This is a genomic window from Acinetobacter brisouioides (assembly GCF_004331075.1).
GTDB lineage: Bacteria > Pseudomonadota > Gammaproteobacteria > Pseudomonadales > Moraxellaceae > Acinetobacter.
On the sequence record NZ_SJNX01000001.1, the window covers coordinates 519,044 to 576,714 of the forward strand.

Annotated in this window: 54 protein-coding genes and 8 tRNA genes (1 of these 62 cut by a window edge); 21 read left to right on the forward strand and 41 right to left on the reverse strand. The window is 41.6% G+C overall.

What is annotated here, in order from left to right; translation table 11 throughout:
• On the forward strand, nt 1-1,396 hold the 3' portion of the coding sequence (gene yccS / locus E0H77_RS02445) for a YccS family putative transporter (RefSeq protein ID WP_131374720.1). It extends 785 nt beyond the left edge of the window; the window shows 1,396 of its 2,181 coding nt (coding positions 786-2,181); its start codon lies off the left edge, out of view; the stop codon is at nt 1,394-1,396.
• An 84-nt stretch (nt 1,397-1,480) separates the two neighbouring features.
• Nucleotides 1,481-2,041 carry a hypothetical protein gene (locus tag E0H77_RS02450; protein WP_004750745.1) on the forward strand — a complete coding sequence of 187 codons (561 nt, stop codon included), beginning with the start codon at nt 1,481-1,483 and terminating at the stop codon, nt 2,039-2,041.
• A 273-nt stretch (nt 2,042-2,314) separates the two neighbouring features.
• On the opposite strand, the gene E0H77_RS02455 is transcribed toward E0H77_RS02450, so the two are convergent.
• The 10 genes from E0H77_RS02455 to E0H77_RS02500 all read right to left on the reverse strand — a co-directional run bounded on the left by E0H77_RS02455 (nt 2,315) and on the right by E0H77_RS02500 (nt 4,222).
• Nucleotides 2,315-2,390, reverse strand: a tRNA-Val gene (locus E0H77_RS02455).
• A gap of 24 nt (nt 2,391-2,414) precedes the next feature.
• Nucleotides 2,415-2,491 (reverse strand) — tRNA-Asp (locus tag E0H77_RS02460).
• 45 nt (nt 2,492-2,536) lie between these two features.
• A tRNA-Val gene (locus tag E0H77_RS02465) sits at nt 2,537-2,612 on the reverse strand.
• A gap of 22 nt (nt 2,613-2,634) precedes the next feature.
• Nucleotides 2,635-2,711: transfer RNA gene (locus E0H77_RS02470), tRNA-Asp, on the reverse strand.
• A 44-nt stretch (nt 2,712-2,755) separates the two neighbouring features.
• Nucleotides 2,756-2,831, reverse strand: a tRNA-Val gene (locus tag E0H77_RS02475).
• Nucleotides 2,832-2,849: 18 nt separating this feature from the next.
• Nucleotides 2,850-2,926: transfer RNA gene (locus tag E0H77_RS02480), tRNA-Asp, on the reverse strand.
• Between the two features lie 50 nt (nt 2,927-2,976).
• Nucleotides 2,977-3,053: transfer RNA gene (locus tag E0H77_RS02485), tRNA-Asp, on the reverse strand.
• Nucleotides 3,054-3,076: 23 nt separating this feature from the next.
• Nucleotides 3,077-3,152: transfer RNA gene (locus tag E0H77_RS02490), tRNA-Val, on the reverse strand.
• A 159-nt stretch (nt 3,153-3,311) separates the two neighbouring features.
• Complete coding sequence (elsL, locus tag E0H77_RS02495; RefSeq protein WP_131374722.1) at nt 3,312-3,842, reverse strand: cell wall-recycling L,D-carboxypeptidase ElsL; 531 nt, start codon at nt 3,840-3,842, stop codon at nt 3,312-3,314.
• 2 nt (nt 3,843-3,844) lie between these two features.
• Nucleotides 3,845-4,222 carry a YbaN family protein gene (locus E0H77_RS02500; RefSeq protein WP_131374724.1) on the reverse strand — a complete coding sequence of 126 codons (378 nt, stop codon included), beginning with the start codon at nt 4,220-4,222 and terminating at the stop codon, nt 3,845-3,847.
• A 63-nt stretch (nt 4,223-4,285) separates the two neighbouring features.
• Here E0H77_RS02500 and E0H77_RS02505 point away from each other — a divergent pair, with 63 nt between their 5' ends.
• From E0H77_RS02505 to dapE, 3 genes are all read left to right on the forward strand, one after another.
• Nucleotides 4,286-5,182: a DUF1853 family protein gene (locus tag E0H77_RS02505; protein ID WP_171478293.1), complete on the forward strand. Its 897-nt coding sequence runs from the start codon at nt 4,286-4,288 to the stop codon at nt 5,180-5,182.
• A gap of 84 nt (nt 5,183-5,266) precedes the next feature.
• Nucleotides 5,267-5,407 carry an entericidin A/B family lipoprotein gene (locus tag E0H77_RS02510; RefSeq protein ID WP_131374728.1) on the forward strand — a complete coding sequence of 47 codons (141 nt, stop codon included), beginning with the start codon at nt 5,267-5,269 and terminating at the stop codon, nt 5,405-5,407.
• 106 nt (nt 5,408-5,513) lie between these two features.
• A complete protein-coding gene (dapE, locus tag E0H77_RS02515) occupies nt 5,514-6,647 on the forward strand; it encodes a succinyl-diaminopimelate desuccinylase (protein ID WP_131374730.1) in 1,134 nt (377 codons plus the stop codon).
• 58 nt (nt 6,648-6,705) lie between these two features.
• On the opposite strand, the gene E0H77_RS02520 is transcribed toward dapE, so the two are convergent.
• The 6 genes from E0H77_RS02520 to pilG form a co-directional block, all read right to left on the reverse strand.
• Nucleotides 6,706-7,155, reverse strand: coding sequence for a hypothetical protein (locus E0H77_RS02520; protein ID WP_131374732.1), 450 nt, complete (start codon nt 7,153-7,155; stop codon nt 6,706-6,708).
• An 11-nt stretch (nt 7,156-7,166) separates the two neighbouring features.
• Nucleotides 7,167-12,014 (reverse strand): Hpt domain-containing protein, encoded by a 4,848-nt coding sequence (locus E0H77_RS02525; protein WP_131374734.1) that lies wholly within the window; start codon nt 12,012-12,014, stop codon nt 7,167-7,169.
• Nucleotides 12,015-12,137: 123 nt separating this feature from the next.
• Complete coding sequence (locus tag E0H77_RS02530; RefSeq protein WP_131374736.1) at nt 12,138-14,207, reverse strand: methyl-accepting chemotaxis protein; 2,070 nt, start codon at nt 14,205-14,207, stop codon at nt 12,138-12,140.
• A gap of 46 nt (nt 14,208-14,253) precedes the next feature.
• Complete coding sequence (locus tag E0H77_RS02535) at nt 14,254-14,781, reverse strand: chemotaxis protein CheW (protein ID WP_131312298.1); 528 nt, start codon at nt 14,779-14,781, stop codon at nt 14,254-14,256.
• Nucleotides 14,782-14,784: 3 nt separating this feature from the next.
• Nucleotides 14,785-15,153: a response regulator gene (locus E0H77_RS02540; RefSeq protein ID WP_004750724.1), complete on the reverse strand. Its 369-nt coding sequence runs from the start codon at nt 15,151-15,153 to the stop codon at nt 14,785-14,787.
• A gap of 25 nt (nt 15,154-15,178) precedes the next feature.
• The gene (gene pilG, locus E0H77_RS02545; protein ID WP_004901860.1) at nt 15,179-15,562 is read right to left on the reverse strand and encodes a twitching motility response regulator PilG; all 384 of its coding nucleotides are present in this window, start codon (nt 15,560-15,562) and stop codon (nt 15,179-15,181) included.
• A gap of 288 nt (nt 15,563-15,850) precedes the next feature.
• Here pilG and E0H77_RS02550 point away from each other — a divergent pair, with 288 nt between their 5' ends.
• Both E0H77_RS02550 and E0H77_RS02555 read left to right on the forward strand, forming a co-directional pair.
• The gene (locus E0H77_RS02550; protein WP_131374738.1) at nt 15,851-16,465 is read left to right on the forward strand and encodes a hypothetical protein; all 615 of its coding nucleotides are present in this window, start codon (nt 15,851-15,853) and stop codon (nt 16,463-16,465) included.
• A gap of 103 nt (nt 16,466-16,568) precedes the next feature.
• Nucleotides 16,569-18,284 (forward strand): proline--tRNA ligase, encoded by a 1,716-nt coding sequence (locus E0H77_RS02555; RefSeq protein ID WP_131374740.1) that lies wholly within the window; start codon nt 16,569-16,571, stop codon nt 18,282-18,284.
• Between the two features lie 66 nt (nt 18,285-18,350).
• Here the strand turns inward: E0H77_RS02555 and dcd are convergent, their stop codons facing one another.
• A complete protein-coding gene (gene dcd / locus E0H77_RS02560) occupies nt 18,351-18,920 on the reverse strand; it encodes a dCTP deaminase (RefSeq protein ID WP_004750715.1) in 570 nt (189 codons plus the stop codon).
• Nucleotides 18,921-19,004: 84 nt separating this feature from the next.
• The gene (locus E0H77_RS02565) at nt 19,005-19,601 is read right to left on the reverse strand and encodes a LysE family translocator (RefSeq protein ID WP_131312301.1); all 597 of its coding nucleotides are present in this window, start codon (nt 19,599-19,601) and stop codon (nt 19,005-19,007) included.
• Nucleotides 19,602-19,945: 344 nt separating this feature from the next.
• Here E0H77_RS02565 and E0H77_RS02570 point away from each other — a divergent pair, with 344 nt between their 5' ends.
• A complete protein-coding gene (locus E0H77_RS02570) occupies nt 19,946-20,494 on the forward strand; it encodes a DUF2062 domain-containing protein (protein ID WP_131374742.1) in 549 nt (182 codons plus the stop codon).
• A gap of 5 nt (nt 20,495-20,499) precedes the next feature.
• On the opposite strand, the gene E0H77_RS02575 is transcribed toward E0H77_RS02570, so the two are convergent.
• Nucleotides 20,500-21,252 carry a 5'-methylthioadenosine/S-adenosylhomocysteine nucleosidase gene (locus E0H77_RS02575; RefSeq protein ID WP_131374744.1) on the reverse strand — a complete coding sequence of 251 codons (753 nt, stop codon included), beginning with the start codon at nt 21,250-21,252 and terminating at the stop codon, nt 20,500-20,502.
• Between the two features lie 50 nt (nt 21,253-21,302).
• A complete protein-coding gene (gene apbC, locus E0H77_RS02580; RefSeq protein WP_131374746.1) occupies nt 21,303-22,568 on the reverse strand; it encodes an iron-sulfur cluster carrier protein ApbC in 1,266 nt (421 codons plus the stop codon).
• A 298-nt stretch (nt 22,569-22,866) separates the two neighbouring features.
• Between apbC and metG the strand changes: the two genes are divergently transcribed.
• The 3 genes from metG (at nt 22,867) to E0H77_RS02595 (ending at nt 27,126) form a co-directional block, all read left to right on the forward strand.
• Nucleotides 22,867-24,927: a methionine--tRNA ligase gene (metG, locus tag E0H77_RS02585; RefSeq protein WP_131374748.1), complete on the forward strand. Its 2,061-nt coding sequence runs from the start codon at nt 22,867-22,869 to the stop codon at nt 24,925-24,927.
• A gap of 196 nt (nt 24,928-25,123) precedes the next feature.
• A complete protein-coding gene (locus tag E0H77_RS02590; protein ID WP_131374750.1) occupies nt 25,124-25,864 on the forward strand; it encodes a DUF4145 domain-containing protein in 741 nt (246 codons plus the stop codon).
• 293 nt (nt 25,865-26,157) lie between these two features.
• On the forward strand, nt 26,158-27,126 hold the full coding sequence (locus tag E0H77_RS02595; RefSeq protein WP_131374752.1) for an MBL fold metallo-hydrolase: 969 nt from the start codon (nt 26,158-26,160) through the stop codon (nt 27,124-27,126).
• Between the two features lie 58 nt (nt 27,127-27,184).
• Here the strand turns inward: E0H77_RS02595 and E0H77_RS13725 are convergent, their stop codons facing one another.
• From E0H77_RS13725 to E0H77_RS02605, 3 genes are all read right to left on the reverse strand, one after another.
• Complete coding sequence (locus tag E0H77_RS13725) at nt 27,185-27,349, reverse strand: NF038215 family lipoprotein (RefSeq protein ID WP_165491476.1); 165 nt, start codon at nt 27,347-27,349, stop codon at nt 27,185-27,187.
• 322 nt (nt 27,350-27,671) lie between these two features.
• Complete coding sequence (locus E0H77_RS02600; protein WP_131374754.1) at nt 27,672-28,307, reverse strand: LysE family translocator; 636 nt, start codon at nt 28,305-28,307, stop codon at nt 27,672-27,674.
• A 35-nt stretch (nt 28,308-28,342) separates the two neighbouring features.
• Complete coding sequence (locus E0H77_RS02605; protein ID WP_131374756.1) at nt 28,343-29,107, reverse strand: class I SAM-dependent methyltransferase; 765 nt, start codon at nt 29,105-29,107, stop codon at nt 28,343-28,345.
• 193 nt (nt 29,108-29,300) lie between these two features.
• On the opposite strand from E0H77_RS02605, the gene E0H77_RS02610 reads away from it, so the two are divergent.
• From E0H77_RS02610 to E0H77_RS02630, 5 genes are read left to right on the forward strand one after another with little or no spacing between them, the layout of a single operon-like run.
• Entirely contained in the window at nt 29,301-29,870 is a 570-nt protein-coding gene (locus E0H77_RS02610) for a TetR/AcrR family transcriptional regulator (RefSeq protein WP_165491477.1), read from the forward strand.
• Nucleotides 29,863-31,506 carry an MFS transporter gene (locus tag E0H77_RS02615; RefSeq protein ID WP_131374760.1) on the forward strand — a complete coding sequence of 548 codons (1,644 nt, stop codon included), beginning with the start codon at nt 29,863-29,865 and terminating at the stop codon, nt 31,504-31,506. Before E0H77_RS02610 ends, E0H77_RS02615 begins: the two co-directional genes overlap by 8 nt.
• Before the next feature lie 15 nt (nt 31,507-31,521).
• The gene (locus E0H77_RS02620) at nt 31,522-32,676 is read left to right on the forward strand and encodes an HlyD family secretion protein (protein WP_131374762.1); all 1,155 of its coding nucleotides are present in this window, start codon (nt 31,522-31,524) and stop codon (nt 32,674-32,676) included.
• Complete coding sequence (locus tag E0H77_RS02625; protein WP_131374764.1) at nt 32,676-33,575, forward strand: 1-aminocyclopropane-1-carboxylate deaminase/D-cysteine desulfhydrase; 900 nt, start codon at nt 32,676-32,678, stop codon at nt 33,573-33,575. Before E0H77_RS02620 ends, E0H77_RS02625 begins: the two co-directional genes overlap by 1 nt.
• Nucleotides 33,576-33,605: 30 nt before the next feature.
• Complete coding sequence (locus E0H77_RS02630; protein WP_131374766.1) at nt 33,606-34,805, forward strand: BaiN/RdsA family NAD(P)/FAD-dependent oxidoreductase; 1,200 nt, start codon at nt 33,606-33,608, stop codon at nt 34,803-34,805.
• 38 nt (nt 34,806-34,843) lie between these two features.
• Here E0H77_RS02630 and E0H77_RS02635 read toward each other — a convergent pair whose 3' ends face one another.
• Complete coding sequence (locus tag E0H77_RS02635; protein WP_228258279.1) at nt 34,844-35,041, reverse strand: hypothetical protein; 198 nt, start codon at nt 35,039-35,041, stop codon at nt 34,844-34,846.
• A 157-nt stretch (nt 35,042-35,198) separates the two neighbouring features.
• Here E0H77_RS02635 and E0H77_RS02640 point away from each other — a divergent pair, with 157 nt between their 5' ends.
• Nucleotides 35,199-35,621 (forward strand): hypothetical protein, encoded by a 423-nt coding sequence (locus E0H77_RS02640; RefSeq protein WP_131313144.1) that lies wholly within the window; start codon nt 35,199-35,201, stop codon nt 35,619-35,621.
• 28 nt (nt 35,622-35,649) lie between these two features.
• On the opposite strand, the gene E0H77_RS02645 is transcribed toward E0H77_RS02640, so the two are convergent.
• The gene (locus E0H77_RS02645) at nt 35,650-36,411 is read right to left on the reverse strand and encodes a ferredoxin--NADP reductase (protein WP_131374768.1); all 762 of its coding nucleotides are present in this window, start codon (nt 36,409-36,411) and stop codon (nt 35,650-35,652) included.
• Between the two features lie 83 nt (nt 36,412-36,494).
• On the opposite strand from E0H77_RS02645, the gene gigC reads away from it, so the two are divergent.
• Nucleotides 36,495-37,382, forward strand: coding sequence for a LysR family transcriptional regulator GigC (gigC, locus tag E0H77_RS02650; RefSeq protein ID WP_131312316.1), 888 nt, complete (start codon nt 36,495-36,497; stop codon nt 37,380-37,382).
• A gap of 3 nt (nt 37,383-37,385) precedes the next feature.
• Here the strand turns inward: gigC and E0H77_RS02655 are convergent, their stop codons facing one another.
• From E0H77_RS02655 to ndhC, 15 genes are all read right to left on the reverse strand, one after another.
• The gene (locus tag E0H77_RS02655) at nt 37,386-37,820 is read right to left on the reverse strand and encodes an excalibur calcium-binding domain-containing protein (protein WP_131374825.1); all 435 of its coding nucleotides are present in this window, start codon (nt 37,818-37,820) and stop codon (nt 37,386-37,388) included.
• Nucleotides 37,821-37,885: 65 nt separating this feature from the next.
• Entirely contained in the window at nt 37,886-38,521 is a 636-nt protein-coding gene (upp, locus tag E0H77_RS02660; RefSeq protein WP_131312317.1) for a uracil phosphoribosyltransferase, read from the reverse strand.
• A gap of 100 nt (nt 38,522-38,621) precedes the next feature.
• A complete protein-coding gene (gene nuoN / locus E0H77_RS02665) occupies nt 38,622-40,118 on the reverse strand; it encodes an NADH-quinone oxidoreductase subunit NuoN (protein WP_131312318.1) in 1,497 nt (498 codons plus the stop codon).
• 3 nt (nt 40,119-40,121) lie between these two features.
• A complete protein-coding gene (gene nuoM, locus E0H77_RS02670) occupies nt 40,122-41,723 on the reverse strand; it encodes an NADH-quinone oxidoreductase subunit M (protein WP_131374770.1) in 1,602 nt (533 codons plus the stop codon).
• Between the two features lies 1 nt (nt 41,724).
• Nucleotides 41,725-43,620 (reverse strand): NADH-quinone oxidoreductase subunit L, encoded by a 1,896-nt coding sequence (gene nuoL / locus E0H77_RS02675; RefSeq protein WP_131374772.1) that lies wholly within the window; start codon nt 43,618-43,620, stop codon nt 41,725-41,727.
• Complete coding sequence (gene nuoK, locus E0H77_RS02680; protein ID WP_004750668.1) at nt 43,617-43,925, reverse strand: NADH-quinone oxidoreductase subunit NuoK; 309 nt, start codon at nt 43,923-43,925, stop codon at nt 43,617-43,619. The genes nuoL and nuoK overlap by 4 nt, the downstream gene beginning before the upstream one ends.
• Complete coding sequence (gene nuoJ / locus E0H77_RS02685) at nt 43,925-44,440, reverse strand: NADH-quinone oxidoreductase subunit J (protein ID WP_171478303.1); 516 nt, start codon at nt 44,438-44,440, stop codon at nt 43,925-43,927. The genes nuoK and nuoJ overlap by 1 nt, the downstream gene beginning before the upstream one ends.
• Nucleotides 44,440-44,982 carry an NADH-quinone oxidoreductase subunit NuoI gene (gene nuoI / locus E0H77_RS02690; RefSeq protein ID WP_004750662.1) on the reverse strand — a complete coding sequence of 181 codons (543 nt, stop codon included), beginning with the start codon at nt 44,980-44,982 and terminating at the stop codon, nt 44,440-44,442. Before nuoI ends, nuoJ begins: the two co-directional genes overlap by 1 nt.
• A gap of 18 nt (nt 44,983-45,000) precedes the next feature.
• On the reverse strand, nt 45,001-46,017 hold the full coding sequence (gene nuoH / locus E0H77_RS02695; RefSeq protein ID WP_004901923.1) for an NADH-quinone oxidoreductase subunit NuoH: 1,017 nt from the start codon (nt 46,015-46,017) through the stop codon (nt 45,001-45,003).
• 2 nt (nt 46,018-46,019) lie between these two features.
• Entirely contained in the window at nt 46,020-48,704 is a 2,685-nt protein-coding gene (nuoG, locus tag E0H77_RS02700; RefSeq protein WP_131374776.1) for an NADH-quinone oxidoreductase subunit NuoG, read from the reverse strand.
• Between the two features lie 11 nt (nt 48,705-48,715).
• Complete coding sequence (nuoF, locus tag E0H77_RS02705) at nt 48,716-50,047, reverse strand: NADH-quinone oxidoreductase subunit NuoF (RefSeq protein ID WP_131312323.1); 1,332 nt, start codon at nt 50,045-50,047, stop codon at nt 48,716-48,718.
• Nucleotides 50,044-50,553 carry an NADH-quinone oxidoreductase subunit NuoE gene (gene nuoE / locus E0H77_RS02710; protein ID WP_004750654.1) on the reverse strand — a complete coding sequence of 170 codons (510 nt, stop codon included), beginning with the start codon at nt 50,551-50,553 and terminating at the stop codon, nt 50,044-50,046. The genes nuoF and nuoE overlap by 4 nt, the downstream gene beginning before the upstream one ends.
• 13 nt (nt 50,554-50,566) lie before the next feature.
• Nucleotides 50,567-52,357, reverse strand: a complete 1,791-nt coding sequence (nuoC, locus tag E0H77_RS02715) for an NADH-quinone oxidoreductase subunit C/D (protein WP_131312324.1) — start codon at nt 52,355-52,357, stop codon at nt 50,567-50,569.
• 87 nt (nt 52,358-52,444) lie between these two features.
• Nucleotides 52,445-53,122: a NuoB/complex I 20 kDa subunit family protein gene (locus E0H77_RS02720; RefSeq protein WP_004750650.1), complete on the reverse strand. Its 678-nt coding sequence runs from the start codon at nt 53,120-53,122 to the stop codon at nt 52,445-52,447.
• 6 nt (nt 53,123-53,128) lie between these two features.
• Entirely contained in the window at nt 53,129-53,665 is a 537-nt protein-coding gene (gene ndhC / locus E0H77_RS02725) for an NADH-quinone oxidoreductase subunit A (protein WP_004901929.1), read from the reverse strand.
• Nucleotides 53,666-54,316: 651 nt separating this feature from the next.
• Between ndhC and E0H77_RS02730 the strand changes: the two genes are divergently transcribed.
• On the forward strand, nt 54,317-54,670 hold the full coding sequence (locus tag E0H77_RS02730; protein ID WP_131374778.1) for a hypothetical protein: 354 nt from the start codon (nt 54,317-54,319) through the stop codon (nt 54,668-54,670).
• A gap of 62 nt (nt 54,671-54,732) precedes the next feature.
• On the opposite strand, the gene E0H77_RS02735 is transcribed toward E0H77_RS02730, so the two are convergent.
• Nucleotides 54,733-55,410 carry a YiaD family glycine zipper/OmpA-like lipoprotein gene (locus E0H77_RS02735; RefSeq protein WP_131374780.1) on the reverse strand — a complete coding sequence of 226 codons (678 nt, stop codon included), beginning with the start codon at nt 55,408-55,410 and terminating at the stop codon, nt 54,733-54,735.
• Nucleotides 55,411-55,648: 238 nt separating this feature from the next.
• Between E0H77_RS02735 and yihG the strand changes: the two genes are divergently transcribed.
• The gene (gene yihG, locus E0H77_RS02740; RefSeq protein WP_131374782.1) at nt 55,649-56,566 is read left to right on the forward strand and encodes a 1-acylglycerol-3-phosphate O-acyltransferase, YihG family; all 918 of its coding nucleotides are present in this window, start codon (nt 55,649-55,651) and stop codon (nt 56,564-56,566) included.
• A 16-nt stretch (nt 56,567-56,582) separates the two neighbouring features.
• The gene (locus E0H77_RS02745) at nt 56,583-57,623 is read left to right on the forward strand and encodes a preprotein translocase subunit SecA (RefSeq protein WP_131374784.1); all 1,041 of its coding nucleotides are present in this window, start codon (nt 56,583-56,585) and stop codon (nt 57,621-57,623) included.
• Nucleotides 57,624-57,671 lie beyond the last annotated feature (48 nt).

Below are 57,671 nucleotides of genomic sequence, written 5' to 3' on the forward strand. Positions count from 1 at the left end.
ACAACTGGCAGACAACTTTAAACACAGCGATGTGTTATTTCGCTTTCAGCGTATTTTGTCTCTACAAGGCAAAGCCTGTAAGGACTTAAGTGATAACATTATTAAACAGACACCCTATCAGCACAGTAAACGCTTTAAATACAGTTTTGAAAACTTACGTTTATCACTGAAAAAATTACCTGAGCAATATCCAGATGATCCTATATGGGTCAACGCCCTGACCTCTCTGTATCAAAACCTAAAATCTATTGATGGGCAATTACGCAATTTGGAAGCCGAACGTGCGATTAGCCTAGATACCAGCAAGCAACAAGACCAACAACTCAAAGATGATGACTTAAAAGGCTGGGCAGATATCAAAATCCGTATCTGGCAAAACCTGACCCCAGAATCTGTTTTATTTCGTCACGCAATCCGTTTATCTATCGTGTTGTTCTTTGCCTATGTTTTTGTGCAGCTCACGCACAATCATATTCAATATGGCTACTGGATTTTACTAACCGCTTTATTTGTCAGCCAGCCCAACTTCAACGCCACCAAGCGACGTTTACGCTTAAGAATCTGGGGGACTTTACTGGGTATTCTGATCGGTCTTGTCATTTTAAAATTTATTCCATCGACTGAAGGGCAACTGATTGTACTGATTCTCAGCGGGATTTTGTTCTTTGAACTACGCAGTAAGCAATATGCTCAGGCAACTGCATTTATCACCATTTTGGCACTGATTAACTTCAACCTTGACGGTTTAGGCTCGACAGCCGCTCTACCGCGCATGATTGACACGATTATTGGCTGTGGCTTTGCATGGTTTGGTGTCACATTTATTTTCCCTGACTGGAAATTCCGCCGCCTGCCGCATAGTATTCGCCGTGCACTCAACGCTCAATGCGATTATTTAGCTGAAGTCGTACAACAGTACCGTCAAGGGCGCAACAACGGGCTAGATTATCGGGTTAAACGCCGTACCGCGCACAATCGCGATGCTGAACTCGCCTCTTTGATTTCTACACTCGCAACCGAACCCGATTTTGACCCAAGCCAAAAAACCGCAGCGTTTGATATACTTTGCCTGAGCCATACTTTTTTAAGTTATATTGCGGCTCTCGGCGCACATCGAGAACAATTACACGATCAGGAAATTTTGACCTTGCTTGATACAGCACTGGATGATATTCAAGGTGTATTATTGCGTGATGAACACCCAGATTTGAATTCCAAAAATATGCTACAAAGCATTCGTCAGCGCTTATCACAAAACAATGAAAATGATCAGAAAGCACTGATCATTTTACAACAGCTCTCACTGATGTTTGGTGTACTTGAACAATTGATGACGCTAAAACAAAACCTGAGTAATGAACATAATACTGATGCCAGTGAATTGGCATCACTTTAAATACTGCGATTTTGGTGTAATATGTTGACGTTTCGCCAATGTTTAATGCTAAACTTTTTGAGTATCTATTTGTAATTATTCGCTATGACCGCTAAAACCTTATATGCATATACTTTGCAACCCGTAAATTATGAAGTTTCTGAAGCCGAACAGCGTAATGCGCAGTTGATGATTTGGCGTAGTACCAACAAAATCAGCCTTAAAGCTTGGGCAATTATGGGCGCTGTGGTGGTACTGGCTCTTTTGGGGATTGCCCTGATCAAGAACTATTCCACGATTTTTTGTTGGGTTGCGATTGTCTGTGTCATCGTTTATCTACTCATTCGCAAATTTGGTTTAGAATGGTATGTGAAACGCAAAATGAACGAATTTCCAACTCAAGAAATTAAAGGAATTCGTTTAGGTGTACAACCTCATGGTCTAGTCATGCGCCAACAAATGGGTGCACAAGAAGGTGTGGGAACTGTAGGCTGGAAAGATATGTACGAATGGTACAACACGCCTGAATTCCTACTCATCAACTTTAAAGTCAAAGATCAGCAAGGTGCATATATCTTGCCAAAACGCATGGATTCGAGAAACTTCCCTTTTGAAACCATTCGCAAACACTTAAAAGAAAGTGTCGGCGAACCTAAACAAATCTAAAGCATAAAAATATAAAAAAACCTCCTATAGGAGGTTTTTTTATTGCTCAGCAATCAGCAATCAGCAATCAGCAATCAGCAATCAGCAATCAGCAATCAGCAATCAGCAATCAGCAATCAGCAATCAGCAATCAGCAATCAGCAATCAGCAATCAGCAATCAGCAATCAGCAATCAGCAATCAGCAATCAGCAATCAGCAATCAGCAATCAGAGCTTAAAGCAAAGTATGAGATATAAAAAATATAAGTAACAAAAAAGAAGATTTTAAAAATATGGTGGGCGCTGACGGGATCGAACCGCCGACATTCTGCTTGTAAGGCAGACGCTCTACCAACTGAGCTAAGCGCCCTATATAGGGAATGGACTTAAGAAATGGCGCAGCGGACGGGGCTCGAACCCGCGACCCCCGGCGTGACAGGCCGGTATTCTAACCAACTGAACTACCGCTGCATGGTAAACCTAAAAGTTAAGTCGCTAAAACTTTTAAGTTGAATATGGTGGGCGCTGACGGGATCGAACCGCCGACATTCTGCTTGTAAGGCAGACGCTCTACCAACTGAGCTAAGCGCCCTCATAAGGTTTGGACTTTAAAATGGCGCAGCGGACGGGGCTCGAACCCGCGACCCCCGGCGTGACAGGCCGGTATTCTAACCAACTGAACTACCGCTGCACGGTAAACCTAAAAGTTAAGTCGCTAAAACTTTTAGGCAAATATGGTGGGCGCKGACGGGATCGAACCGCCGACATTCTGCTTGTAAGGCAGACGCTCTACCAACTGAGCTAAGCGCCCCAAAAGCGTTTATGTAAATGGCGCAGCGGACGGGGCTCGAACCCGCGACCCCCGGCGTGACAGGCCGGTATTCTAACCAACTGAACTACCGCTGCACTTACACAATATCGCATTTGTGGTACAAACAATGATTAAACTCTACAAGTGGCGCAGCGGACGGGGCTCGAACCCGCGACCCCCGGCGTGACAGGCCGGTATTCTAACCAACTGAACTACCGCTGCACTGAGAGTTTAACGTAAAGGCTTGGTGGGCGCTGACGGGATCGAACCGCCGACATTCTGCTTGTAAGGCAGACGCTCTACCAACTGAGCTAAGCGCCCTTAACGTCTTTATCGTTTGTGAGGTGCATTATAGAGAATCTTGATCTACTGTCAAACGCTTTTCGAGGCATTTCGTTATTTTTGTATCTGAATGATTAAAAAATAAGTCATTTTTCATCAAATGCTGTAAATCTCAGTAAAATGAGGCGTTATTTTAGCTTAAACCTCAAGTGAATCATAAATTTGTTGATCAATTTTACATTCAGACAAATACACCAAAGCATCCGTAGCAATAGATTCAAATAGCTCGATAACATCCTGATTCCGCATGCGGATACAACCATGCGAAGCTGCTATGCCCATTGGTTGATTATCTGGCGTACCATGAATATAAATGTAACGGCGATAGGTGTCACAACCCTCACCAAGGTTAAAGCCCTGCTCTAAACCTTGTAACCATAAAATACGAGATAGTATCCAGTCACGTTCAGGAAACTGTGCAGCATAATCTGCCGAATAAATTTCACCTGTGGCTTGGCGGGCTATAAAAACACTATTGACGGGTAAATCTTCACCAAATTTTTCTGCAATTCGATGCCAGCCTCTTGGTGTTTTCCCACTATTTTCAGCTTCACCGATTCCATTTTTTCCAGAGGAAATCAGATATTTCTTCTTCAGTTTAGGCAATATCAGAGTTTGAGTCTCAAGATCTATTAAAATATCAGTATCTTGCAAGAAAGTCGGAAGCATTATTATTTTCTCAAATCGTGGGCAGTCGGTTCAGGTCGTTGCCACAGCCAAATAGCAACCATTAACATCGTGATATCGGTAAATAGCTTAACAAGGAGTGGCGCTCGGGTAAACAACATGATTATCGCGCTGACAAACATCATCCCCAATGCCCAATATTTGGCTTTACGTGGTACGGTGCCATGTTCACGCCAATTACGCAATGTTGCACCATATTTGGGATGATTGAGTAACCATGCATCCATCTGTGGCCAGCCTTTCGATGCAGCCCACGCAGCTAAAATCAAAAAAATGGTGGTTGGCATTCCAGGTAAAATGGCACCAATCATTGCCAATACGACAAAAATAATGACCAGAATGCGCCAAAACAATGTTTTCATTCAACAACCTGCTCAGATGAACAATGCTAGTATAAAGTCTTCATTGTGATTGGTGTAATTTTAATGACTCACCCCATACTGCCTTTACACCAGAACGATTATTTTGAGCCTTGGCTAAATTTCAAACAACCTTGTGTGCGACAACTGGCTTTTGCAATTGCCAGCCCAAATTTACTGTGTAATTTGCCTTTGGAACTGGAGATTCGACACCGTTTTCAGCTACATAGTGCTGCCACATGGCAACAATATTATCTTCAGTATCAGCCTCGTCTAAAGCAACTGGATCACGACCCTGCTCCATTACAGCAATTTCTCGCACAACTCAAAAGTACGCGCTTAGGACTACGCTTTGAAATGTTGTTGTGGTTCTGGTTACAAGACAATCCTGAACAGCGTTATCACCCCTATGAGCTATTAGGGCATAGCCTGCAACAGATTGATGGCGCAAGAACCTTGGGTGAACTTGATTTTGTGGTATTTAATCATCAAAGCCAACAAGTTGAACATTGGGAAGTAGCATTAAAGTATTACTTGGCAGAACGTGATTACAGCTTACCTTTTTGGTATGGCTTAAACCGTGATGATACATTCTTAAAAAAACTGCGCCATTTTACCGACCACCAATTTCAGTTCAATGAGATTTTTGAGCGCCATATTCAGCAAAAATTTGCAGTAGTCAAAGGGCAACTTTTTCTTCCTGAATGTCAATTATTTGCAACTCCATCATGGATCTCAACACAACGTCGCTTAGGGCTCTGGGGGACATCCATTCCCAAACAATCCATGCAGCATTTAACACGCCATGAATGGATTTGTCCTAATTTTCAATCAACCTCAACTCCTGCTCAATGGTGGTCTAACGGCTTATATTATGACGCGAACACGCGACTTACTTATATGTATCGCCAACCAGCCTTGATTGATTCTGTATACAAATGCTACAAAGCAATTACATTTTAAATGTCAAACATCAATACTTTTTTAAATACGGCTTGTTTATGCTTGATCCTACAGTAACAAAAAATGACATACTGGAGCGTCTTAATGAAAAAAATTTTATTTGTCTCAATCTCATTAGCAGTTGTTCTTACAGGTTGTAATACCATACGCGGCATGGGTCAAGATGTATCCAAAGCGGGGAGTGCTGTATCAGATACCGCAACAAAAACCCAAGATAAAATGTAATAATACAATGATGTCAAAAAACCTTATCTTTCTGATAAGGTTTTTTTATTGCTGACTTTCCCCTATCATAATCAACAAATTTTATCCTGCTAGATTTTTGCTGCTTATGTCTACCTCCGAAACTCTTGATCTTAGTCTAGAACTTTTACGTCAGCCCTCTGTGACACCTGTTGATCATAACTGCCAAACCATAATGGCAGAGCGCTTGGCAAAAGCTGGCTTTCATATTGAGCCAATGCGTTTTGGAGAAGTTGATAACCTTTGGGCGCGTCGTGGTACAGCCGAACCTGTTTTCTGCTTTGCAGGTCACACTGATGTAGTACCAACAGGTAATCTAGAGGACTGGAAAACCCAGCCATTCCAACCAGAAATTAAAGATGGAAAATTGTACGGTCGTGGCAGTGCTGACATGAAAACAGCCCTCGCTGCCATGGTGGTTGCAACCGAACGTTTTGTTGAAAAACATCCCCATCATAAAGGTTCTATTGCTTATTTGATTACTTCCGATGAGGAAGGCCCTGCAATTAATGGCACAGTAAAAGTGATTGAAACTTTAGAAGCACGTCAGGAAAAACTGACTTGGTGTCTTGTAGGCGAACCATCGAGCACTGATCGCCTTGGTGATATTGTTAAAAATGGACGCCGTGGATCTCTCAATGCCGTTTTAACTATTCAGGGCAAACAAGGTCATGTTGCCTACCCTCACCTTGCCAACAACCCGATTCACCAGGCTTCTGCTGCACTAAATGAACTTTGCAATACTGTCTGGGATCATGGCAATGAATATTTTCCAGCGACTTCATTCCAAATTTCTAACATTCATGCAGGTACGGGCGCAACCAATGTCATTCCTGGAACACTCAGCGTAACTTTCAATTTCCGTTACTGCACGGAAGTCACTGCTGAACAATTACAAGCACGTGTGATTAAAATTCTCAACAAGTACAAACTCAACTTTGAAATTCAATGGACACTCTCTGGTTTACCATTCCTTACTCCAGTAGGTGAACTCGTTAAAGCAACCCAGCATGCGATTCGTGAGGTTTGTGGAATTGAAACCGAATTGTCGACCAGTGGAGGTACTTCAGATGGTCGCTTCATCGCACCAACAGGCGCGCAAGTCCTTGAATTAGGTGTACTCAATGCAACGATTCATCAGGTCAATGAACATGTCAATGTTGATGAACTTGAGCCTTTAGCCCGTATTTATGAAGAAATTCTGGTACAACTTCTTGCCTAACTTACCCCAAATAAAAAAGCCTTCGTAACTGAAGGCTTTTTTATTTTTTCAATTCAACTTAAACAGAAATTCCCAGTTCACGTTGAATTTCTACCAAATTAGGAATCTGATACTGCTTGCCCTCAGACACAACATATTGGAAAACTTTAGGGTCATCAATCAGTCGATCATCATCAACAACCTCAGAGATACGTAAGCGAATACCTCGTGGCATTTCATTGCATAACAAAGCAAATCGCTGAGCAGCCTCGTCCCCTTCAATGACTAAGGCAATGCCCTCTTTCATATCAGGATGATGAATTGCATAAATTGGCAAATTAACATCATGCCAAGTGAGTACATTGGCTTGCGTCTCTGCATTTTGTGCTGACAATACAATATTTTGAGGGATCAGCATGGGCACTTGGTTATAACATTCAATGATATAAGCATCAATAAAGCCTGTAGATACTGAAATTAAATGTTGCAGCTCTTGCTGGTCAATATTATGTACACGTTCGGTATTCATCTGCTATTCCCTCAAGCCTCTGCCAAAATTTGCTCAATATGGTGCAGCAAATCTGCTTCTTGGAATGGTTTACCCATATAGTGAGTTACACCTAGGCTAAATGCACGCTCACGGTGTTTTTCACCTGTACGCGATGTAATCATGATAATTGGTAAATCACGATAAACTGCATGGTGACGCAATGTATTGGTGACTTCGAAACCATCCATACGAGGCATTTCGATATCGAGCAACATCACATCTGGCTTGATATGTTCAATTTGTTCAATTGCATCCACACCATCTTTTGCAGTCACTACATCATAACCATGACGTTCTAATAGACGCGACGTTACTTTACGTACTGTCACCGAGTCATCGACAATCATCACTAACTGACGAGCACGAGTCACTTTGGCAATATCACGACGCTGTTCAGTTAAAGCAGCTGTACGCTGAGAGCTTTGGATACGGCGCGCAATATTATGACCATCAAGAATCAGACAAACTTGACCATCACCCAAAATCGTTGCACCACCAATCACATCAATTTTTGCCAATTGCTGACCCAATGGTTTCACCACAATCTGTGCACGAGAACCGATCAATTGGTCAACCAACAAGGCAACCGTCTGGTTGTTATGACCTTTAATTAACAGTACAGGTAACGAATGTCCCACACCACTTAAACGAGGCAGTGGTTGATGCCCAACAAACTCAGAGACATAACGCAACTTATACTTTTGCCCATCAATGCCGAAGGCTTCTTCATTACCTTCAAAGTAATCTGCTAGAGCTTGTGGAGAAATTCGTACAATACGCTCAATCTGAGTCAATGGAATTGCAAACTGCTGATCAGCAACTTTCACCATTAAGGCATCACTTACTGCTACAGTTGTTGGAACACGGATAATAAATGTAGTTCCGCGACCTTGCTCAGATTGAATCGAAACGTGCCCACCGAGGGTTTTAATTTCACTTTGCACCACATCCAATCCAACACCACGACCAGAAATCTGTGTGACTTCTTTTGCCGTTGTAAAACCAGAATGGAAAATGTATTGCAAAATTTCCTGCTGACTTAGATTATGATCAGCACTAATCAAACCTAGCTGACGGGCTTTATGTTCGATCTTACTCGGATTAATTCCTCGTCCATCGTCGCGCACCTCAACCACAATATCAGAACCCTGACGGCTGATTTCGATCTCAATACGTCCTGCTTCAGACTTATGCTGTGCTAAACGTTCTTCCGCCGATTCAATACCATGGTCAATCGCGTTACGCATCATATGTTCTAACGGCGTAACCAATCGCTCCAAAATGCTTCGGTCAAGTTCAACATCTTGATTGACAATATTTAAGTTTACTGCACGATTCAAAGTTGATGACGTTTGACGGACAAGACGTTGTAAACGACTTAAAATACGCGAGAATGGTACGAGACGTACACGCATCAAGCCATCTTGCATTTCTGCCTGAATACGGGACTGTTGCAACAGTAACGCTTCTGCATCACGAACTTTATCAGCTAATGTCACTTTAAAGTCGATCAAATCCGATGCAGATTCCGCCAATGATTTAGACAATTGATTCAAAGATGAATATTGGTCCATCTCCAAGGGGTCGAAATCAGCATAACGGGAATTTTCCATCCCATGCTTGGCAATAATCTGGGTTTCAAGTTCACCTTCCATTCGGCGCAGCTGATCAGACAAACGCTGAATTGCCAGCTCCATTTCATTGAGCGTGATGGTGAACTGACTGATACCCATTTCAATACGTGAACGGTTAATCGCATTTTCACCTGTCAAGTTGATCATTGTCTCAACCAGACCTGCAGAAATACGAATCATCTCATTAGCTTGATCTGTAGTATCTTCAGTATCCCATTCACCCAGCATTGAAGGAGGTTCTGTACCATCGCCTTCAATAAAGCCAGCAAATGGATTATTCGCGAAATCAAGATGGCTCGAAACTTGCTGCGGTAATTGTACAGAGACATCAATAAACTCAATAGAGGTCAACTGCTGTTTCAGAGTCTCTAGACCATCATATTGATTGGATTGAATCGCCTGCTGTAACCATGCAACAATTTTTAGCAATAAGCCATCGTACACATTTGAACTAAACTGGCGTAATGCAAATTGTTCAAATGTATTTTCCAATGCCGTTGTAATATCAATGACAGGTTGAACCCCTGCCATACGTGCAGCACCCTTAATAGTGTGTGTATCACGTTGCAATTCAAGCAGTAAACTACGGTTGGTACGCTCATCAAACCAACGCTGCAACCGCGTCTGAATTTTTTGAATAAGCTCTTGAGTTTCTTCAAAAAAGCTTTGTTGAATCAATGCTTGCAATTCAACAGCCTGATCTACATTTTCAGGCTCATCAGCAATAGACTCAACAATAACTGGTTCTGAAGTCGCTTTCGCTTCAACTGTAGCAAGCTCGTGTAAAACCTGTAGCGTCGCTGTTGCTGGGTAATCAATTCCTTTTTGCTGAATCACTTCAACACGTTCAGCAATCTGATCTTGTGCTAGACGTAAGACTGCAAGCAAATACTCGGTTGGCTGTAATTGCTGATAAATCAGTTTTTCATAAACAGTTTCTAGCTCATGGGCAATTAAACCGATCTGAGTCGCCTGAATCATATTTGCACCACCTTTAAGGGTATGCAAATGACGCATCAAGACATTCAGATATTCAGGTTTATAATTTTCATGCAAATATGCATTAAAGTCATGATCAAGTTGTACCAGTAAATCTTCCGCTTCATCTAAGAAAATCAGATTCAGGTCAGTATCTGGCAGGCTATTTACTTGCGCGCTTTCAACTGCAAGATGATCACTAAAGATACGCTGTGCAACACGGTTAATTGGATCATTTACATTAATCGCTGGTTCAGCTAAGGCTGGTGCAGGAGTTTCAACCACAATCGGCTCAACAAGTGCGCTGCTGGCTTGACTGAGACTTGATTTTAATAACTCATGCAAGACTTGCACTGTTGCTGTCGCAGAATAATCACTTTGTGATTGACGCACTAAGTCAATGCGATCCGCAATAGCATCAAGCACCAAACGCAATACTGTCACCAGTTTCGGCGATGTTTGTAATTGCTTATTAATCAGACGTTCAAAAATTGTTTCCAGCTCATGCGCAATCAAACCAATATTTTTGGCTTGTACCATATTGGCACTGCCTTTCAATGTATGCAAATAACGCATCAAATGGTTCAATGCTTTAATGTGTTCAGGTTCCTGCTGATACACATTAAATGAATGATCAATCTGTGCTAACAGGTCATCAGCTTCATCTAGGAATACATCTAGAAGCTCTTGATCATCAAGAACTGCTACTGCACCGCGAGCCAAAGCCTGTTGATCTTTTGCCAATCGCTGTACATAGCTTGATAAATCAAAGCTTGTTTCACTTGGTGTTACTTGCTCTGGTTGCTGTTGTAACCAATCCAGCAAATCATTCAAGACATGTTCTGTCTGGTTTGACAAATAAACCGTTTGTCCCGTTGCAAGCAAGTCAAAGTAATGAATCAACTCTTGATGAGCATCATCAAATAGCTCAAAAGTATAGTCAGAATCCAACAACCATGGTTTATCTAAAACAACCTGATAGCAAGATTTCAACTTATCTGCTAACTGAGGTAACGCGAGTGTTGAAAATTTATCAGTATACTCGCTAAGAATAGTGGCTTCTTGGATTAGAGCTGCAAGATAGTGTGTAGGGTCATCTTGAATAGATTTTTCAAAGTCATGTTCAGCATCTAGCAAATGATCAATATTCAATGCCATGATGTCATTGATTAAACCACTAATATTTAATGCTTCTTTAGTATGCTGCTGATTTTCTTGGTAGTCATGCCAAATGCATTCAAATTCTTCAGCTGCACGGATGCCCTGTTCAATCGTTTCCTGTTTCAGATCGGTCAAATACGTCGTGATAAACTTAGAGAAGTTCACTAGTAGATCTGTTTCAGCATCTGTTAAAGATTTCTCTTTTTGTAAATGTGCCTTTAACGCATGTTCAACATTGGCACTCGCTTGAAAAATTGGCTCAATATGTGCCATGCCTGAACTACCTTTTAAGGTATGTAAAGCACGAATTAACGCATCAATCTGTTTTTCAGATGGATCAAGCTGTTGCAAAAATTGATTAATCGTATCTAAATGTTCTAATGCCTCTTCCAAATAAATTGTTAAGGTTTCAGAAAATACGATTTCCTCTTTAGCATGTACAGAAACTGGTCGTTCAATCAGGTCAACAGCAACCAACTCCTCAACAGGCAAGGCAATATCAACCACAATGTCTTTAGTTTCAGGTTGCTTAGCATCAACCAGCTCAAGCCCTGTAACATCGGCTTCGCTGTGTAAATTTGCTGTGACAGTCAAAAGATCTTGCAAGGCAGCATCTGGAGTTTGCTGTTGCTGTAACTGTTGCCCAAGCAATACTAATGGGCGCAAGTCCAAAGCTAAGGCTTGCTGCTGCTGCAATAACGGATAAAGTTTATATTGAAAAACCCGAAAGCATGCCAAAGTAAATTGCTGAATCTGAGCAGAGAAATCTACACTTTTTGCCATGACTCGATTGAGTAGATCTTCACTTGTCCACGCCAGTTCACCTGCTTGATAAGCCCCAACCATTCGCCCAGACCCTTTTAAAGTATGGAAATGACGGCGAATGTCTTTTAAATACTCTTCATTATTAGCATCTGTTAACCACAATGGAAATAGATGCTCAAATTCAGCCAAGATTTCCTGAAGTTCTTCAACAAAGATCTCTAAAATCTCAGCATCTTGTTCTAAATAGCCGTCTTCAGGCAACGAGATCGTTGTTACCAAATTTTTTAGTATTTCTTTCATCGCTCAAACTTCTTCTGTTTAGCTTGATATTGTTGAGCGCAAGCTAGAGACATCTAGCTACTGCGGTTGCTCCAAGGGTTTCTCATTCGTAAACAAGAAACCCTTTCAACAGACAAAAGTTATTTATTCAGGTAACTTAAAGTCTGTTACAGATTCACGGAGTGACTCCGCCATATGTGCCAACTCAGAAACAGATCGCGCTGTATCAAAGCTTGAAGTCGTTGTTTGTGATGTAATGTCTTGTACAACGTTCATCGTATTGGCAATGTGACTTGCAGATGCAGACTGCAATTGTGCAGCATTTGAAATGTTGTCAATCAACTGTGCCAATGCTTTCGATACGTTTTGAATCTCATCCAAGGCAACCCCTGCATCCTTCGCCAAGTTCGCACCACGTACAACCTCGGCAGTCGTATGTTCCATGGAGATAACGGCTTCGTTGGTATCGGCCTGAATGGTTTTTACAAGGTTTTCAATCTGTTTCGTTGCAGATGCTGAACGTTCTGCAAGACGCTGGACTTCATCGGCAACCACGGCAAAACCACGACCTGCTTCACCTGCCATGGATGCTTGAATCGCTGCATTCAAAGCCAAGATGTTCGTTTGGTCGGCAATATCGTTAATCAGAGAGACGATGTTCCCAATCTCTTGAGAAGATTCACCCAAACGTTTAATACGTTTTGAGGTTTCTTGAATCTGCTCACGAATATTATCCATACCTTCAATCGAACGGTTTACAACATCTGCGCCATTCGCAGCGATGACAACCGAACGCTGCGCAACCTCAGCAGATTCTGTTGCGTTGGTAGATACCTGATCAATAGACAATGCCATTTCATTCATCGCAGCAGAAGCACCAGCAATCTCTTGTGCCTGATGTTCTGCGGCTTCAGCAAGCTGGTTGGTAATGTGCTGTGTACCTTGAGAATAACGCGCAACTTCTTGAGATGTATCATTAATTCGCGATACCAAATCACGTAACTGGTCAATCGCAAAGTTAATAGAGTCGGCAATCGCACCCGTAAAGTCTTCCGATACTGTTGCATAACTACGCAAGTCACCATCTGCCAAATCGGCGATTTCGTCAAGTAAACGTAAAATCGCATTCTGGTTACGGTCATATTCTTCTTGCAAGCTTTCCATACGGACTTTATCTGCTTCACCACGTAGGCTTAAAAGGCGATATGCGCAGTATAAGAATCCAACAAAGCTGATAATTAACAGGAATGAGAAGTAAATTGTTGCAGATGCGGCATTTGATAATTTATTTAATGATGCAAGCAAATCACCAGACTGGTTAAAGATTTGTGCTGTTGATTTCTGTACAGCTGCAACTTTAGCAGAGTTGTTGAAAAGTACTGTCGCACCCGTTTTGATTACTTGATTATACTCAGTCTGAATTTCAGTGAGCTGATCGCGTAAATCTGGATCATCAATACGTGCTACACCTAACTCCACACTACCATTTAATTGTGCATTGAGATACTTACCAAAAGTATCGGCATCTGTTTTAAAGTCATCTGCTGATTCTTTTGAGGTGTCTGATACTGATAAAATTGCATCAATTGAACGTAAAATACGCTCAGCAATCAACACTTGGTTTTTTGCAATCACCACCTGACTACTAGGCATATTACTGTGTACCATTTGGTCGACCACAGCATTATATTGCGCCTGCATACCAGGAACGACCTGACCAATTGCAACATTGGTATCGTACAATTTGTTCAGAATTTTTTCATTTTGAACGATGGTATCAATATTTTTTGAAGTTTGCGCCCATTGATCTTCAACTTTCTTTAAATTGTCGACACGGCTATGGACTGTTTTTAAACTTGCCAAACTTGCATTAAATTGTTGTTGTAAGTTTTTAAGTTTTTTAACCGAGTCCTCAGAACCCGATGCCGTTGCATCGGTTGCTTGACGGGAAATCATCTGAGATAACAAGCGTAAATTACCTAAACTTTCAGTCAAGGTTTTGTTACGCGGTACACTATATGCCAGAACCAATAAAAGTACAAAAGAAACGGCTGCACACACCAAACCCATTTGAATAAATGGTTTTGCACGCTCACGGTCACCAAATGTGTCCGAAGTCGCATCAAGCGTGTCTTTTATCTTACGAACAAAGCCCTCATCATTATTTAAGATTTGGTCTGTTGTTGTACCTTTTAATTTATCAAAAAAGCCCATCCAGCTTCTCCCCAGAATCGCAATATTTAAGCGATGTAATCATTTATTACTTTATCGCGGCATTCATATATTCAGTATCTTTCAGCATTCGGCTGAATAAGAAAATATTCCAGTCTCGTTGGTGTTGGCTAAAATAGCCTTGACAGTATTTTTGGAGCCGTTGATCTAAAGATCTATTACTTGAAAAGAAACTTCTTTTATTGAAATGTTGAATACCAAGCACTCTATCTACAGCCAAGCCTAGATATTGGTCTTGATGACTAATACATAATACTTTTTGTTGGCTTGGGTTTTGACTCGGCTCACCTGAAAAGTATTCAGGCAAATCGGTAATTGAAAGAAGTCGACCACGAATATTTGCCAATCCCTTTAGCCATGAATGGCTATTGGGAATAAAGGTATAATGTGGATAGTAAATAACTTCTGATACTTCACCGAGTGGGGCAACGAAGAATTGCCCCAACATTTCAAACGCAATACCTGACCATCGATTTACTTCATTTTCGCTTGAGGTATAGTTTTTATTTCCCCGTTTTGCTAAGCGAAGTAATTCGATAAAACCATTTGCAGCCATAGCTTATCCCGCATTAAGATATTGTTTTATTACTTCGATTAATGCTTCTTCTTCCACAGGTTTTGTTAAATAATCACGTGCGCCCTGACGTTTACCCCAAACACGGTCAGTTGCCTGATCTTTGGTACTCACAATAATAATCGGAATATGTTTAGTTTTCTCAGCACGCGTAATTTGACGGGTCGCCTGGAAACCATTAACACCGGGCATAACCACATCCATAAGAATTAAATCTGGAAGCGCAGACTCAGCCAAGGTAACGCCATCGGCGCCATTGCTTGCATCGAGTACTTCATAGCCATGCTTAGTCAAAATCTCTTTAAAACGGAAGGTTTCTGTAGGAGAGTCATCTACGATTAAAATACGTGCCATTCTTTAATTTCCCCAAAACTCTTTCTTATGCAACGTGTGTACGAATTGCATCAATCAGTTCATCTTTACTAAAAGGTTTAGTCAGATATTGATCCGAACCCACAATACGGCCTTTTGCCTGATCAAACAAGCTATCTTTACTCGACAACATGATAATTGGAATATTTTGATATTGTTGTGAATTTTTGATTAAAGCGCAGGTTTGGTAACCATCTAAACGAGGCATCATAATATCAACGAACACAATGTCTGGATTTGTTTCAGCAATTTTTGACAATGCTTCAAATCCATCTACTGCAGTCACAACCTCATATCCTTCACGTTGTAAAAGCGTTTCAGCTGTACGGCGAATGGTTTTTGAATCATCAATTACCATAACTTTTAAATTTTTTGGGTTATCTTCTTGCATTTAATGATCCCTTCCCATTGAAACAATGAAAATCAGCAGTATATAGATGGGTTTTCACAGTTATTTACAGATATTAAACATCTATTTTATTGCTTTTTCAACGAAGCTTTTCTGCTACTTTGCCAGCTTTTGGTGATGCAGCCAACAAATTATTAACTTTTAGCTGATTAGTCTACCTTTTTTTCATTAAAAACTTAAATTTAGTCTTGAGTCAGGTAAAACCCTTAGCAGATAATATGACCGCTATGAATAAAAATTTGATTATCTTTTTCAATTTTCGGGAACATCATGACATTTAACCAACTAAAATTGCTAAAAATAATCATCTATATTTTTATACTATGTTCAATTTCTTCTCTCACACTTGCCGATAACTCTCCCACGCCTGCCTGGTATCGTTACTATGATCGTCACGGCGTTGCCACGATTAGTTCTTCCGTTTCTTCTGCTCATATTCAACAGGGCTATGATGTTCTTGATCGTAGAATGCAAATCATTCGCCATGTTCCTGCTTTTAGTGCTGAACGGTCACAGCAAAATGCTCAGTCCTATGGCGTAAAGTCCCAACAGCATGAGGCCGATCTTCGGCTCAAACAGGCATATAGTTCTAGCCGAACGGCTGAGTTAAAAAAACAAGAAGCATTAAAAGCGATTAAAATCCAAATCAATATTCAACAAAACCACACCAAAGATACCTACCAAGAGCAAGTGTCACTACGTCGTGAAGAACTGCAATATATACGTCAAGGCAAGCCTGTACCTGCTGCACTCAAAAATCGCATTCAACAAAATGATCAGGCGATAAACCACAGCAAAAATACAATTCTAGATTTGCAAAATAATTATCGGGATACTCAGCTCAAATATGACAAGATTATCTCTCGTTTAAAATTAGTGGAATAATCCTGTAAGATTCATGTCATAATTTTTCACTTCAAATGCTTCGCTCATTTTGAGCTGTTTTTATCGTATAATTTTTTCACCTTAAAGTATCAGGACAACCTCCATGCGCGCGAGTCGCTTTTTATTTGCAACGTTAAGAGAAACCCCAAACGATGCGGAAGTTATTTCGCACCAGTTAATGCTTCGTGCTGGCATGATTCGTAAATTGGCATCAGGTTTATACACTTGGCTTCCAATGGGTAAACGTGTGCTAAATAAAGTTGAAGCAATTGTGCGCGAAGAAATGAATCGTTCTCATGCTTTAGAAGTGTTTATGCCGGTGACTCAGCCTGCTAGCCTTTGGGAAGAATCTGGCCGCTATGTGCAATATGGTCCTGAATTACTCCGTTTTAAAGATCGTCATGGCAATCCGTTTGTACTTGGCCCAACGCACGAAGAAGTCATTACCGACTTGGCTCGTAATGAATTAAAAAGCTACAAACAACTGCCGATCAATTTCTATCAGATTCAAACCAAGTTTCGTGATGAAATACGTCCCCGCTTTGGTGTAATGCGTTCACGCGAATTTGTGATGAAAGATGCTTATTCGTTCCATATCGATCAAGCTTCTTTACAAGAAACTTATGATGTGATGTATGACACTTATTGCCGTATCTTCACGCGCTTAGGCTTAAATTTCCGCCCAGTACAAGCAGATACAGGCTCAATTGGCGGTTCAGGTTCACATGAATTCCATGTACTTGCAGAAAGTGGTGAAGACGATATCGTATTTTCAACTGAATCTGACTATGCAGCCAATGTTGAAAAAGCCGAAGCGATATTGGTGGGTGAACGTAAAGCACCTGCTCAAGAACTGCAAGTGGTTGATACTCCAAATACCAAAACCATTGCAGATGTGTGTGCTTTCTTAAAATCAGATCCAAAACAATCCGTGAAAGCGCTTTTGGTTCAAGGTATTGCACAAGAAGATGGAAATGTTCCTGTCGTGGCACTATTCCTGCGTGGCGATCATGAGCTGAATGAAATCAAAGCTGAAAAACACCCGCAAATTACTGCTCCACTGACTTTTGCCACTGAAGCTCAATTGCAACAATATGGTTTAACTGCTGGTTTCACAGGTCCACAAGGTTTAGTTGAAAAAGGTTTAACTGTAATTGTAGATCGCGCTGCGTCAGTATTGTCTGACTTTGTTGCAGGTGCAAATCAGGTTGATCAACATGCCACTGGGGTGAACTGGGAACGTGATGCTCAAATCAGTGAAGTTTACGACCTGCGTAATGTTGTAGAAGGTGACCCATCTCCAGATGGTAAAGGCGTTTTACAAATTAAACGTGGTATTGAAGTCGGTCATATCTTCCAGTTGGGTCAAAAATACTCTGAAGCGTTAGGCTGTAAGGTTCTAGGTGAAGATGGCAAACCTCTCACCGTTACTATGGGCTGTTACGGTATTGGGGTTACCCGTGTGGTGGCTTCTGCAATCGAGCAAAACTACGATGACAAAGGGATTATTTGGCCTTCTGCAATTGCACCATTTGAAGTGGCAATTGTACCAATGAATGCACACAAATCACCACGCACGCTAGAAGCAGCCGAAGCCTTATATGCAGAATTACAAGCACAAAGTTTTGATGTTTTATTGGATGATCGTAATGAGCGCCCAGGTGTAAAATTCTCAGATCTTGAGCTAGTGGGTATTCCACATCGTATTGTAATTGGTGAAAAAGGCTTAGACGCAGGTACTTTTGAATACAAAGGCCGCCGTGATGCTGAATCAGTCAATATCACAAAAGATGAGTTACTTGCAAAATTGAGTGGCTAATTCGGCCCCATAAAAAATCCCGCCAAGCTGCGGGATTTTTTTATGTCTTGCCATCAGCTCACTGAATTAAGCTTTTGGCAATGTCACACCTTGCTGACCTTGGTACTTACCACCACGGTCTTTATAAGAAGTTTCGCACACTTCATCAGATTCGAAGAACAACATCTGTGCAACGCCTTCACCCGCATAAATACGTGCAGGCAAGTTTGTGGTATTGGAAAATTCCAAAGTCACATGCCCTTCCCACTCAGGTTCAAGTGGCGTGACATTCACAATAATACCGCAACGCGCATACGTTGACTTACCTAAGCATACGGTCAGGACACTACGCGGAATGCGAAAATATTCAACGGTACGGGCTAGAGCAAACGAATTTGGCGGGATAATACATACATCAGATTCAATGTCGATAAAGCTTTTATCATCAAAGTTCTTAGGGTCGACAATTGCAGAATGTACATTGGTAAAGACTTTAAATTCGCGCGCACAGCGAACATCATAACCGTAACTAGATACACCGTAAGAAATTAACTTCTCACCTTGTTCATTATAGCGAACCTGATTGGGTGCAAACGGTTCGATCATACCGTGTTGCTCACTCATTTCGCGAATCCAACGATCAGACTTAATGGCCATGTAGCTATTCCAAAATCATAAATCAATCTATCAATATTGGGCTGTACTTTAACTGAATTTAACGATTTTGACCATGATCAAAACTCAATATAAACGAATCAGAGCTGAATAACTCAGAGGAACAGAAAAAGACATCAGAATTAAAGAAGCAGTACGCTGCAAATTACAAGGGTTTAGCCAAGAAATTTTATTTTTGGTGAGATAAGTGCCTAGCAAAATCCAACAAAAAGCGATCGGGACAATGAGTAATAAAAACACCCCAATATGTAATAGGTAAAGCACTGTACTATGCCAGACTACTTTAGGAAAAATTACCGATGCAAACACCAAACCTTTGGGATTAAATAAGGTTGCAACAAATAATTCTCTAGGCTGAATAATTGACTGTTGTAGATCTAAATCATGGTTGGCAGTTTTCCATAGCTTAACTGCCAAATACAACATATAACTCGCACTCAAAAGCTGTAGCAATTTCGGTAATAATGGTAAGCGCTGCTCGACAAAACTAATCAGAATGCCCCACAACGTAATCGCAATCAGATAACCCAATGTTTCTGCTGGAATAAGTTTTAATGATGTTTTTAGTCCTGCCCGAATACCCGAAGAAGCCAATAAAGTGTTGGTTGGACCAGGTGTAAACAAAATTGTAATTACAGAACCGAGAAATAACCAAGATATCATCCACTGACCTCCAAAGTTGATCGTCGCCAAAGTATGGCATTTTGCCAATCAAGGCAAAAAAGTAATTGTAACCATTTTTAAATAAATAAAATATATTTTATATTATCAATAACTTAAATAAATCAAATTAGACCATGGGCGCCTATACAGATCAACCGAAATGATCAAAATAGCCAATACAGACGGATTCTATGCTATTTTATAATGTATATTGCATATCGTTTTGGCAGCGCAATGTAAAAATGCAGACAATAATTAAGCTCTAGCTAAGTTTGCTTGCATAAAGTGGAAATGACCCAATATAAATTATTGAGTGATGTTGAATCGATTAAATTTGAGCATGTATGGTTAAACAACTATTGCAATCTTGGTTGCCTTCGCCCGAACGAGTTTCCTCTATGAAAATGATGAAATTGTTTGGTAAGCATACGGCCAACCCTGTGCTGTGGTATGTCAACCGCAAATCGATCTGTAAAGCGATTTTTATTGGTTCATTCTTCGGCTTACTTCCTATTCCTTTTCATAGCATATTCATTGTTCTTGCTGTATTGCTCCTCGAAATTAATTTGCCCGTCAGCTTAGCTTTGGCATGGTTGAGCAACCCATTTACACTAGTTCCCATTTTATATACTGGATTTTGGTTCGGGGCTAGAATCTATCAGGTACACATGATCGACAAAGCCATGTTGATGGGCGTCATGCACCAGCTTGTGAACTGGATTGAGCATTTTGGACATGGGCATATTGATTTTAGTTTAGCCAAAATCCTTCTGACAGGTTTGATTGTTGAAGCATTACTGGTCGCTATCGTTCTCTATATCGTAACGCTCGTACTTTGGCGTTGGAGCGTGATTCGCACTTGGCATAAACGCCACAATAAATCCCAACTTTAATTTTTCTACAATTCCGCTAAATAATGCTGCACAACTTTAAATACAAAGTCCTGACATGCCTGTCCTGTTTCTGCATTATAAGCTTGCTGATTGGTTAAATTATTGGAGATGACTCGTATCGCCAAAAAAGGCACCTGAAACTGGGCAGCAACTTGTGCCACAGAAGCACCTTCCATTTCTTCAGTGACTGTGCCATAAGCCTCTCGAAAAAAAGCAATTCGATCTAGTTCATTATTCCAGACATCTGCCGAACCAATGATACCTTCTACCACTTGCCCAGCCGTATAGTGTTGCCGAACGTTCTGTGCCGCAGCAAGTAATGCAGGGTCTGCATAAAAATGTCGAATCGCAATCGGTTCAGGATCTGTTTCATCTTCTGCTAAAACATCAAAGGCTTCTCGCCACGCTAAAGCATCAGCACCTTCACCAAGTGCTTTTTTGGGTGTTTTAAATGCACCAATATTACAAACAGCTCGCCCAAGCACGAGATCAAATACATTTAATGCAGGATCATGCCCACCCGATGTTCCCTGATTAATAATGGCACAGGGCTGATATTTCAAAATCGCAATTGCCGTTGCTGCAGCAGAATTGGTCATCCCCATACGGGTTTTGGAAATAATCACTGGCAAGCCTTGATAATGCCCCTTCCAAAACACCCAACCACCGACAGTTTCCATTTCAACATGGGTCAATTGACTGGCAAGGTGTTCACATTCGACTGGAAGCGCACCTTGAATAATCAGTGGATATCGCATCGCAATCCCTCCATTAAAAAAGCCCGATGCAAACATCAGGCTTCAAGCGATTAAAAAATACGATTTTGATCTTTATCAGTTTTTGGTAATTTTTCAATGCATTTTAAAAGTTGCTCGGCAATCGCCATATAACTGTCATGGGCATCATCCATCGCCACTACACTTGGTTCACCTTTATCGGCATTTTCACGAATTTGCGCATTTAAAGGCAAACGCCCCAAGAGTGGAATATGATATTGCTCAGAAATTTTATCACCACCACCAACCCCAAAAATCCGCTCTTCAAAACCACAGTTTGAACAGATATGCGTTGACATGTTTTCAACCACGCCCAATACAGGAATCTGCATACGGTTGAATAACTCAATTCCTTTGGTCGCATCGAGTAGCGCAACATTTTGCGGAGTTGTCACAATTACTGCGCCAGAGACTGGAATGCGCTGTGCTAAAGTGAGTTGAATATCACCTGTTCCTGGTGGCATATCAATCATCAATACATCGAGTTCAGGCCACAAGGTTTGGTTAAACAGTTGCATTAAAGCACCCGTTGCTTTTGGCCCACGCCAAGCGACTGGCGTATTATTGTCCCCTGTTAAATGCCCAATCGACAACACTGGCATTCCATAAGCATCTAAAGGTACAAACTGTTCATTTTCAATCAGTGGAGTTTGCCCAGCATTGCCCAGCATTGTTGGAATACTTGGCCCATAAATATCGGCATCCAGTACACCCACCTTTAAGCCGAGTTTTTGCAACCCCAACGCCAGATTGACGGTTGTCGTCGATTTTCCTACACCACCTTTACCAGAAGACACCAAAATCACATGTTGAATACGTGGATGCTTCGGTACATCGCGCTGTTGTGGTGCAGCTTTTTGAATCGGAGGATTATTTGGGTCTGCTTCTACTGGCTCAGGTTTTGCCGAGGCATCGACTACAGGGGGTAAATTGCCCGCTTCAGTTTTGGGTTGTGATGAACAGCTATGCTCTGATTCACCATGCTGCTGACTGCCACAACCACTTGCAGCTTGCCCTGTTTTTTGCTGAATCACATGTAAATTCAGTTCCTGAATGCCACATTTTTCGAGGGCATCTGCCAGTTCATCATGAATTTGCTGTAATTGTTCAGCTTCGCTCGGGTGTGTGTTGATGGTGAGTTGTAAAATCTGGCCTTGTAAATTGACCTGACTAATCCGATCTTTGAGTAAATTTTCAGAATTTGGCAAACAGTAATTTTGGAGGACTTTCTGGATCTCTTCTTCTTTGACCTCTTGTGACGGGGCAAATTTTGCTTTTAACGAAGAAAACCAAGACATGTTTGACTCCAACAGGAAAGATAATGGGTTTAGTTTAACTGTAATTGCAGATAAGTTTAAGTCAACTTTATTGATAGCCATGATCAATATGACTGGTAAAAAGTCGAAGATTTTATTTCAGGTTTTAAGGTGATGATTTCGCTTAATCTTTAATTTGAAAAGAATTCACCGCCTAGATCAATAAAGTTCTATATACTCACGCACAGTCCTCACCAAATGCGCAGACAAAGCGTTGCTTTGTTTTCCCGCGCTCAGGTACAATCTTTTGCTTGTAAATACGAATGAGAGAACAACTTCCGTGCGTAAAATTTTAGTCACAAATGCCCTTCCTTATGCCAATGGTCCAATTCATATGGGTCACTTACTCGGTTATATCCAAGCAGATATATGGGTTCGTGCCATGCGTGCATTAGGTCATGAAGTGACTTATGTCTGTGCGGATGATGCTCATGGTACTGCCATCATGCTACGTGCCGAGGCCAATGGCATTACCCCAGAACAACAAATTGCCAATGTACAAAAAGAACATGAACGTGATTTTGCAGGTTTTGGCATTAGCTTTGACCACTATGACTCAACCCATAGCGACACCAACAAAGCACGCTCTCAAGAAATTTATGTCAAAAACCGTGAAGCAGGCAACATCGCGATTCGCCCTGTCAGCCAGTTATTTGACCCAGAAAAACAAATGTTCCTGTCTGACCGATTTATTAAAGGCACATGCCCAAAATGTAAAGCGGAAGACCAGTATGGCGACTCATGTGAAGTCTGCGGTACAACTTATAACGCAACTGAACTGCTCAACCCACGTTCTACGCTAAGTGGAGCAACGCCTGTTGAAAAGTCATCTGACCATTATTTCTTTAAGCTGCCAAATTTCTCAGAATATTTGCAGCAATGGACACGTGACCAAGGTCGTTTGCCTGTTTCAATTGCCAACAAACTGGATGAATGGTTCGAAGCAGGTTTAGCCGATTGGGATATTTCGCGTGATGCGCCGTATTTCGGTTTTGAAATTCCAGATGCGCCGAACAAATACTTCTATGTCTGGGTGGATGCACCAATTGGTTATATGTCGAGTTTTGAAAACTACATTAAAACCAAACGCCCAGACTTAAACTTCAATGACTACTGGAAAAAAGACAGTGAAAATGAAGTTTATCACTTCATTGGCAAAGACATTGTTTACTTCCATGCGTTGTTCTGGCCTGCAATGCTGAAAGGCGCCAACTACCGCACACCAACAGGTTTATTCGTGAATGGTTTCTTGACTGTCAATGGTCAGAAAATGTCGAAATCACGTGGCACATTCATTAAAGCTGAGACCTATTTACAGCATTTAAACCCTGAATATTTACGTTACTACTTTGCATCAAAACTTTCCGATAAAGTTGAAGATTCAGATTTGAACTTGGATGACTTCATTCAAAAAGTGAACTCTGACCTTGTGGGTAAAGTGGTGAATATTGCCAGCCGTTGTGCGAAGTTTATTAACACCAAATTTGACAATACCTTATCTAATGAATGCGCCGAATCTGATTTAGTACAAAGCTTTATTGATGCAGGTGACTCAATTGCCAAGGCTTATGAAGCACGCGAGTTTTCAGCCGCGATTCGTGAAATCATGGCATTGGCTGACCGTGCTAACCAATATATCGATGAGAAAAAACCGTGGGCTTTGGCGAAGCAAGAAGGTCAAGAACAACAAGTGCATGATGTCTGCTCTGTCGGGATTAACTTGTTCCGTCAATTGGCAGTTTACCTTGCACCAGTCTTGCCTGAATTGGCGAATCAAGTGCAAGCGTTCTTAAAACTCGACAGCTTTAACTTTGAATCACGTAAAACAATTTTAGTTGGGCATGAAATTGCAGATTTCCAACCACTCATGCAACGTGTTGATCCAAAAGCAGTTGCAGCGATGGTGGATGCATCTAAAGAATCTTTAGGTGCGCCTGCAGCTGAACCAGCAAAAGCTGAAAAGAAAAAAGAAAAAGCTAAAGAGAAAAAAGCTGAACCGAAAATTGGTGAAGCAGACATCATCGGCATTGAAGATTTTATCAAGATCGACCTTCGTGTAGCAAAAGTTTTGGAAGCTGCAACCGTTGAAGGTTCGGACAAACTTCTTCAACTGACTTTAGATGCTGGCGAAGCTGAACCACGTAACGTATTTAGTGGTATTCGTGAGTTTTATGCACCTGAAGACCTGAAAGATAAGCTGGTTGTATTGGTTGCCAACCTTACACCACGCAAAATGCGTTTTGGTATTTCTAACGGTATGGTTCTAGCAGCGGGTAATGGCGAAGGGGTTTGGGTGATTTCACCTGAATCTGGCGCGAAACCAGGTGATAAAGTGTCTTAAGATTAAGTTCTTAAAAGAAAAGCCTCTACTGATGTAGGGGCTTTTTATTTTCTCACTCCACCGCTCCCTAAAGAAGCAGGAGTTTTGGATAGGTTTTAAGTTACTTTTGTACAAGCAAAATTAAGTTTGTTTATAGATTAATTAACCACAAAGTGTATTATTGAAATAAATCAAATTATTTAATAACTAGATAACAATGAAGCATTTCTTAGTTCATAACTGTAATTTCTGTGGTGCAAAAAACATCCGTTTTGATGTTCTTACTACTACAATGCATCAATCACCATATGATTCTAGTGCCACTTATTGGCAAGCTTTTTGCCAATGTAGTCATTGTAAAAAGGGCTGCGTTCTAGCTATTCATGGAGGACCTAATTTTCATATTTTAAATAGAATAACTCATATTGAATCTTACCCGAATTTATGCATCTTGGATAAAACCAATATCAGTGACCATTTCAAAATTTTTAAAATTATTATTCCCCCGAATACAAAGCAGGTGGAATGTCCTAAATATGTTCCTGAAAATATCCAAAATATTTTCGATGAAGCTACAAAATGTCTATCAGTTAATTGTTATGTCGCAAGTGGTGCAATGTTTCGGCTCTGTCTCGATCTCGCCAGTAAAAATTTATTAGAAAAATGGATATGTGAGAATTCATCAAATGTAAATCAGCCAAATAAAGACCAAAAAGAAAAATTATATAATCGGATTAACTTTTTAATTTCAGAAAATGTTATTCCCAAAAGACTTAAAGAGCTTGCCCATTGTATTCGATTAGATGGAAACGATTCAGCGCATGATGGAACAACAGGCGAACATGAAGCTTTAGATTGTTTAGATTTTACAGAAGCTCTATTAACTGAAATTTATACATTAACGGAACAAATAAATGAAGCCAATAGAAGAAGACTCGAACGCCGCTCTAAATCTTAAAATTTAATATTAATCCGATCACATGACCCGTGACATGGATGTCACCCGTTCGTTAGGGGCATACGGACGTGCCCTCTAACGAACAACAGGGTTTTGTTACTTTTGCCCAGTCAAAAGTAAGGGGGAAGGAACTTCTACTTAAAATAATCACTCCCCCTTTTATAAGATAAGAAATACTGCGTTTTTAGATTCATACGCATTTTCGCTTCATTTACACAAACTAAAAAAGATGAAAAATATTTTCCCACGTGCTAAAAAATAAACACCATAAATAAATCAAAAAATACACCCAAATGAAAAAACTACTCGCCTCAGCTCTACTCTGCTCAAGTTTCATCAGCCTTTCTACCTTCGCCACTTCCCCCACTGCTCCAATCGAGCAACACAAACAAGTGGCAGGCTACTACCAATATCAGTCAGGTCAAACCCAAATTACAGCACTACTTGATGGTACAAACTATATTTCACCCAGCTTATTTAAAGGGCTTTCAGAGCAACAAATCCATGAAAGCCTAAAGAAATATTATGCAGACCAAGCCAAAGGCATACAAACTTCCATCAATGCCTTTCTGGTCAATACAGATCATTCTCTGGTGTTAGTCGATAGTGGTGCTGCCAGTTGTTTTGGGTCACATTTAGGTTCGGTTTTAAGCAACTTAAAAGCATCGGGCTACAAACCTGAACAGATCAATACCATTTTGCTAACCCATCTCCACCCTGACCATGTCTGTGGGATTAGTAAAAATGGCATCGCCAATTTCCCAAATGCAACCGTCTATGTCTCAAATACCGAAGCCAATTACTGGCTTAATCCTGAACAGATCAAAAAACTTCCGCAAACACAACAGGCAGGCTATTTAGCCACCGTTGAAAAAATCAAACAGGCGATTACCCCTTATCAAGCCAAACAACGCTTTAAAACCTACAAACTGGGTGATCAGATTCAGGATTTTAAAGTGATTAGTACTCCTGGGCATACGCCAGGGCATTTTAGTTATGAACTCAAAACCTCAAATGAAACTATTGTTTTTATTGGTGATATTGTGCATTCACACACCATACAGTTCGATCATCCTGCAACAGCGATTGGCTATGATGTTGATCCTAAACAAGCTGTGGCAACGCGGTTAAAGCAATTTGCCGAGTATGCTAAAAATGGGCAAACCATTGCCGCTCCACATTTACCTTTCCCAGGAATTGGGCATATTTATTCTGCTGATGGAAAAAGTTATCAGTGGATTCCCGTACATTTTAAAGATTAAGACAAATCTCTTAGTCCTGAAATAGGTAGATACTTATTTCAGGACTGGACAAATAAAGTTACGGTTTGTTGACTGCACTTAACTGATAGTCTTGTTGATACACAGGAATACCTGCAATGCTTCGTGCATAGTAATTGGGCTGAGTTTTGATAGGCTGTTTTAGCTCACATCCTGTAAGCACAAATAAACTCATCGCTACACAGAGTATGGATATTGTCTTCATGAGCATATCCTCTTTGTTGTTTTATTCTAAATTAGCACTTTATTTGCAAAATGTTTTAAAAAATATATTTCAATTTGTGAAGAAACTTATTCTAAGATACTTAAAATCAGCAATAAAAAGATCAGCTTATTTTTAATATTAAATATCTTTAAGAAGAGCTTATATTCATCATAAAGCCTTTCATCTTATCTTCAGATGATGGATACATTCATCTTACTCCCTAAAGCAAATTTATTTATTGCCCACCCCTGATGATGTCAGCTGATTTTAGGCATAAAAAAAGCCTATTGATAAACAATAAGCTTTTTTTAAATTCTTGAGATTACTTCATACCAAAAATCAGTTTTAGCCCAAGCAAAGTCATCACCCCACCCGCAACGCGGTCAAAAATAGCTTTGGATTTTAAATACACTTTACGCGGTGCTTCAGCTGAAAGCACCATAGCGACCAGTGAATACCAACCTGCATCAATAAAAAAGCACAATACAGGCAAAACCACATAGTAATACGTTGGAATTTCTTTGGGTAACAAGGCAGTAAAAATACTGGCAAGGACAATCGCAATTTTAGGATTGCTGAGTTGTGTGATCAGCCCTAAACGATAGGCTTGAGCATAGCTCATTTTCTGGGCTGTATCCTGCTCAGTCTGCATTGGCTCTTTCGCATGTCGAATAATTTTAAATGCGATCCATAGCAAATACAGACCACCACACACTTTTAAAATCAAATATGCCGATGGCACAGCCAATAAAATGGCTTGCAAGCCCATGACCGCAAGTAAACCAAATAGTGCTGCACCTGTTCCAGTGCCCAAAGCCGTAAATAAGCCATGCTTCCGTGAAATTGCAATGGAGTTTTTTGCCACATAAATAAAGGTTGGACCTGGGCTAATCGCACCTAACATTAATGCGACTGCAATCGGAAAAAGCGACCACAAACTATTCACGACAGCACCCATTTACTGACCAACAAAGGCGGCTATTTTAGCAGAATTTAAGCTGTTTTTCCCAATACTAAATACATCACATCACTTTGAAATGAACCATCTGCCTGAATCTGGAAATGTTGCTTGACGGCATCAGAAACTTTGCCTTGCAAGCTCTGAATCGTTTCAACGCCACTTGCTGGAGTTTGCATGCGGCTAACCCAACTCTGAAAATCCAAATGCAATACTTGTTTTTCTACTTTCTCAACCTGAAAACCCGCATATTCAGCAAATTGCATCCATTCTTGCAAGTTGTAATTTCGCACATGACTTGGATCACGAATCATTTCAATCATTTGCAAAAAGGTGTCTAAAACAGGCTGACCATTTCCCAAAATATCCACAAAAATCACTTTGCCGTATGGTTGCAAAACACGATAAATTTCCTGCATGGCTTGCCCGACATGCTGCCAGTGATGTGCTGAATAGCGGCTAATAATGCAGTCAAAGGATTGATCCGCAAAAGGCAATTGCTCGGCTGCACCCTGTTGCCCCTGAATTTGGGTTAGACCCTTCTCTTTTGCTTGCTGGCAAACCAATTCCACCATTTCCGGGGTGACATCATAAGCAATAACCTGCTCAGTATACGGTGCAACCTGATAACTGACATGCCCCGCCCCACAGCCCAAGTCCAATATGCGTTTGAACTGGTGCTGCTGCACACATTGCTGCATTTTTACAAATTCTGCACCTTGAGCATGAACATTACTTGTTAAATAAGCATTTGATTTATTTTGATATTGATGTTGATTCACTTGATGTTGTGTATTCATTTTTTCTTCCTTCTGATTGATATAAAACACAGCATAAAGAAGATCTGATGAAATAAATAATGATGATTTATAGGTATATTTATAAAATAAAGCTATAAATTAATTAAGTTTACAAAACTATAAACATCTCTCCCGACACAAACGGACAAATTTGTCCGTAAAATATCAAAAGATTTTAAATGACTTGGCAAGCATGAGTAAACATTTACAACGCGCGGCACAAAACCGTGAAGAGCTTTTAAATGCCGCGGCAGAAATGATTAAAGCCCATGGCATTCATGTGCCTTTACAGATGATTATTGATTATGCAGGGGTTGGACGTGCCACGTTTTATCGTAATTTTGCTGACCGTAAGCACTTGATTTATGCCTTGTTGCAACAATCCATTGAAAATTTGGAAACACGTGCCAAATATTATGGGCAGTTTGAAGATGGCTTGTTTTTATTAATTTACAGTCATATTAACAATCTGCCACACTTATCTGCACTCAAAGAATACTGGCGCGTCCTCGATACCAATGAGGCACAGCTACAAGAACTCATCCAGCAACATCAGCAGATTATTCAACCGCTGATTGATCAGGCAATTACTGCAAAGGTTTGTCGCCCAGACCTGACTTTTGAAGATTACCGTACCATTATTTCGATTTTAACTGCATCGTTTCGTGGGCATACCGAACAAGAACAAATACGCCTCGCAAAACGTGCCATTGAACTATTACTGACAGGAATTCAAGTATCACACGAGGCACGTTATGGATAAACAGCCACGTTATCTGGAAACACCGCCCGACTGGACTGCCGATGAACGCCCAATTTTGCCTGGCTCGCCCCCTTCAATTGAGCACTCGCGGAGCAAAAGTTATTTATATTTTTTTATCGGCATATTTATTGCGCTTTCCGCAGGGCTGAGTAACGGTTTTATTACCGCTAATCTGCCTCAGCTACAAGGTGAATACGGCTTGACTCCAACTGAAGGCGCATGGTTACCCGCTGCCTATGTCATGGCAAATGTCAGCTCTAATTTGATTTTGTTCAAAGCTCGGCAACAGTATGGACTGCGGTTATTTAGTGAAATTGGTTTACTGGCTTTTATTGCCGTCATGATCATGCATATTTTGGTGCATAACTATCAATCTGCACTGTTTGCCCGTTTTATTAGTGGCTTGGCAGCTGCTCCCCTCAGTTCGCTGGGCATGTATTACATCATGCAGGGTTTTAGCAAAGAACATCGCATTAAAGGATTGTATCTAGGGATTGGGATTGGGCAATTGGGTGTACCGCTGGCATGGATTATTTCTCCGCTTCTAGTAAACGTCAACAACTGGACTGTGCTCTACACCTTTGAGCTTGGTCTGAGCATTTGCTGTTTTGCCATGGTGGTTTCACTCAAACTGCCACGTAGTTTACGTATTGCAGTATTTGAAAAAGGTGATTTCATCACCTTTGCCTTACTTGCCCCAGGCTTTGCTTGTTTATGTGCAGTTTTAGTACAAGGGCCACTGCGTTGGTGGTTTGACTCGCCTTGGATTGCCTATATGCTGATGTGTAGTTTTGGTCTGCTGGTCTTGGGATTCTTTTACGAACATCAGCGTACTAACCCACTGATTATGACGCGTTGGTTAGGTACTTGGCCAACCTTGCGCTTTATTATTGCAGCCTTTATGTTGCGCTTGCTTATGTCAGAACAAACCTATGCTGCAGTAAATTTTTTAAAAACAGTCGGTATGGGTCCTGACCAATTCGTGAGTCTCTATACCGTGATTTTTTTTGGCATGCTTGCAGGTGCTATTTTCAGTGCGCTGACCTTTGCCCGCGAACGTATTGTCTTGCAATTGGTCTTTGCCGAATTTTTGGTATTCATCGCCTGCGGTCTAGACTTTCATTTGACCAGTGATGTGCGACCCGCCAATTTTTATCATAGTCAGTTTTTAGTGGCATTTGCAGGCGGTCTGTTTATTGGCCCACTGGTACTGGTGGGTTTTGGTCGTGCCTTGCAACAAGGTGCAGGTCATGTTGTGACTTATCTAGTGCTGTTTTCGGCAACCCAGAGTTTTGGTGGCTTGGTCGGGTCTTCATTTTTTTCCACTTACCAAAAAGAACGCACTCAAGTTTATCAACTCACCATTAACAATGCCCTGGAAGCTACCGATCCTAACGTGACGCAGCGCCTCAGCCAGTATCAAAGCAAGTACGCTTCTTATATTACCGATAACAGCAAAGCCCTAGTACAGGCAAAAGCCAGCCTGTCACAAGTTACTACACGTGAAGCACAGGTACGAGCCTATAACGATGTGATTTATTTAAATGGCATTTTTGCCGTAATTTTACTGGTTTGGGGCTTCAGCAATATTGCATCTACACACTACAATGCCCGCCGCCAACCTCAATCCTCTTAATTTTAGAGAAATGCTATGAGTGAACAGCCAAAAACCGATGATCGCCCAGCTGAACAGGAAGCCACATCGACAGCACAGCAACAGCCACATTTAAAGGCAGTGCCTCGAGTCAGCAAACTGATTGAAACCAAAAAATCAACCTTGATCCTGATGTTCTTTGTGCTATTGGTTGGAATGAGCGTGATTATGTGGGCATGGCAGATTGGCCCATTCAATACTCCAATCCAGCAGACAGACAACAGTTATATCAAAGGTAAAACCACGATTTTATCCTCTCAAATCAATGGCTATATTCAGGATGTGCTGGTCAGTGACTTTGATCATGTCAAAAAAGGACAAATTCTGATTCGGATTGACCCAACAACTTATAATCAAAAAGTGTCACAAGCCCAATCCAGTGTCGAGCAAGCTGCAAATAACTTTAACAATCAGAAGCAAACCATTGCCCAGCGCCAAGCCGATATTGCTGCAGCACAAGCCAAAGTCGCTCAGGTCTCGTCACAATATCAACTCTCATTGCAACAACTGCAACGCTATCAAGCTTTAGGGGATACTGGTGCGGTTTCCAAAACAGATCTGGATCAAAGTCGAGCCAATCTCGCGAATAACCTTGCCTTACTCAATGAAGCCAAAGCCAACGTCAAAGTCGCTGAAGAAGCTTTAAAAACGGCACAAATTGCCACAACAGGTTTACAGGCACAGGTTAAAAATGCTGCAGCACAACTTGATCAAGCCAATACCACCAAAGATTACAGCATCATCACCGCCCCTATGGATGGGCAACTGGGTGATGTTTCTCCACGCGTAGGACAATATGTTGCGGCAGGCTCACAATTACTGTATCTCATTCCTCAAACCACTTGGGTGGTTGCCAACTTTAAGGAAACCCAAATTGCCAATATGCAGATTGGGCAAAAAGCCTCGTTTACCGTCGATGCGTTGAATCACAAAAAATTTACAGGACGGGTTGAGGAAATTTCTCCTGCCGCAGGCTCAGAGTTCAGCGTTTTAAAAACTGATAATGCGACGGGCAACTTTACCAAAGTCGTGCAGCGGATTTCCGTGAAAATTGCAATTGACTCAAATCAACCCGAATTGGCTCGCCTCAGACCAGGCATGTCGGTCATTAGCTCAGTTGATACGTCCACTCAAGGAACAGGCACACGTTAATGCAGATTCAAGCCCAGTTGCCTAAAATCCCTATAGAAACCTTGATGCAACGCAATGATATTCAGCTTGATCTGAAACGGCTGGATTTGGTTCATCCACAAATTTCAGGCAACAAATTTTATAAACTCAAATACAACCTGCAACAGGCACAGCAACAAGGCAAAACGGCTGTGCTCACTTTCGGGGGGGCATATTCCAATCATATTGCAGCAACGGCATACGCTGCTCAAATGCTTGGTCTACAAAGCATTGGTATCATTCGGGGAGAAGAACTGGCACAGCGCCCACTCAACCCGACCTTGCAAACTGCACGCGAGATGGGGATGCAGCTTGAATTTATTTCACGGCAAGCCTATCAACAACGTCATGAACCAGACTTTTTACAGCAGTTACAATCGCAATTCCCCGACTGCTATCTGATTCCTGAAGGAGGCACCAATGCCCTTGCGATTCAAGGCTGTCAGGAAATTCTAACTTCGGAAGATTTAAATCATTATGATGTATTTTGCTGTGCAGTCGGTACAGGTGGTACATTGGCAGGCTTAATTCAAGCCAGTGATGCACGACACCAATTACTGGGTTTTTCTGCGCTTAAAGGTGAATTTCTCGCCCGAGAAGTTGCACAGCTTACCTGCAAAAGTAACTGGAAAATTTTGGATACTTACTGTTGTGGTGGTTATGCCAAAACGTCACCTGAACTGATCCAATTTATTCAAACGTTTGAACAGCAATATCAGATTCCTCTTGAACAGGTATATACAGGCAAAATGCTGATGGGGATTTTTGACCTGATTCAGCAGGGATTTTTTCAACAAGGCTCACGAATTCTCGCTATTCATACAGGTGGTTTGCAAGGACGTTGTCAAGAGTTAGGCGGTATGCCGAAAATTTCAGTATAATGCGCGGTTTTTAGTATTCGGAGAACTCACATGTCTGCTCTACACTATGATGTCATCGTATTAGGCGCAGGCGCATCAGGCTTGATGTTGGCAGCATGTGCAGCCAAACGCGGACGCTCCGTATTGGTACTAGAAAAAGCCAATAAAGTCGGCAAAAAAATCCTGATGTCAGGTGGTGGTAAATGTAACTTTACTAATCTTGATGTCGAGCCTGAAAATTATCTTTGTCATAACCCCCATTTTGTCAAATCGGCACTTTCACGTTATAACCAGTGGGATTTTATTGGTCTGGTCTGTGAATATGGGATTGCCTATGAAGAACGGAAACATGGGCAACTATTTACCCTCAACGGCGCCAAAGATATTTTAAATATGTTGCTTGCCGAATGTAACAAAACAGATTTGGTTGACATTCAAGCTTCAGCAGAAGTTACTCAAGTCCAAGTGCTTGCAGAGCATCAGTTTAGTGTTAAAATATCCACTCAAAGCTATCAGGCTGAATCGGTTGTGGTCGCAACAGGCGGTTTGTCTATTCCAACACTCGGCGGTTCAGATTTTGGTTATAAACTGGCACAACAATTCGGGCATCGGGTTTATCCAACTCGTGCAGGTCTTGTTCCTTTTACTTTTTCCGATCAATTTAAAGAAGTCACAAGTCGTTTAAGTGGCAATGCTTTAGAAGCAACTTTAAGCAATGCGGATACTGCTTTTACCGAAGCATTACTCTTTACTCATCGCGGTTTGAGTGGTCCAAGTTCATTACAACTATCTAACTATTGGCAGGTTGGTGAAAGTTTTCATATCAATTTTTTCCCAACTCATGATCTTTGTGAATGGCTAAAACAGAAAAAACTTAGCCAGCCGAAAAGCTTATTACGCACATTACTCAGTGAACTTGCAGCGAAGTCTGTGATCATTGAACTACAACAATTGATTTGGCAAGTAGATAGTGAAACCGCAATTGGTCAATTCAGCGATCAAAAACTGGAAAATATTGCGACTCAACTACAAAACTTTCAGGTCAAGCCATCGGGTACTGAAGGCTACCGTACCGCAGAAGTGACTTTAGGTGGGGTTGATACGGATGAGGTTTCATCTAAAACCATGGAAAGTAAAAAGCAGAAAGGTTTATTCTTTTTAGGTGAAGTACTGGACGTAACAGGACACTTAGGCGGATACAATTTTCAGTGGGCGTGGTCATCTGCCGTTGCAGCAGCAGAATATGTGTAACTGCCGAAGGAACGTCATTCCTTCAGCAGTATATATGTTTAATTTTTCACGATTTTAGTCGCTTGAGGATGCCCTGTATAAGCATCTTTGGCACTTGGGTTGCTGTAACTGAACATGTAGGCCACAACTGCTATATAAAATAAGACAATCATGGCAAACATGAAACGCACGAGACGTTTATTTTCTTTTACATACATCTCATGAAGTGACCGACTTAGATGGCGTAACATAGTCATCTCCTCCTTTCTATCACGTCAATCCGACTATTTTTTATACTACATCAAGTTTGTGTTGTGTTGTGTGAAGAAGCATTATCATCACGTATACATTGTTTATCTGCTGTAGCCTAAAAATAGGCTATACTATTTGCCACTTTTTCAATGCACCACGATTATGTCGTATAGCCTGCAATCCACTTCCCTTGAACTCGACACTGATGTGACGCATCAATGTTATTTACATTATACGCGAGATCAGCATCTGATCGGCGTGATTGAGTTTAGCAAGCCAAGCTATGTGCTCAAGTGGGGTGATTTGGAATATTTTCGTCGCCGTACAGAAGAATTTTCTGTCATGCCATTTCCCGACTTTATCAGTGCCATAGTGATTGATTTACGCAATATCGAAGCATTTCTCGATCAGGATATTCTCATTATTCCCTGGCGTTTAGTCGATGAAGAATGTCCAATTCGCTTGGTCGTACCACAAGATCGACTCGAATATTATGCAGGTTTTTTTGAACCGACTTGGCTCAGTTCCGATGTTGAAACCGCAATTAGTGAAATCCGTACATTTATGGATATGTTTGTGCATTAAGCTGTGGCAAACATATCCAAACTCATTTTTACCAGTAATTCTCAACAGCAATATTACCTTCACCACGGCGATTCATACTCAAGCCACGTTGTTTTAAGGCTTCTTTGGTATCTTCAACCATTTGCGGGTTACCACAGAGCATAATATGACTAGTTTCCGAGTTAAATTGCTGCCCGATCACAGCTTCTAATTGTCCATTTTTAATTAAAACCGGCAAGCGCTGGTGCAATATTGCCTGTGGGTCACGCGTAATAATTGGGACAAACTGAAATCCGGTATGCCCTTCACCAAAAGTTGCAGCAATCTCCTGAATACGCTCGACATATGCCAGTTCTGCTTGTGTCCGCACACTATAAACCAGATTGATTTTTTGATAATTCTGCCACGTCTCAAAATCTTGCAACATGGACAAAAATGGTGCCAACCCCGTACCTGTTGCCAGTAGCCATAAATCGTGTGGTAAAGGTTGCTGATAGCGTGCCAAAGTCAAAAATCCATAGGGAATTTTTTCCAGATACAAATCATCGCCCACCTGTAAGTCTTTTAGGCGTGAAGTAAAAGCACCATCAGGCACAACAATCGAAAAAAATTCTAAAGTTTCATCGTAAGGCGATGAAACAATTGAATATGCTCGCACAATGAGTTCGCCATCAACTTGTAAACCAATGCGCGCAAACTGACCTGCTGTGAATTTAAAGTGAGCAGGTCGTGTCATGCTAAAGCTGAACAAATTATTTGCCCAACGTTGAATAGATAAGACTTTTTCTACAGTAAATTTTTCAGATGTCATGATTTCAAGGTGCAAGAATTCGTCGGCTCATGTTAGCATGGCGAGGCAAATATTGATATTTTTACTCATTTAAGGCTTCAACTATGCGCATGACCTTACGCCAATTGGCTGTTTTTGTAGCCGTAGCCCAAGAAGGGACTGTGACCAAAGCCAGTGATGCTGTCAAGCTAACTCAAAGTGCAGCCAGTATGGCATTGGCTGATTTAGAGGATGGATTAGGTGCGCCATTATTTGATCGCTTAGGAAAACGCCTCCAGCTCAATGACCTCGGACGTTTTTTGCTACCACAGGCACTCGAAATTTTAGGGCGCTGTGAAGCATTTGAACAAGTCGCCAAAGGTGAATTACAAAGTATTGATTTACGCCTTGGTGCAACATTAACAATTAGTGATTATTTAATGCCAGATTTGATGGCAGGTTTCCTACAATTACAGCCTCAAGCCCACTTACAATTGCAAGTCGGTAATACTCGCCAGATGATTGAAGCTGTCAATCAATTCCAGCTTGATCTAGCACTGATTGAAGGTTCCTGCCATATTCCACAATTACAAAGTATCCATTGGCGAGATGATGAATTGGCCGTATGTTGTGCTCCAAGCCATTCTTTAGCGCAACTAAACCGTCCTTTAACACCTCAAGATTTTGCTGATGTAGAATGGATTTTGCGTGAAGAAGGCTCAGGCACACGTGAGGTTTTTGATACAGCTATTTTAAATGATTTAGAAGATGCCAATATCCGCCTGACACTCGGACATAATGAAGCGATTTTAAAAATTATTTCAGGTGGTTTAGGTATTTCATGTATTTCTAAACTTGCATTGCTACCAATGCTCAATTCTGGACAACTGGTTATTTTAGATACGCCATTTTGGGAACTCAGACGTCCACTCTATATGCTTGTACATCGCCAGAAATATCAAGGGCCTGGGCTTAAAGCCTTTATGCGGTTTTGTGACGAACAGCCAGGCTAATCTTTATTGCCAATTTGGATCAGTGTTACGACGGGAATCACTTTCACAAGGTTCTCCGTCACGATTGCCATCCATTTTGGTGTTTGGGCAATTTTGTATAAACCAACGTGCTTCGGCAAGCGAATGCATTTGTGAGCAGTATTGCCGACCATCACATTTAAAATATCCCAACGGACTTGGCATCGGCTTTTGTGCTGGCATCGGTCGACTAATAATAGATGGTGCAACTTTTACTTGTGTTTTTTGTTCAGGCAATTGATCTGGGAGATTCCCTAGTTTTTTCCGTTGTTCATCAATGAGCTGTTTTTGTTCTTGAATCAATTGTTGCGTATATTGCACACGTTTTCGCTCATGTTGTTGCAGCCTTGAGTAAGTGATATAAATCCCGATACCAACCAATACAACAACGACAAATAAAAACATGCCTGCTCTCTTCATCATTCTTGTCTCATAAAAAAATACCTGTTATTTAGATATTTAACAGGTATTTTTTCAAATTAACATTAGTCTTTTTGTACACTGCCGAAGATTTTATCACCCGCATCACCCAGACCTGGAACAATGTAACCATGGTCATTCAATCCATCATCAATTGATGCGGTAAAAATGCGAACGTCAGGATGTAAGGCTTCAACTTTGGCAATGCCTTCTGGTGCTGCAACCAGTACCATTACGCGAATATCTTTACAGCCACTGCTTTTGAGTACATCAATTGCTGCGATTAACGAGCTACCCGTTGCCAACATCGGATCAATAATCATGGCAATACGATTGGCTACATCTGGAACCAATTTTTTATAGTAAGTTCGAGCTTGTAAAGTTTCTTCATCACGCTCAAGGCCCAAAACACTGACTTTAGCACTTGGAATCAAATTGAGTACGCCATCTAACATACCAATTCCTGCTCGTAAAATCGGAACGATGGTGATTTTTTTACCCGCAATGCGCTGTGTAGTCACCTCACCTGCCCAACCTTGAATTTCCTGATCAACCACAGGTAAATCTTTAGTTGCTTCATAAGTCAGCAACATAGTTACTTCTTGCGCAAGTTCACGAAAGTTTTTGGTACTAATATCGGCACGACGCAATAAGCCTAGTTTATGGCGAATCAATGGATGACGAATTTCTTGAATAGGCACGGGGAGAACACCTGACAGATTTAAGTTGCGCCTAGTATATCGCTTTTCGATCAGAAATAAAAAAGCCCTCATTGATGAGGGCTTTTTTAGACCGCTAAAATTAGTGGTTGAACAATATTTGTTGAATTGGCGCTAAAACTTGTGACATTGCAGAAATTTTAAGTACAGGATCAGGGTAAACACCGATCAACAGTACCAATGCTGCTGCACCAAGCACCATGATTCCACCGACTTTTTGACCCCAATGTTTTTCAGCGTCAATACGTGGAGTTTCTGGTGGTGTCAGGTACATCACAACCATAACACGTAAGTAATAGTATAAACCGATACCACTACCCACAATAATCATGGCAGCCAAGAACCAGTGACCTGCATCAACCGCAGCTTTAATCACCATGAACTTACCGATAAAGCCTGCAGTCAACGGAATCCCTGCCAACGACAATAACATAATTGTCAAAGTCCCAGTCAAAACAGGACGACGCCAGAACAGACCACGATAGTCCGCAACACTTTCAGCTTCATCGGTATTGTTGTATGGGCTAGACATTAGAGTCACGACACCAAACGCACCAATGGTTGTTAATACGTAAGCAATCACATACATATTTACACTATCAAGGCTGAAGTAGTTTTTGCTGACTAAAGCCACAAGCAAGTAACCAAAGTGTGCAATTGATGAATATGCAAGAACACGTTTGAGGTTAACCTGACGTACTGCAAGCAAGTTACCCACAATAATTGAAAGTACCGCAATAATGCTGATGATCAAGCTGATTGATGGAATCAACGCGCCTGCAGCAAGTAAATAACGGACAAACAAACCAATGGTTGCAACTTTCGCAGCAGTCGCCAAAAAGGTTGCCAATGGCGCTGGTGCACCTTGGTAAACATCTGGCGTCCATTTGTGAAATGGTGCTAACGATAGTTTGAACGCAATTGCGAAAATGATTAGGCCAAGACCCAAAATCACCATTGGGTTGCCCATTTTCACCATTTGCAACAAAGATGCAAAACCTGTGTAGAACGACAATGTACCTGTGTACGCATAAATATATGCCATACCCATCAACAACATCGCAGAAGCAGTTGCTGACAACACCAGATATTTCATTCCTGCTTCTAAAGACTTCTCACGTTCATGCGTATATGCCAACAGACCATATACAGGAACTGACATCAACTCCAAGCTAATGAAGAATGATGCATAGTGAGAGCTTGCTACCATCAACATTGCCCCAGCAACAGAAGACAATAACAGCAAGTACAACTCTTCACGGTTGCCTTTATAGCTTTCAATATACGCATGCGACAAAGTACAGCATGCCAAGGCAGAAACCAGAATCAGCAATTGATAAAGCATGGTAAATGGATCAACCATAAACATGTTCATCACATTAGCAGGTCTGAAGTGCCCATTCATCATTTGCAAAATGATATTGAATGCTGCCAAGTTCAAGCCAATAACGGATGCTGTCGCAATCAGATTATGATTACGCTTGATTGCCGTTAAGATCATGACCAGCACGATTGTCAAAGAGACAATCATGACTGGAGCAAGTGGCATAAGATCTGAAAATTGGATTGTGAAGTTCATGACTTATTGGATCTCCACATTATCAAGTTGGCTGACTGCTTGTTGCATCAAATCTACACCATTATGAACAGGAATATAGCTGTTCGCTAACCACTGCATACTTGAGTGAGACACATCAAGGAAGGTTTGTGGGTAGATACCAAGCCACACTAGACCAATCACACAGATCATTAAAATTGCAATCTCACGTGCTGACAAATCTTTCAGTGGGTTTGCATAATGCTGTTTTTGTTCAGGATTTGGAGTACCAAACAATGAACGATGAATCAAAATCAAGCCGTAAAGACCAGCCAATACCAAACTGATCGCAGCAATAATAGTAAATGTTGGGTATTTACCAAATGAACCCATCAAAATCAGGAATTCACCAATAAAGTTACCTAGACCAGGAATACCGACCAACGCAGCAACAAAGAACATCAGGAAGAATGGCAAGTAACGGAACTGACCGCGCATACCACCCATCAAACGCATATCACGTGTATGTAGGCGCTCGTAAATCTGACCACACATAATAAACAGTGCAGCAGAAGATAAACCATGTGCCAACATCATGATCATCAGACCTTGATAAGTAATGATGTTGCCTGCATAAATTGCCAGTAGAACAAAGCCCATGTGCGAAATCGAACTATACGCCAACAAACGTTTCATATCGGTTTGCTGATAAGCACACCATGCACCGTAGAAGACACCAATCAAACCTAACACAATCGCAATATCAGCAAATTGTGCTGATGCTGCTGGGAAGAATGGAATAACGAAACGTAATAGACCGTAAGCTGCAGTTTTGATCAAAATACCTGCCAAGTCTACAGAACCTGCTGTAGGTGCTTGAGCATGAGCATCTGGTAACCAACCGTGCAATGGAAATACAGGAAGTTTCACTGCAAAACCAATGAACATGCAGATCATGAAACCATATGCAAAGCTTGGTGGTAAATGATTTGCAACTGCCAACAAGAAGTTGTAGTCAAAGTTAATCACACCATTGGTCATGATATAACCCCAGACCACCAGTCCGAGAATACCAATCAACATGATCAAACCAGAAACTTGCGTATAGATGAAGAATTTGGTTGCAGCATAAACACGTGAACGACCGTTCGAACCTGTATGCCCCCAAAGTGCAATCAAGAAATAGATTGGTACCAGCATCATCTCCCAGAAGAAGAAGAACAGGAACATATCAATCGCAAGGAATACACCAATTACCCCACCTAAACTCCAAAGCAAGTTTAAATGGAAGAAACCGACATTCTTCTGAATTTCACCCCAAGAACAGCCGACTGCCAAAATACCCAAAAGTGCGGTCAAGCCGACCATGAGCAATGACAAACCGTCTACGGCAAGGTGAATACTAATCCCCAGAGAACTAATCCAAGGCAAGTAAAATTGTGCTGCAAAAGTTGGGGCTTGAGCACCCAACTCATAGTGATAATTACCATGACTCCATAGGATTACAGTTAAGCCTAGGGTAATCACCATCCCAATCAGGGCGATCCAACGTGGAAGGTGCTGGTCGAGTTTATCGACCAACCAGCATATAAAACCAGCAATGAACGGAACCAGAATCAGCGCGGGTAAAATTAAATTGTTTTCCATTTTATTTCCCCACTACCTGAACAACGATCAGGATCATCAGTAACACCACAATACCTAGTGACATACTTGATGCGTATTCACGCAATGATCCAGTTTGACGTGAACTTGTAAAACTGTTACCACCTTTGACTAAAGCAGGTAATACAAGCCACAAGCCATCAATCGGGTCACGACCTAAAATCTTCGCGATCAGTAAATAAGGTTGTACGAAAACGAGGTTATATAAAGCATCGAAACCGAACGCATTACGCCAGATGTGAGCAATACCTGCACCCAATGAGGTTTGAGCAAAAGCTTTAACCGCACCATAAGCAAAGGCAAATAGCACCACACCAATCACTAGACCCACCAAGGCAATACCAACAGCGGTATGCTCTGCACCTTTAACCAGCACTTCAACATTTTCAGGAATTTCAAATGCTGGAATACGTGCTGAAGTCAGTAATTTTTGAACAGGCGCTTTAAGTAATGCACCTACACCTGTAGACAGTACCAATAGAATTGATAATGGTCCCCAGTAAGTAACGCCCTTGATCTCATGCGCATGGGTTTTTTCTTCACCAAAGAATACAACCCAAATTAAGCGGAATGTATAAATTGAAGTTAAGAATGCACCTGCGACACCTGCCCAGTACAAGCAGTTATAGAGTGGAAGGTTTGCCAACATACCGTGTGCATAGACTTCACCCAAGATCGCATCTTTAGAGAAGAAGCCCACTGTTACAAATGGAATTGCGGCTAACGCGCCACCACCCACAACGAAACATGCAAATACAAATGGAATCTTTTTCCAAAGACCGCCCATCTTGAAGATGTTTTGTTCGTGATGACATGCCAAGATCACTGCACCAGAAGACAAGAATAATAATGCCTTAAAGAATGCGTGAGCCAACATGTGGAATAAACCTGCTTGATATGCTTCAGCACCCACCGCCATAAACATATAACCCAACTGACTCATGGTTGAGTAAGCCAAGATACGTTTGATATCGGTTTGTACCAATGCCGCAAAACCAGCCACCAACAAAGTAATTGCACCTGTTACAGAAATAAACTGCATCACTTCAGGTGCCATTTCAAACACAGTATGCGCACGGCAAGTTAAGTACACACCTGCGGTAACCATAGTTGCAGCATGGATCAATGCAGAAACAGGTGTCGGACCTGCCATCGCATCGGCTAACCAAGTTTGTAGTGGAATCTGTGCAGATTTACCCGCAGCACCCAAGAACAACATCAGTGCTGTCCAGATCGCTAGTGAGTGATTTCCTGCAAGAACAAGGTGTGCATTTGCCACAATCGTTGCAATATGCAAAGTACCAAATTCTTGATAAAGTAAGAATAACGCGATTAATAAGAAAACGTCACCCACACGTGTAACGGTAAATGCTTTGATCGCAGCCCAACCATTGTCTGGATTTGAATAATAAAAACCAATCAATAAGTATGAGCAAAGCCCCACACCTTCCCAGCCAAGGAACAATAACGCAAGGTTATCGCCAAGAACCAACACCAACATGCTCGCAACGAACAAGTTGAAGTAAGAGAAGAAACGTGCATAGTCATCTTCACCACGCATATACCATGATGCAAAGATGTGAATCAGGAAACCTACACCTGTGATCATGCCCATCATTAATAATGATAAGCCATCAAGATGTAGACTCACTTCTGGCGCCAATGTACCAACACTGAACCATGTCCATAGATGTTGTACTACAGCTGTTGAACCGCTGTTGACAAACTCCAGCCCCGCAATCAATGCAAATAATGCAGACAGCCCCACTGAACCTACGCCAATAATCGCAGCAATATTTTCAGAAAGTTTATCGCGACCCGCCGCTAATAAAATAAAGCCGATTAGCGGAAATAAGATTGTTAAATATAAATAACTCATCCGCGCATCTCACTCGCAGCATCCACATCCAAATGATGGAAGCGATGATAAAACTGAAGGACGATCGCTAGACCAATACAAGCCTCGGCAGCTGCCAATGTCAAAATTAAGATAAACATAATTTGACCGTCAGCTTGTCCCCAAACACTGCCTGCCAGCACAAAGGCCAATGCAGCAGCGTTCATCATGATCTCAAGACTCATCAATATAAATAGAAAGTTGCGACGCACCATTACACCGTAGAACCCAAGTGCAAAAAGAACGGTTGCAACAATCAAACCGTGTTCCAAAGGGATGTTACCCATCAGTCTTGTTCCTCTTCACTTGGTTCACGTTTACCTAAATGGAATGCTGCAACAAGTGCTGCGAGCAATAGCATTGCGGCAATTTCAACCAACAATAAATATTGGGTAAATAACGCTTGACCCACTGCTTTTGGTCCAATCACTGTTTTACCCAGCAATGCACCTGCTGGTGTGTAATCACTACTGATCATCCACACCAAGGTCAAGCCCAATAAGAAGCTCAACAATGCAGGTACAGCCCAAGCATCGGACGTTAACCATTTACGCTCCTGCTCGACCGTGTGCTGCCCCAAGTTCAGCATCATGACCACGAAAACGAACAAGACCATAATTGCGCCAGCATACACAATCACCTCAAGTGCGCCTGCAAACGGCGCACCCACAATCATGAAAATACCCGCAACAGCAAGCAAAGAAATAATAAGATTTAAAAGTGCATGTACAGGGTTCGTGTTAGTCACAACGCGAACTGTAGAAACAATGGCCACAAGAGCCATTAAATAAAATGGCCACATCATGGTAATAAGCTCCGTACATCGACAGGTGCGCTTTCTTTTTGCGCTTGTCCTTTTTCTTTACCGTTAATCGCCATACCTGTTACACGATAGAAGTTGTAATCAGGGTATTTACCTGGACCAGAAATCAGTAGATTTTCTTTTTCGTAAACAAGGTCTTGACGTACATATTCTGCTAACTCGAAGTCAGGAGTTAGCTGAATTGCCGTGGTCGGACATGCTTCTTCACACATACCGCAGAAGATACAACGTGAGAAGTTGATACGGAAAAATTCTGGATACCAACGACCATCTTCTTTTTCTGCTTTTTGTAATGAAATACAGCCTACAGGGCAAGCAACCGCACACAAGTTACACGCAACACAGCGCTCTTCGCCATCTGGATCACGTGTCAGAACGATACGACCACGATAACGTGGTGGTACGATCTGCTCGGCTGGTACTTCTGGATATAAAATGGTGTCACGTTTGCGCGTTGCGTGGCTAAATACCATCCACAACGAGCGAACGACAGACCCTACACCAGCTAGAATTTTAAACATAATGTTCTCCCTGCTGTCTTAGGCCGCATGCTTCAATAGAATAACAGCACCAGTTACCAATAAGTTAACCAACGCCAATGGCAAGCAGATTTTCCATCCGAAGTTCATGACTTGGTCATAACGTGGACGAATTAAAGCACCACGTGCCAAGATGAACATCATGACAAAGAAAGCAGTTTTGATAATGAACCAGAAACCTGCTGGAATAAATGGAATATCCAAATTAAATGGTGCAAGCCATCCACCGAAGAATAACGTTACGATTAAAGATGAAATTAAAATGATGTTCACGTATTCCGCAACGAAGAACATCCCCCATTTCATACCACCGTATTCAACATGGTAACCTTCTGACAATTCTTGTTCTGCTTCAGGTTGGTCAAATGGGTGACGGTGAGTCACCGCAACACCTGCAACCACAAACACCAAGAAACCAACAAACTGAGGAATGATGTTCCACATATCGCGTTGTGATTCAACAATTTCACGCATGTTGAATGACCCTGCAATTGCCACCACACCCATCAGGGAAATCCCCAAGAACACTTCATAAGAAATGGTTTGTGCAGAAGAACGTAAAGCACCGAGTAATGCATATTTGTTGTTAGAAGACCACCCCCCAAACAATACTGCATACACAGCAATACCTGCCATTGCCATAAAGAACAATAGACCGATACTCATGTCTGCTACACCCATAAATGGGCTCACAGGAATGACCATGTAAGACAGCACAGCCGTCGCCATTGCGACAGCAGGTGCTAGACGGAAAGTTAATTTATCCGCAAATTTTGGTGTCCAGTCTTCTTTGAACATGATTTTAAGCATGTCGGCTACGATTTGAAGTGAACCAAATGGACCAACACGGTTTGGACCGTAGCGGTCTTGCCATAAGCCTAAAAGACGACGTTCAACAAAAGACATCAGTGCCGCAAAAACGACGACCACCAATAAAATTAGAATCGCTTGCACAACCATATAGGCGATTGGCCAGTCTGTTGCCCATACAGGTAGAGCGCGTAAATTTTCGTGCATGATTACACTCCTACCGACACAGCAACAGGTTCAGCCAAAGAAACAGTTGGCGCTAAACCAATCGGATAACCAATATAGCCCGTTGGCAAGTATTCAATCACTTGCACAGGTAAGCTAATGCTGGTTTCCCCTGCTTTTACGGTAATTTTTTGACCATCTTGAAGATTTAAACGAGATGCATCTTGTTCACCAACAGCAAAAACTGCTTCTGGAATGCGTGACTGCATTGCAGGTGTCTTGATGGTAAATTCACCTGAAGCAAAAATATGATGCATTGGAACCAAACGGAAGCTATCTGGGTTGGTCAGAACTGCAGAAGGAGTAACATAGCTACGCGCTGGACGTTTTGGTAAACGGTCAAATAGACGAATACCTGCGTCACCACCTTTCAAATGTCCACCCACTTCATCTTGGTATTTGTTCCAAGACTGTGGAGAGTTCCAACCTGGTGCCCATGCAAATGGTACCAACGATGCCGCTTTTTGTGACCCTACATAACCTTCCATTGAGAAAGTTAATGCTGAGTCAACGTCAACAGGTTGTTTTGGTTCATGCACAGAGATTTGCGCACGTAATGCTGTACGACCTGAATAACGGCGTGGTTCGCGCGCAATTTTCAAACCATGAACACGATAGCCTGCATCTGGTGCAACATCTTGAATTGCTTCAAGTACTGGTACATTTTTCACGACAGATTCAATCACGTCATCAAGTAATGTCCAGTCAATCGCTTTACCGCGTAGACCCGTTTCAATCGCATGCAACCAGCGCCATGATTCTTTAATCGCGTATTCTGGTTTGTAGTAGCTTGGATCGTAAACTTGATAGAAACGTTGCGCACGACCTTCTTGGCTGACCACTGTACCATCGCCTTCAGCAAAGCTTGCTGCTGACAATACAATGTTGGCTACTTTCACAGTTTCAGTTTCACTATGATCTAGCACAATAACATCTTGCACTTTTGCCAAAGCTGCCTGAACTTGAGTTACAGGTAAGCGACGGAACAGATCATTTTCAACGATCACAACAGCATCATAGTCTTGTGCAAAGGCTTGTTCTAGGCTTAACCCACCAAACAGTGCCAGACCCATTGAGTTCACTTCAGGAACAACCAAAGTTAAACCTGCTGTTGCACCCAAGTTTTGAGTCAACTGAGCCGCTGCTTCCATAATCGCTGGATCTTGTAGGCTTGTACCTGCAATCACCAATGGTTTTTTCGCAGCTTTCAACGTATCTGCAATCGTTTGCGCAAATGCTTTGGTATCATCATCTAGACCCAGAACATTTTCACCTTTGACTGCTGCTGCAACTGCGAAGCCTAAACGTGCGATGTCATTTGGAGAAGCAACTACTTCACCTGTCGCTACATCAGCTAAACGCGTTTGTGTCGCTGCCAAGATATAAATCGGAGATTTTTCATCTTGACCAATACGTGCAACAGGTTCAGCTAACCAGTCTGGTGTACGACGATCTGCTGCCATTTGTTTAGCTTTGTTTTTCGCAGCTTGGCGAACAGACAATGCCATACGTGGTGCAGTTTGAGTTAGATCTTCACCCAAAATGAGTACCGCATCATAACTTTCAACTTCACGTAAAGTTGGGTTATAAATGCCTTCGGTTTGCATGATTGATGCAGCAAGTTCAACCAATGACTGCTCTTTTTGCGTCATCCCTGTTGAATAGTTGTCTGAACCCACCAATTCACGTAGCGCATAGTTAGATTCAAGGCTGGCACGTGGAGAACCGATACCCAAGACTTTTTTGCCTTGTAATTTAGCAATCACAGCATCAAGTGCCTGATCAACTGAAACAGTTGTCACTTCAGCTTGGTTGCGCAATTGTGGCTGACGTGGACGGTCTGCACGGTTGACATACCCTGTGCCGAAACGACCTTTGTCACACAAGAAGTATTGGTTCACGTCACCGTTGAAACGGTTTTCTATACGACGTAATTCACCATAACGCTCGCCTGGAGAAATGTTACAGCCTGAAGAACAGCCTTGGCATACGCTTGGCGCATACTGCATGTCCCACTTACGGTTATAACGCTCTGAGTGAGTTTTATCGGTAAATACACCTGTTGGACAGACTTCAGTCAAGTTACCAGAGAACTCAGACTCTAAAACACCTGATTCTGGACGACCGAAGTACACACGTGATGCATTGGCATATACGCCAAAGTCCGTACCACCTGCGTAGTCTTTATAGTAACGAACACAACGATAACACGCGATACAACGGTTCATTTCATGTGCAATAAATGAACCCAGTTCTTGGTTGTGGTGTGTACGCTTGGTGAAACGGTAACGACGACGGTCATGACCTGTCATTACAGTCATATCTTGTAAATGACAATGACCACCTTCTTCACAGACTGGACAGTCATGTGGGTGGTTTGTCATTAAGAATTCAACCACGGACTCACGAAAGCTCACCGCTTCTTTGTCTTCGATTGAAATATAGGTATTGTCGGAAGCAGGCGTCATACAAGACATCACAAGACGTCCGCGTGTATCTTCAGGATTTGCATACTGAGTGACAGCACATTGACGGCAAGAACCAACAGAACCTAAGGATGGGTGCCAGCAAAAATATGGGATATCAATACCTAGAGACAAACATGCTTGCAGCAAGTTCTCAGACCCATTAACTTCGTACTGTTTCCCATCGACATGAATTGTAGCCATAGTCGAATTCCTTAAGCTTGTGCTACGTTGCTGGTTTGAGCTGCAGGACGATCTGTCACTTTTGCTTCAAACTCGCTACGGAAATGTTTGAGTGCGCCCATTAATGGCTCCATCGCACCAGGTGCGTGAGCACAGAAAGTTTTGCCAATCCACAACTTACGGGTCAGTTCCTGAAGATGTTGAATGTCTTCCATCTTCCCTTCACCGTTTTCAAGTGCTTTAAGCGCTTTCACTGCCCAAGGTAAGCCATCGCGGCAAGGTGTACACCAGCCACATGATTCACGTGCAAAGAATTCTTCTAGATTACGTGTCGCAGAAACCATACATTGAGTTTCATCGACCACCATCAGCAAACAAGTCCCTAAACGTGAACCTGCTTTCATGATGCTTTCAGCATCCATTGGAAGATCAATGTGCTCAGCCGCCAAGAAGTCAGTCGATGCGCCGCCTGGCAACCATGCTTTGAGTTTAAGACCATCACGCATACCACCAGCATGATCTTCAATCACTTCACGCGCAGTTGTACCAAATGGCAATTCCCAAAGACCAGGGAAGGTTACCTTACCTGATGCTCCATAGATTTTCGTACCAGGATCTTTCGATTTACCTGCTGACAAACCGATGTACCATTCTGGACCACGTAGCAAAATTGCTGGTAAGTTGTTGTAGGTCTCAACGTTATTTACAATCGTTGGACGACCCCAAGCACCTGCAACTTGCGGGAATGGCGGTTTAGTACGAGGGTTGGCACGGCGACCTTCGAGTGAGTTAATCAATGCAGTTTCTTCACCGCAGATATAACGTCCTGCACCTGTGTGCACATACAGCTCGAAGTTCCAGCCTGTATCTAGAATGTTGTCACCCAAATAGCCTTTGGCACGAACTTGCTCTAAAGCTTCATTGAGATATTGCGCGGCTTCAATATATTCACCACGAATAAAGATATAACCTTGAGTCGCTTCTAAAGTATAAGCTGCAATCAACATCCCTTCGATCAACTGATGAGGAAGTCTCTCCATCAACAGGCGGTCTTTGAACGTACCAGGTTCCATCTCATCAGCATTACAGATTAGGTAACGAGGGCCGCCATCATTTGGCGCCATCAATGACCATTTGATCCCTGCTGGGAAACCTGCACCACCACGACCTTTTACAGTTGCTGCCTTAATGACTTCAAGCACATCCTTTGGTGGCATTAAAATCGCTTTTTTAAAGCCAGCATAACCTTCTAGCGCTTCATAATCATCTGCATTACGCACATGTTCTTGTTTGCTTAAGCGCCAAGTCAATGGATGGGTTTCTGGATTACCGTCGCCATAAATTGGTTTTGGTTCAGTATTCATACATACTTCTCCAATAACTGTTTGATTGAAGTCACTTCAACCAATCCATGAGTATCTTCATCAATCATCAAGGTTGGACCTTTATCGCAGTTGCCCAAACAGCAAATCGGCAATAAAGTGAAACGGTTATCTGCCGTAGTTTGTCCAAACTGAATACCTAATTCACGCTGAAATGCTTCAGCTAAGGTTTCAGCGCCCATCAAGAAACATGCGATTGAATCACACAACAAAATGACGTGGCGACCTACAGGTTGACGATAGATACGGTTATAAAATGTTGCTACGCCTTCTAAATCAGCAACACTGATGGTGAGTAGCTGCGCAATCGCATTTAATTGAGCATCATCTACCCAACCATTACGGCGTTGTACACACTTCAAAGCATCAAGTGATGCTGCACGTGGGTATGGATAATGGTCAATGTGATGTTCAATCTCATGGATTTCGTCCGCAGTCAAAATCCCTTCAACATTCACACGTGGCTTTTTATCAGTCAAAATCATCATAATGCGTTACCCCTTAGCGATCCACATCAGCCATAACCACATCAATGGTTGCCAAGTAAATGATCAAGTCAGACACCAAGCTGCCATTAATCACCGAAGGCATTTGCTGTAGATGAGTAAATGTTGGTGTACGAATACGCGTACGATAACTCATGGTGGCTTTGTCAGAGGTCAAGTAGTAGTTACTTGCGCCTTTCACCACTTCAGCCATCACAGATGCTTCACCTGCTGGCATCACAGGACCCCAAGATACGCTCAAGAAGTGCGTAATCAAGGTTTCAATATCTTGTAATGTCTTGTCTTTCGGTGGTGGAACAGCCAGTGGATGATCCGCTTTGTATGGACCAGATGGCATATTGTCTAGACATTGCTTCACAATTTTCAATGATTCACGAATTTCATGGAAGTGAACCATCACACGTGCATAAGCATCGCCTTCGTACTCAACTGGTACTTCAAAGTCGTAATTTTCATAACCGCTATATGGGCGGTATTTACGAACGTCAAAGTCGATCCCTGTTGCACGCAAACCTGTACCTGTCACGCCCCAAGCCAATGCAGATTTCGCATCGTACTGAGCAACATTGCGGGTACGACCAATAAAGACAGAGTTCTTTAACGCTGCTTTATGGTATTCATCCAAACGCTTAGGCATCCAGTCGAGAATTTCACGAATCAGATGTTGCCAGTTGTTTGGAAGGTCATGCGCAGTACCGCCAATACGGAACCAAGCTGGGTGCATACGGAAACCAGTAATGGCCTCAATTGCATCATAAATTTTTTGACGGTCAGCAAACATATAAAATACTGGTGTCATACCACCCGTATCCTGAATCGCTGTACCAATGTAGAGCAAGTGGTTATTGATACGGAATAGTTCAGACATCATTACACGGATACATTGTGCACGATCAGGCACTTTAATGCCTGCAAGCTGCTCCACACCCATGACATAAGGCATGTTTTGCGCACAACCACCCAAATAGTCTACACGGTCAGTGTAGGGAATAAATGAGTGCCATGTTTGACGTTCAGCCATCTTTTCCACACCACGGTGGTGATAACCGATATCAGGAACACAGTCTTTCACTTCTTCGCCATCGAGCTGCAAGATCACACGGAATGCACCATGCGCAGATGGATGGTTAGGACCCAAGTTCAAGAACATGAAGTCCTCGTCCTTGTTACCACGTTTCAGTCCCCAATCTTCAGGAACAAAACGCAAGTGTTCTTGTTCAAAATCTTGTTTCGCCTTGTTTTGCATATAAGGCGTATATTCCGTTGCACGTGCAGAATATTCTTTACGTAGCGGATGCCCTTCCCAATAGGTTGGCAACAAGATACGACGCAACATTGGATGGCCGTCAAACTTGATGCCGAACATGTCATAAGCTTCACGTTCGTACCAGTTGGCATTTGGCCAAATGTTGGTTGCGGTTGGAATATTCAGATCACTCTCGTTTAAAGCGACTTTTACACGAATATCGGCATTACGCTCTAGCGATAGCAAATGATAGAACACTGTGAAATCTGATGCTGGCAACCCTTCACGATGTTGACGCAAACGTTCATCAACAGCAGATAGATCAAAAAGCATCACGTATGGGCGTGATACGGTGCGCAAGAACATTAAGACTTCTTGCACACGTGCACGCTCAACCCAGACCGTTGGAAAATCTTCACAAGTCGGTTGCACGTAGAAGTTTTCACCGAATTTGGTTTTCAGCTCTTCTACAATTGCAAATGCTGGGCGCGAATCAATTTGAGTCGATTCTTCTGGCATAGCAATTTCAGTTTCAGCCATTGGCTTGGCTTCCTTTTTAATACAAATTCTTTTTAACCCTAACGACAAATCACCCATAAGTGGGTGACGAACAGTCCATCGCTAAAATTATTTAATCTCATCCATAGAGCGTAAGTTTTTCACTGCAATACGTTCTGCGTTTTTGCGATCACGTTCTGGCATCATCTTCGGCTTATATACAGGCTTAAGATCATCACCAATCACCGCAGATAACGGACGGCGCTCTAGCTGAATTTGATCTTGCAACAGCATTAATGCTTGGATTAATGCTTCTGGGCGTGGTGGGCAACCTGGAATATAAACATCTACAGGGATGATTTTATCGACGCCTTGCACAACCGAGTAAATATCATACATACCGCCAGAATTGGCACAGGCACCCATAGAAATCACCCATTTAGGTTCAAGCATTTGTTCATACAAACGTTGAATAACAGGCGCCATTTTCACAAAGCAAGTCCCAGCCACAATCATCAAATCAGCCTGACGTGGTGAAGCACGAATAACTTCGGCACCGAAACGTGACAAGTCATGCACACCTGTCAAGGTGGTCGCATACTCAACGTAGCAGCAAGATGTACCAAAGTTAAATGGCCAAACAGAGTTTTTACGCCCCCAGTTGACCACATTGTGCATCACGTCTTCCAAACGCGTCATAAATACGTTTTTATTGACTTCTTCCTGAAGAGGATCTGTAACAATTTGACGCTCTTGAAGGGGATACTGGTCAGCCTGTGGATTGGCACGGGTTAAGGTATATTTCATCCCGTATTACTCCTTGTCAGAAGTTGCTGTGGTCTTTTTGACTCGAGATTGAGCTGGAACATGACCCGTAGGGTCTTTAACCAACTCATCGATTGAATTAAAGCGTGTGATCTCTGCGATATCCATATTTGGAGAGCCAATTTTTGGTAATATGCCTGCCGCTTTACGACGGTCAAATGGCGACCAGTTCAACGCACCTACAGAAAGCGCATAAACCAGACCAATCAACAAATCGATAATAAAGATGGTTGCCGTTGAAAAACCCAACCAGCCTACTTCACGCACAGCACCAGACCATGCATAAAGATAAAGTGCTTCGATATCAAAAATGACAAAGAAGATAGCGACAAGATAAAATTTTGCAGACAGGCGAATGCGGGCACCACCAGCACCAACAATACCTGACTCAAACTGCTCTTGTTTTGAACGACCCCATGACTTACCTCCTAGGAGCAACGGAACTGTAAGCATAAAGACGCAAAGGAATGTAACGCCGATCACGAAGGCAATTGTTGCCCAATCGTATGGAGTAATGGCACTCATGCGGGGATAACTCCTGGCAGGCCTAATTTTAACAAAAAGGATGTATGTATTGGCCTAAAAATACACCAAACACAAAATTAAACACTTCAATTGTACCTGATTTATGATTTACGTTGCTAGGCTAATCTCGCTGGTTATCTCTAGCCTTTGGCATAATACTCTGTATGGTTTTTACGCAAAAAAACGGCTAAAACTGTGGTAATCCATACTTATCGATTAATACTATTACTTTTATAAAAAGTCACTTTTTTTTCAATTATTGTATTTTTCATGTCATTTTTTGCAAAAAATTAGCTTTTTTCTTTAGCAAAATACTCCAAATTTTTTACTAAACTTTATAGAAAACAAGAATAATTCTCTATTATAGAGTCATGATTTACCATTTAATTCGTTATATCTTGCAACAAATTCTTTAAATTGTTTTTATACATTTTCTCTGGAAAAATCATCATTCAACAGGTTTTAATCTTAACGCACCACGCAACATTTATAAAAAATTTATGATGACGCACCATTCTAAAAATAGGCTCTAGACATTTTCTACAAAAATTGTATGAGAAAGCTTACGGTTACAACACAAATTTAGAAAACTATGCTATACAAATAAAAATACACAGAAATATCAATTAAATCAACTACAAGGATTCAACAATGAGCTTAGATATATCACATAAACCGAATTACTTCCTATTTGCACAATTACTCGCACGCTTTATTGAAAATCACCTACCGATTCATCCAAGCACCCAGCTCAAAATCCCTTTTGATCAATTACACCATTTGTTTCAGAATGATCCTGCAGCAACCAGTATCAATTTGGAAGGCATACTCAATATCGCCAATGAATATAAAGTCGAAACTTTATCTGGCGATCAAAAACTCATTGAGTTTTATCAGATTGATCATGAGCAATTAAACTTAATTCTTGACCTAAATGCACAGGCAATTTCCGAACTGCTACAAGGTAAAGCGCTGATCACGCCTGATGCCACATTATATGAATAAATCATCCAATATAAAAAAACCACCCTAGGGTGGTTTTTTTTGACGACATGCAAAATACTAAATTATTTTACTTCGTAAATACTAATTTCAACACGACGGTTTTGTTCACGACCACCCGCTGTACTGTTTGATGCGATCGGGTTAGATGCACCATGTCCTTCTGAATTCACACGACTTGATGGAACGCCTTGACTAATCAAATATTGAGCGACCGCATTAGCACGATTTTTAGACAATGGAATATTAATTGAGTCATTACCAGTGTTGTCAGTATAACCTGTGACTAAAATCGCACTCTTGTTATCTTCAGTCAAAGTTTGTGAAACTTTATTTAGAGTTGAATAGAAGTTTGGTTTGATATTATATGAATTGGTATCAAAAGTGATGTTACCTGGCATCACCAAACCAACAGAACCATCTGGATTACGGTTTACTTCAACCCCTGTACCTGCCATTTGCTGGCGAAGTTTTTGCTCTTTTTTATCAAGATACAAACCACCTGCAGCACCAAGAATGGCGCCAATCGCAGCAGCACGGTTATTTTGTGCACTTGAATTCGCACCAGCTCGTGATAAGCCATAACCTGCAATTGCACCTAAACCTGCACCAATCGCAGTTTTTTGATAATCACGGAAGCCACCGCTACTACCAGTAGCACCAGAATTCGTACCAGTGTTCATACTTTGACAACCTGACAATGCCAAAGCCCCGATGACTGTAGAAATAACCAATGCACGCATCGCATGCCTCCTTGTTGTGTTTATTTACATGTAAAAAATTATGAAAGAATATACTTTCGTAAAATACTAATTTTTTGTTAAAAAACGAGGGTTTTTTAACAAAACAACAGTATTCAAACTAGTTTACGCATAAGCTCTCCTTATTTGCTACAGACTAGATACAATTTGAAAGATTTATTTTGACTCTCTCTAGGTCGATCGTTATCTTTACTAAGCGAGATTTAGGCTAGGAATTTTTATGACATCTCATCGAGCCAAACAAAGTTTATTCAAAAAAATTACACGCGGCATGACTGTCGGCTCTGTGATTACAGGCAGCACATTTTTACATGGACCTCCTGTTTTAGCCTTGGGGCTCACCAAACTCTTTAAACAATCACGCAAGGTGGATGAGACCAATATCCAGATCACCAATAGCTGGCTAAGTGTAAACAACTGGCTGATTGATCATGTTTTGCCAAATACTGAGTGGGATATTCATATCGATGAGGATCTCGACTTGAACTTACAAGGGCGTTACCTGATGCTCTGTAATCATCAAAGTTGGGTCGATACGACAGTTAATCAGTATTTCGGTTTAACCCGTATGCCATTAACGCGGTTTTTCACCAAATGGGAACTGATTTTTATTCCTTTTGTGGGACAAGCATTTAAAATTTTGGGTTTCCCTATGATGAAACGTCATAGCAAATCTGAAATTGCTAAAAACCCAGAGCTAAAACATCGTGATATTTTAGAAGCGCGTAAATCTTGTGAACAACTGCTCAGTCAACCTTTCACGTTGCTCAATTATGTCGAAGGTACACGTTTTACGCCTGAAAAACATGCTCAGCAAAAATCACCTTATCAAAATTTACTCAAGCCTAAAGCTGGTGGTCTAGCATTAGCGCTGAATATTTTGGGAAATCAGGTTGATGCCTTGGTGGATATGACGATTGTCTATCCTGATGGTATTCCAGATTATAGTGATTTTTGGCTTGGTGAAGTGCCTCGTATTGCCATACATTTACGTAAAATTGAGATTCCAGCATGGGTTTTAGCTGGCAGCTATGAAGATGATCGCGAATATAGATCCAAATTCCACAAGTGGCTAGCACAAATCTGGAAAGAAAAAGATCAGTTAATTAGTGACATTAAAGCCAAGTATTCCGCTTAAATAAAGACGATGCATCATGCAAAATTCAAAAAAAGTTCCGAGCTTCCAAGCGATTAACCACAACTCTTTGCAGTGGAAAATTTATTTGGGTTATGACATCTTCATGATGTTTATTATCGTCTTTAATTTATTTTGCCTTGGCACAAATGCAATCTTGATGAGTAACTTTGCCAATTGGTTCACTGAACATTTGCATATTACTCATCTACTGAATTTTTATAAAAGTGCATTACATCCTTGGGTCAATAAAACAGAAGGCTGGTTTATTTGCTTTCTTGTGTCTGAATTCACAATACGCTGGGTTCTGGCAATTACGCAACGGCATCATCAACGCTGGTTTTTCTTTCCATTTATTCATTGGTATGAAGTTCTTGCCATTATTCCCATGTTACGCTTTTTGCGTTTGTTTCGCGTAGGGATTATCGCCTATCGTTTGCATGAATTGGGCTATGAAGTTATTCCTGAAGCATGGCTTAAGACTGCAAAATTTTATTATCAAGTGGTTATGGAAGAATTGTCGGATCGGGTTGTGATTACGGTGATTGACGGTATTCGTTATGAACTTGACACCAGTTCTACGCACAAGAAAATTATTCATGAGCTGGTGAACAGTCACCGCGAAATGTTTGCAAAAACGGTGGCTGATCTGCTGCGAGAAAATATTGCAACAGAACTGCAACGCCAACAACAAGATTTAGCACAGCATGTTGGGAAAGTTGTTGAAAAAGCTGTAATAGATACACCAGAACTGCACCAGTTATTACGCTTATTTCCGATCATTGGTAGTCGTTTAGAAGAACAGATTCAAAGTATAGGCAAACGTTTGGGTGAAAATATTACCCAAGGGCTGATTGAACCCTGGGCACAACCTCAAAGCCATACGCCCAATACCCCATATCAGCAAATTGCAGATAAAATTAGTGAGATTGATCTAAATAACGCACAACTTGAGCAATTGGTTGAATCTGCTGTTTATGAAAGTTTGGCTGCAATTCGCAAACAGGTCAAAATCAAGCAATGGCAAAATATCTTGATCGCTGCCGATCAAAATAAATAACAAATATGAACATGCCAGATTTTTCCCGACAAATATTCATGATTTTTT

Coding starts and splice junctions, on each gene's coding strand:
- E0H77_RS02555 (WP_131374740.1), top strand. CDS start 16,569: ATGCGCGCGAGTCGCTTTTTATTTGCAACGTTAAGAGAAACCCCAAAC.
- E0H77_RS02450 (WP_004750745.1), top strand. CDS start 1,481: ATGACCGCTAAAACCTTATATGCATATACTTTGCAACCCGTAAATTAT.
- E0H77_RS02570 (WP_131374742.1), top strand. CDS start 19,946: ATGGTTAAACAACTATTGCAATCTTGGTTGCCTTCGCCCGAACGAGTT.
- E0H77_RS13725 (WP_165491476.1), bottom strand. CDS start 27,349: ATGAAGACAATATCCATACTCTGTGTAGCGATGAGTTTATTTGTGCTT.
- E0H77_RS02615 (WP_131374760.1), top strand. CDS start 29,863: ATGGATAAACAGCCACGTTATCTGGAAACACCGCCCGACTGGACTGCC.
- yihG (WP_131374782.1), top strand. CDS start 55,649: ATGACATCTCATCGAGCCAAACAAAGTTTATTCAAAAAAATTACACGC.
- E0H77_RS02730 (WP_131374778.1), top strand. CDS start 54,317: ATGAGCTTAGATATATCACATAAACCGAATTACTTCCTATTTGCACAA.
- nuoF (WP_131312323.1), bottom strand. CDS start 50,047: ATGAATACTGAACCAAAACCAATTTATGGCGACGGTAATCCAGAAACC.
- E0H77_RS02620 (WP_131374762.1), top strand. CDS start 31,522: ATGAGTGAACAGCCAAAAACCGATGATCGCCCAGCTGAACAGGAAGCC.
- dcd (WP_004750715.1), bottom strand. CDS start 18,920: ATGGCCATTAAGTCTGATCGTTGGATTCGCGAAATGAGTGAGCAACAC.
- E0H77_RS02500 (WP_131374724.1), bottom strand. CDS start 4,222: ATGAAAACATTGTTTTGGCGCATTCTGGTCATTATTTTTGTCGTATTG.
- nuoH (WP_004901923.1), bottom strand. CDS start 46,017: ATGCACGAAAATTTACGCGCTCTACCTGTATGGGCAACAGACTGGCCA.
- E0H77_RS02610 (WP_165491477.1), top strand. CDS start 29,301: ATGAGTAAACATTTACAACGCGCGGCACAAAACCGTGAAGAGCTTTTA.
- E0H77_RS02505 (WP_171478293.1), top strand. CDS start 4,286: ATGACTCACCCCATACTGCCTTTACACCAGAACGATTATTTTGAGCCT.
- E0H77_RS02645 (WP_131374768.1), bottom strand. CDS start 36,411: ATGACATCTGAAAAATTTACTGTAGAAAAAGTCTTATCTATTCAACGT.
- E0H77_RS02535 (WP_131312298.1), bottom strand. CDS start 14,781: ATGGCTGCAAATGGTTTTATCGAATTACTTCGCTTAGCAAAACGGGGA.
- E0H77_RS02635 (WP_228258279.1), bottom strand. CDS start 35,041: ATGACTATGTTACGCCATCTAAGTCGGTCACTTCATGAGATGTATGTA.
- nuoJ (WP_171478303.1), bottom strand. CDS start 44,440: ATGTGGCCATTTTATTTAATGGCTCTTGTGGCCATTGTTTCTACAGTT.
- E0H77_RS02575 (WP_131374744.1), bottom strand. CDS start 21,252: ATGCGATATCCACTGATTATTCAAGGTGCGCTTCCAGTCGAATGTGAA.
- gigC (WP_131312316.1), top strand. CDS start 36,495: ATGCGCATGACCTTACGCCAATTGGCTGTTTTTGTAGCCGTAGCCCAA.
- nuoC (WP_131312324.1), bottom strand. CDS start 52,357: ATGGCTGAAACTGAAATTGCTATGCCAGAAGAATCGACTCAAATTGAT.
- nuoI (WP_004750662.1), bottom strand. CDS start 44,982: ATGTTTAAAATTCTAGCTGGTGTAGGGTCTGTCGTTCGCTCGTTGTGG.
- E0H77_RS02565 (WP_131312301.1), bottom strand. CDS start 19,601: ATGATATCTTGGTTATTTCTCGGTTCTGTAATTACAATTTTGTTTACA.
- E0H77_RS02530 (WP_131374736.1), bottom strand. CDS start 14,207: ATGGGCTTTTTTGATAAATTAAAAGGTACAACAACAGACCAAATCTTA.
- E0H77_RS02510 (WP_131374728.1), top strand. CDS start 5,267: ATGAAAAAAATTTTATTTGTCTCAATCTCATTAGCAGTTGTTCTTACA.
- E0H77_RS02590 (WP_131374750.1), top strand. CDS start 25,124: ATGAAGCATTTCTTAGTTCATAACTGTAATTTCTGTGGTGCAAAAAAC.
- E0H77_RS02720 (WP_004750650.1), bottom strand. CDS start 53,122: ATGAAATATACCTTAACCCGTGCCAATCCACAGGCTGACCAGTATCCC.
- elsL (WP_131374722.1), bottom strand. CDS start 3,842: ATGCTTCCGACTTTCTTGCAAGATACTGATATTTTAATAGATCTTGAG.
- nuoK (WP_004750668.1), bottom strand. CDS start 43,925: ATGGGTAACATCCCTTTGGAACACGGTTTGATTGTTGCAACCGTTCTT.
- ndhC (WP_004901929.1), bottom strand. CDS start 53,665: ATGAGTGCCATTACTCCATACGATTGGGCAACAATTGCCTTCGTGATC.
- apbC (WP_131374746.1), bottom strand. CDS start 22,568: ATGTCTTGGTTTTCTTCGTTAAAAGCAAAATTTGCCCCGTCACAAGAG.
- E0H77_RS02595 (WP_131374752.1), top strand. CDS start 26,158: ATGAAAAAACTACTCGCCTCAGCTCTACTCTGCTCAAGTTTCATCAGC.
- nuoE (WP_004750654.1), bottom strand. CDS start 50,553: ATGATGATTTTGACTGATAAAAAGCCACGTGTGAATGTTGAAGGGATT.
- E0H77_RS02625 (WP_131374764.1), top strand. CDS start 32,676: ATGCAGATTCAAGCCCAGTTGCCTAAAATCCCTATAGAAACCTTGATG.
- E0H77_RS02605 (WP_131374756.1), bottom strand. CDS start 29,107: ATGAATACACAACATCAAGTGAATCAACATCAATATCAAAATAAATCA.
- E0H77_RS02540 (WP_004750724.1), bottom strand. CDS start 15,153: ATGGCACGTATTTTAATCGTAGATGACTCTCCTACAGAAACCTTCCGT.
- nuoN (WP_131312318.1), bottom strand. CDS start 40,118: ATGAACTTCACAATCCAATTTTCAGATCTTATGCCACTTGCTCCAGTC.
- E0H77_RS02655 (WP_131374825.1), bottom strand. CDS start 37,820: ATGAAGAGAGCAGGCATGTTTTTATTTGTCGTTGTTGTATTGGTTGGT.
- E0H77_RS02735 (WP_131374780.1), bottom strand. CDS start 55,410: ATGCGTGCATTGGTTATTTCTACAGTCATCGGGGCTTTGGCATTGTCA.
- pilG (WP_004901860.1), bottom strand. CDS start 15,562: ATGCAAGAAGATAACCCAAAAAATTTAAAAGTTATGGTAATTGATGAT.
- E0H77_RS02640 (WP_131313144.1), top strand. CDS start 35,199: ATGTCGTATAGCCTGCAATCCACTTCCCTTGAACTCGACACTGATGTG.
- nuoL (WP_131374772.1), bottom strand. CDS start 43,620: ATGAGTTATTTATATTTAACAATCTTATTTCCGCTAATCGGCTTTATT.
- nuoG (WP_131374776.1), bottom strand. CDS start 48,704: ATGGCTACAATTCATGTCGATGGGAAACAGTACGAAGTTAATGGGTCT.
- E0H77_RS02525 (WP_131374734.1), bottom strand. CDS start 12,014: ATGAAAGAAATACTAAAAAATTTGGTAACAACGATCTCGTTGCCTGAA.
- E0H77_RS02745 (WP_131374784.1), top strand. CDS start 56,583: ATGCAAAATTCAAAAAAAGTTCCGAGCTTCCAAGCGATTAACCACAAC.
- E0H77_RS02550 (WP_131374738.1), top strand. CDS start 15,851: ATGACATTTAACCAACTAAAATTGCTAAAAATAATCATCTATATTTTT.
- nuoM (WP_131374770.1), bottom strand. CDS start 41,723: ATGGAAAACAATTTAATTTTACCCGCGCTGATTCTGGTTCCGTTCATT.
- E0H77_RS02630 (WP_131374766.1), top strand. CDS start 33,606: ATGTCTGCTCTACACTATGATGTCATCGTATTAGGCGCAGGCGCATCA.
- dapE (WP_131374730.1), top strand. CDS start 5,514: ATGTCTACCTCCGAAACTCTTGATCTTAGTCTAGAACTTTTACGTCAG.
- E0H77_RS02520 (WP_131374732.1), bottom strand. CDS start 7,155: ATGAATACCGAACGTGTACATAATATTGACCAGCAAGAGCTGCAACAT.
- E0H77_RS02600 (WP_131374754.1), bottom strand. CDS start 28,307: ATGGGTGCTGTCGTGAATAGTTTGTGGTCGCTTTTTCCGATTGCAGTC.